This is a genomic window from Spirosoma humi (assembly GCF_054776575.1).
The window spans coordinates 171,592-229,262 of sequence record NZ_BAAHBR010000003.1 but is presented as its reverse complement, the minus strand read 5'-3'; the positions used below and the strand labels follow the sequence as shown (position 1 = coordinate 229,262).

Annotated in this window: 44 protein-coding genes (1 of these 44 running past the window's edge); 14 read left to right on the top strand and 30 right to left on the bottom strand. The window is 51.9% G+C overall.

The genetic code is table 11. The annotated features are described in order from the left end of the window. Window positions 1-31 precede the first annotated feature (31 nt). The 9 genes from ACYU8Y_RS04575 to ACYU8Y_RS04535 form a co-directional block, all read right to left on the bottom strand. Window positions 32-1,135, bottom strand: a complete 1,104-nt coding sequence (locus tag ACYU8Y_RS04575; RefSeq protein WP_460934662.1) for a DUF4421 family protein — start codon at window positions 1,133-1,135, stop codon at window positions 32-34. Between the two features lie 297 nt (window positions 1,136-1,432). Continuing rightward, the gene (locus ACYU8Y_RS04570) at window positions 1,433-2,362 is read right to left on the bottom strand and encodes a winged helix-turn-helix domain-containing protein (RefSeq protein WP_460934660.1); all 930 of its coding nucleotides are present in this window, start codon (window positions 2,360-2,362) and stop codon (window positions 1,433-1,435) included. A gap of 111 nt (window positions 2,363-2,473) precedes the next feature. Then, entirely contained in the window at window positions 2,474-2,887 is a 414-nt protein-coding gene (locus ACYU8Y_RS04565) for a hypothetical protein (RefSeq protein ID WP_460934658.1), read from the bottom strand. A 171-nt stretch (window positions 2,888-3,058) separates the two neighbouring features. After that, window positions 3,059-5,782: an ABC transporter permease gene (locus ACYU8Y_RS04560; protein ID WP_460934656.1), complete on the bottom strand. Its 2,724-nt coding sequence runs from the start codon at window positions 5,780-5,782 to the stop codon at window positions 3,059-3,061. A 12-nt stretch (window positions 5,783-5,794) separates the two neighbouring features. Then, window positions 5,795-8,410 (bottom strand): ABC transporter permease, encoded by a 2,616-nt coding sequence (locus ACYU8Y_RS04555; protein WP_460934654.1) that lies wholly within the window; start codon window positions 8,408-8,410, stop codon window positions 5,795-5,797. 12 nt (window positions 8,411-8,422) lie between these two features. Continuing rightward, a complete protein-coding gene (locus tag ACYU8Y_RS04550; RefSeq protein WP_460934652.1) occupies window positions 8,423-8,758 on the bottom strand; it encodes a PadR family transcriptional regulator in 336 nt (111 codons plus the stop codon). A gap of 216 nt (window positions 8,759-8,974) precedes the next feature. Beyond that, on the bottom strand, window positions 8,975-12,196 hold the full coding sequence (locus ACYU8Y_RS04545; RefSeq protein WP_460934650.1) for an efflux RND transporter permease subunit: 3,222 nt from the start codon (window positions 12,194-12,196) through the stop codon (window positions 8,975-8,977). 109 nt (window positions 12,197-12,305) lie between these two features. Beyond that, on the bottom strand, window positions 12,306-13,469 hold the full coding sequence (locus tag ACYU8Y_RS04540) for an efflux RND transporter periplasmic adaptor subunit (protein WP_460934648.1): 1,164 nt from the start codon (window positions 13,467-13,469) through the stop codon (window positions 12,306-12,308). Window positions 13,470-13,582: 113 nt separating this feature from the next. After that, on the bottom strand, window positions 13,583-14,929 hold the full coding sequence (locus ACYU8Y_RS04535; RefSeq protein ID WP_460934646.1) for a TolC family protein: 1,347 nt from the start codon (window positions 14,927-14,929) through the stop codon (window positions 13,583-13,585). 376 nt (window positions 14,930-15,305) lie between these two features. Between ACYU8Y_RS04535 and ACYU8Y_RS04530 the strand changes: the two genes are divergently transcribed. After that, the gene (locus tag ACYU8Y_RS04530; RefSeq protein ID WP_460934644.1) at window positions 15,306-17,033 is read left to right on the top strand and encodes a glutamine--tRNA ligase/YqeY domain fusion protein; all 1,728 of its coding nucleotides are present in this window, start codon (window positions 15,306-15,308) and stop codon (window positions 17,031-17,033) included. 315 nt (window positions 17,034-17,348) lie between these two features. Here the strand turns inward: ACYU8Y_RS04530 and ACYU8Y_RS04525 are convergent, their stop codons facing one another. Then, on the bottom strand, window positions 17,349-17,849 hold the full coding sequence (locus tag ACYU8Y_RS04525; RefSeq protein WP_460934642.1) for a YybH family protein: 501 nt from the start codon (window positions 17,847-17,849) through the stop codon (window positions 17,349-17,351). Window positions 17,850-18,026: 177 nt separating this feature from the next. Here ACYU8Y_RS04525 and ACYU8Y_RS04520 point away from each other — a divergent pair, with 177 nt between their 5' ends. After that, the gene (locus ACYU8Y_RS04520) at window positions 18,027-19,619 is read left to right on the top strand and encodes a serine hydrolase domain-containing protein (protein ID WP_460934640.1); all 1,593 of its coding nucleotides are present in this window, start codon (window positions 18,027-18,029) and stop codon (window positions 19,617-19,619) included. A 113-nt stretch (window positions 19,620-19,732) separates the two neighbouring features. Here the strand turns inward: ACYU8Y_RS04520 and ACYU8Y_RS04515 are convergent, their stop codons facing one another. Genes ACYU8Y_RS04515 through ACYU8Y_RS04505 form a run of 3 tightly spaced genes read right to left on the bottom strand, consistent with a single transcriptional unit; the run spans window position 19,733 to window position 23,555 of the window. After that, on the bottom strand, window positions 19,733-21,964 hold the full coding sequence (locus ACYU8Y_RS04515) for a xanthine dehydrogenase family protein molybdopterin-binding subunit (protein ID WP_460935187.1): 2,232 nt from the start codon (window positions 21,962-21,964) through the stop codon (window positions 19,733-19,735). Window positions 21,965-21,978: 14 nt separating this feature from the next. Beyond that, window positions 21,979-23,019 (bottom strand): FAD binding domain-containing protein, encoded by a 1,041-nt coding sequence (locus ACYU8Y_RS04510; protein ID WP_460934638.1) that lies wholly within the window; start codon window positions 23,017-23,019, stop codon window positions 21,979-21,981. Beyond that, entirely contained in the window at window positions 23,016-23,555 is a 540-nt protein-coding gene (locus ACYU8Y_RS04505) for a (2Fe-2S)-binding protein (protein ID WP_460934636.1), read from the bottom strand. Before ACYU8Y_RS04505 ends, ACYU8Y_RS04510 begins: the two co-directional genes overlap by 4 nt. A 220-nt stretch (window positions 23,556-23,775) precedes the next feature. Here ACYU8Y_RS04505 and ACYU8Y_RS04500 point away from each other — a divergent pair, with 220 nt between their 5' ends. Beyond that, window positions 23,776-24,720: a YihY/virulence factor BrkB family protein gene (locus ACYU8Y_RS04500; protein ID WP_460934634.1), complete on the top strand. Its 945-nt coding sequence runs from the start codon at window positions 23,776-23,778 to the stop codon at window positions 24,718-24,720. A 254-nt stretch (window positions 24,721-24,974) separates the two neighbouring features. Here ACYU8Y_RS04500 and ACYU8Y_RS04495 read toward each other — a convergent pair whose 3' ends face one another. From ACYU8Y_RS04495 to ACYU8Y_RS04480, 4 genes are all read right to left on the bottom strand, one after another. Continuing rightward, entirely contained in the window at window positions 24,975-26,018 is a 1,044-nt protein-coding gene (locus tag ACYU8Y_RS04495; RefSeq protein WP_460935185.1) for a sialidase family protein, read from the bottom strand. 66 nt (window positions 26,019-26,084) lie between these two features. Then, the gene (gene rhaM / locus ACYU8Y_RS04490; protein ID WP_460934632.1) at window positions 26,085-26,399 is read right to left on the bottom strand and encodes an L-rhamnose mutarotase; all 315 of its coding nucleotides are present in this window, start codon (window positions 26,397-26,399) and stop codon (window positions 26,085-26,087) included. A 117-nt stretch (window positions 26,400-26,516) separates the two neighbouring features. After that, the gene (locus ACYU8Y_RS04485; protein WP_460934630.1) at window positions 26,517-27,929 is read right to left on the bottom strand and encodes an FGGY-family carbohydrate kinase; all 1,413 of its coding nucleotides are present in this window, start codon (window positions 27,927-27,929) and stop codon (window positions 26,517-26,519) included. Between the two features lie 112 nt (window positions 27,930-28,041). Continuing rightward, on the bottom strand, window positions 28,042-29,316 hold the full coding sequence (locus ACYU8Y_RS04480; protein ID WP_460934628.1) for a sugar isomerase: 1,275 nt from the start codon (window positions 29,314-29,316) through the stop codon (window positions 28,042-28,044). A gap of 80 nt (window positions 29,317-29,396) precedes the next feature. Here ACYU8Y_RS04480 and tnpA point away from each other — a divergent pair, with 80 nt between their 5' ends. Next, window positions 29,397-29,894 (top strand): IS200/IS605 family transposase, encoded by a 498-nt coding sequence (gene tnpA / locus ACYU8Y_RS04475; protein ID WP_460934626.1) that lies wholly within the window; start codon window positions 29,397-29,399, stop codon window positions 29,892-29,894. 88 nt (window positions 29,895-29,982) lie between these two features. On the opposite strand, the gene ACYU8Y_RS04470 is transcribed toward tnpA, so the two are convergent. Beyond that, window positions 29,983-32,088, bottom strand: coding sequence for a bifunctional aldolase/short-chain dehydrogenase (locus ACYU8Y_RS04470; protein WP_460934624.1), 2,106 nt, complete (start codon window positions 32,086-32,088; stop codon window positions 29,983-29,985). A gap of 201 nt (window positions 32,089-32,289) precedes the next feature. On the opposite strand from ACYU8Y_RS04470, the gene rhaT reads away from it, so the two are divergent. Further along, entirely contained in the window at window positions 32,290-33,327 is a 1,038-nt protein-coding gene (gene rhaT / locus ACYU8Y_RS04465; RefSeq protein ID WP_460934622.1) for an L-rhamnose/proton symporter RhaT, read from the top strand. 69 nt (window positions 33,328-33,396) lie between these two features. Here rhaT and metF read toward each other — a convergent pair whose 3' ends face one another. The 11 genes from metF to ACYU8Y_RS04410 all read right to left on the bottom strand — a co-directional run bounded on the left by metF (window position 33,397) and on the right by ACYU8Y_RS04410 (window position 46,011). Further along, window positions 33,397-34,356 (bottom strand): methylenetetrahydrofolate reductase [NAD(P)H], encoded by a 960-nt coding sequence (gene metF, locus ACYU8Y_RS04460; protein WP_460934620.1) that lies wholly within the window; start codon window positions 34,354-34,356, stop codon window positions 33,397-33,399. Window positions 34,357-34,406: 50 nt separating this feature from the next. After that, the gene (locus ACYU8Y_RS04455) at window positions 34,407-35,267 is read right to left on the bottom strand and encodes a phosphatase PAP2 family protein (RefSeq protein WP_460934618.1); all 861 of its coding nucleotides are present in this window, start codon (window positions 35,265-35,267) and stop codon (window positions 34,407-34,409) included. Window positions 35,268-35,287: 20 nt separating this feature from the next. Next, the gene (locus ACYU8Y_RS04450) at window positions 35,288-38,632 is read right to left on the bottom strand and encodes a UvrD-helicase domain-containing protein (RefSeq protein ID WP_460934616.1); all 3,345 of its coding nucleotides are present in this window, start codon (window positions 38,630-38,632) and stop codon (window positions 35,288-35,290) included. 143 nt (window positions 38,633-38,775) lie between these two features. Next, a complete protein-coding gene (locus ACYU8Y_RS04445) occupies window positions 38,776-39,306 on the bottom strand; it encodes a hypothetical protein (RefSeq protein WP_460934614.1) in 531 nt (176 codons plus the stop codon). 67 nt (window positions 39,307-39,373) lie between these two features. Next, on the bottom strand, window positions 39,374-40,504 hold the full coding sequence (gene hisC, locus ACYU8Y_RS04440; RefSeq protein ID WP_460934612.1) for a histidinol-phosphate transaminase: 1,131 nt from the start codon (window positions 40,502-40,504) through the stop codon (window positions 39,374-39,376). Window positions 40,505-40,682: 178 nt separating this feature from the next. Next, on the bottom strand, window positions 40,683-41,189 hold the full coding sequence (locus tag ACYU8Y_RS04435) for a peptide deformylase (protein ID WP_460934610.1): 507 nt from the start codon (window positions 41,187-41,189) through the stop codon (window positions 40,683-40,685). Continuing rightward, window positions 41,186-42,370: an aminotransferase class V-fold PLP-dependent enzyme gene (locus ACYU8Y_RS04430; RefSeq protein ID WP_460934608.1), complete on the bottom strand. Its 1,185-nt coding sequence runs from the start codon at window positions 42,368-42,370 to the stop codon at window positions 41,186-41,188. The genes ACYU8Y_RS04435 and ACYU8Y_RS04430 overlap by 4 nt, the downstream gene beginning before the upstream one ends. Before the next feature lie 17 nt (window positions 42,371-42,387). After that, window positions 42,388-42,762, bottom strand: a complete 375-nt coding sequence (locus tag ACYU8Y_RS04425) for a type II toxin-antitoxin system VapC family toxin (RefSeq protein WP_460934606.1) — start codon at window positions 42,760-42,762, stop codon at window positions 42,388-42,390. A gap of 278 nt (window positions 42,763-43,040) precedes the next feature. Further along, the gene (gene hisD / locus ACYU8Y_RS04420) at window positions 43,041-44,330 is read right to left on the bottom strand and encodes a histidinol dehydrogenase (protein ID WP_460934604.1); all 1,290 of its coding nucleotides are present in this window, start codon (window positions 44,328-44,330) and stop codon (window positions 43,041-43,043) included. A gap of 77 nt (window positions 44,331-44,407) precedes the next feature. Then, complete coding sequence (hisG, locus tag ACYU8Y_RS04415; protein WP_460934602.1) at window positions 44,408-45,268, bottom strand: ATP phosphoribosyltransferase; 861 nt, start codon at window positions 45,266-45,268, stop codon at window positions 44,408-44,410. A gap of 329 nt (window positions 45,269-45,597) precedes the next feature. Next, window positions 45,598-46,011 (bottom strand): hypothetical protein, encoded by a 414-nt coding sequence (locus ACYU8Y_RS04410; protein ID WP_460934600.1) that lies wholly within the window; start codon window positions 46,009-46,011, stop codon window positions 45,598-45,600. 251 nt (window positions 46,012-46,262) lie between these two features. Here ACYU8Y_RS04410 and ACYU8Y_RS04405 point away from each other — a divergent pair, with 251 nt between their 5' ends. The 7 genes from ACYU8Y_RS04405 (at window position 46,263) to ACYU8Y_RS04375 (ending at window position 55,621) form a co-directional block, all read left to right on the top strand. Further along, window positions 46,263-46,847 (top strand): 7-carboxy-7-deazaguanine synthase QueE, encoded by a 585-nt coding sequence (locus ACYU8Y_RS04405; RefSeq protein ID WP_460935183.1) that lies wholly within the window; start codon window positions 46,263-46,265, stop codon window positions 46,845-46,847. Then, window positions 46,802-48,793, top strand: a complete 1,992-nt coding sequence (locus ACYU8Y_RS04400; protein WP_460934598.1) for an OmpA family protein — start codon at window positions 46,802-46,804, stop codon at window positions 48,791-48,793. Before ACYU8Y_RS04405 ends, ACYU8Y_RS04400 begins: the two co-directional genes overlap by 46 nt. Window positions 48,794-48,980: 187 nt before the next feature. Continuing rightward, complete coding sequence (gene trxB / locus ACYU8Y_RS04395; RefSeq protein ID WP_460934596.1) at window positions 48,981-49,952, top strand: thioredoxin-disulfide reductase; 972 nt, start codon at window positions 48,981-48,983, stop codon at window positions 49,950-49,952. Window positions 49,953-50,038: 86 nt separating this feature from the next. Continuing rightward, window positions 50,039-51,109 (top strand): peptidoglycan DD-metalloendopeptidase family protein, encoded by a 1,071-nt coding sequence (locus ACYU8Y_RS04390; RefSeq protein WP_460934594.1) that lies wholly within the window; start codon window positions 50,039-50,041, stop codon window positions 51,107-51,109. A 109-nt stretch (window positions 51,110-51,218) separates the two neighbouring features. Then, window positions 51,219-51,821 carry a hypothetical protein gene (locus tag ACYU8Y_RS04385; protein ID WP_460934592.1) on the top strand — a complete coding sequence of 201 codons (603 nt, stop codon included), beginning with the start codon at window positions 51,219-51,221 and terminating at the stop codon, window positions 51,819-51,821. 99 nt (window positions 51,822-51,920) lie between these two features. Next, window positions 51,921-54,134 carry a B12-binding domain-containing radical SAM protein gene (locus ACYU8Y_RS04380; RefSeq protein ID WP_460934590.1) on the top strand — a complete coding sequence of 738 codons (2,214 nt, stop codon included), beginning with the start codon at window positions 51,921-51,923 and terminating at the stop codon, window positions 54,132-54,134. A 98-nt stretch (window positions 54,135-54,232) separates the two neighbouring features. Next, a complete protein-coding gene (locus ACYU8Y_RS04375) occupies window positions 54,233-55,621 on the top strand; it encodes a chloride channel protein (RefSeq protein WP_460934588.1) in 1,389 nt (462 codons plus the stop codon). A 66-nt stretch (window positions 55,622-55,687) separates the two neighbouring features. Here the strand turns inward: ACYU8Y_RS04375 and ACYU8Y_RS04370 are convergent, their stop codons facing one another. Further along, window positions 55,688-56,050, bottom strand: a complete 363-nt coding sequence (locus ACYU8Y_RS04370; RefSeq protein ID WP_460934586.1) for a hypothetical protein — start codon at window positions 56,048-56,050, stop codon at window positions 55,688-55,690. 473 nt (window positions 56,051-56,523) lie between these two features. Here ACYU8Y_RS04370 and ACYU8Y_RS04365 point away from each other — a divergent pair, with 473 nt between their 5' ends. Together ACYU8Y_RS04365 and ACYU8Y_RS04360 are read left to right on the top strand one after the other, a co-directional pair. Then, entirely contained in the window at window positions 56,524-56,715 is a 192-nt protein-coding gene (locus ACYU8Y_RS04365; protein ID WP_460934584.1) for a hypothetical protein, read from the top strand. 305 nt (window positions 56,716-57,020) lie between these two features. Further along, window positions 57,021-57,671, top strand: the 5' portion of a protein-coding gene (locus ACYU8Y_RS04360) for an NAD-dependent epimerase/dehydratase family protein (protein ID WP_460934582.1). It continues 246 nt past the right edge of the window; only the first 651 of its 897 coding nucleotides appear in the window; its start codon is at window positions 57,021-57,023; its stop codon lies beyond the right edge, outside the window.

The following is a 57,671-nucleotide window of genomic DNA, read 5'->3' as shown; positions in this document are numbered from 1 at the left end:
AAGTCCATTAACGTACTTCTATTTCAGATCCTTACAAGCCAGGAACCTGCTTTATGATCCCTTTGGGCCGGTAGCGAATTCGTTTGCCAAACACCAGTTTAATATAGTCCGTATCGGTGTTGATCAGGCCATTGAAAAAGGTTCGATTTACTTTTGTTGTTGATGCATAGATACCGCCGTAGTAACTAGCCGAACTATAGCCTACGGTTACCGATGCAATCCCCTGCCAGCCTGCCTGCAGTTGATTTTCGGACTCGTTGGACACGGTCTTCGTCTGTTGCCATAATACCGTTAAGCCCGGCCGTACGGTAAAACTGGCAAAGTAACGTTTGTGCAGAATAATCGTCTGCGTATACCCTACGTCGAGGCCCAGCGACACCGACTGGAGACTCAACAAACGGGATTCCGGGCGAAAATCAGCCTGTAATACTGAAGGAACCAGAGACGAATCGGCCCGGATGTACTGGTAGGCAAACGACCCGCCGATATTCCACGACCGGGCACCCCTGCGCTGCTCTTCCCGCTGAAGCAGGGTAGCCGGAATCGACAGCTGTAAGGGATTGAATTGGTACAACAGCCGACTCGTTACCGTCTGACTGCGTATATCATTCCGGTAGGGATAAGCCGACGAATGATCGAACCAGTCCGCTCGCAGCACATCGGGATTGCTCAGATAAAAGCCCCGATAAAATTGATATTGCGTTGAAAACCAGAGACGACGGTTATTCAAATTGATGGTAACCCCAAACGGTTTCGTTTTCCCGCGCCGTTCGGGGGTGTACCCGAAGAAGGGCAGCTTAATGGTTAGTTCGGTCCCAATCCATTTGTAGTTAACCCCAAGTCCCAGCGCCCAGGGCAGATTCGGTTTATAGTTCAGTGAGTAGGCTTTACCCACAACCTGCATACTGTATTCCTGGTGATCACTAACCGCGTACAGATGCAACTGCCGGTAATAGGTTGTGATGTAAGCCCGGTCAACGCGGGGAATTTTGGTTCTCAACAGCGTATCCAGCGGGATGCCGAGAAACCCGAAGCCCTGGCCGTTACTAATGATCGGAAACAGTACTAGCAACACACAGCGAATCAACGTGTTTGTCCGTACCTCTCTCACGCCCAGACCAGTAAATTTCCTCATCACGATACCAATATAACACCTGCATTTTTCTACACCACCAAAACCGCCCGGTCCACCACCCGTCGTTCCCACCGGTCAACACTTGGCCGGAACTCCGTACCGGACACACGCCCTCTTCGACGATAGGCGTATCGGGAAGGTTGGCGAGTTTTGTCCGGCGCAATGGACGTTCGAGAAAAAACAGAGCAGCGCTACTTACCAGAGAAAACGCTCTATTGAATTCATCTCCGCGAAAAAGAGAATGCGCTGGTCGCCAAACCCGACGTATAATCAACCGGTGGCGCTCCAGAAGGTTAGTCAACGGCTGATTACTTCCTGTACTTCCAGCCGGTAGCCGACCCCGTGTACAGCCGCGATTTTGAGGGTAGAGTCACTTTGTAATAGCTTCCGCAATCGGGATACGAACACGTCCACGCTTCTGCCCACGATGACGCCCTCGTCTTCCCAAACTAGTTTCAAAATCAGATCGCGTTCTAATACCTGGTTGGGATGGCTCACCAGCAGGCGCAGCAGCTTGGTTTCGCGATAGGTCAAGTTGTGCTGACGGGTTTCTGTAGTAAGCGTCTGATTATTGACATCGAGACTGGACCGACCGAACCGGAGTAACGATGGGGTCGCCGTTGGCAAGGCCGTGTGTTGCGTCAGTTCACTTGTTCGCTCTTTTCGGCGCCATCCCACGACGAGTAAACTCACGATCAGGCCGAGTCCGCCAATGGAGAGAGCTGGCCAGAATGGGAACGCCTGAGCGGTCTCGGCAGGTGCGTCGAAGGTGACCTGCACCAGGTAGCAGCCGGGCTTGATGGAGCGGCCCGCGCAGGGTACAGGTTCGGCGGCCAGTACATCCTTAACGGAATACCCTAGCTGTAATTCCCCTCTGGCACAATCCAGGACGGCTACGGTATACTCCGCCGTAATTTTATGGAGCCGGAAGGATTCCTGAAGAAGACCCGGCAGCCTGTCATAGTCGAAGGCATGGTTCAGCCGGATGCGAAAGGTTTGCGCATCACGCTGCTGTACGGCTGGAATCCGAGACGTCGAATCGCCAGCCGCACGCAACAGGTGGTGGGCCGTTCGTCGGAGGGCCAGGTTGACTTTTTCGGGCGTATATGGCTTGTTGGATAAGGGTGTCGATCCGACAAACTGAACAAATAACAGGCTTATCAACAAAAGAAACCCGCTGACGATCAGCAGACGACTACCCGTTGATAAGCCTGAATATACCCGCATACACAACAACCGATTTTAAGAATAACACAGTGAAAGAAAGGTAATTGATTTTTGGTTTATTACCTGTCTAACCCGATCATTTATCTGACGTCGACTCGATTGGTCGGCCCTTTATTTTACCAGCATTTCATTAGTAGGCAGTGCGTAACGCTTATCCATAGTCAACAACACACTATTGTCGCCTTTTTTGCAATTGGCTAGTACCCGTTGCACTGGAACCTGGAACAAGGGTTTATCAGCATACATATACAGCGTATTCGTCGCTTTATCGCGGATGTCCACAGTAAAAGGAATTTTGTTCAGGGGGTTGCATTTCGTCGACGTCAACGCTACCGTCTTTACGGTCAACCCACCTTTAGCCGTAGGAGACAGGCAGCATTGACCCGTTGGCTGGAAAAAATTGACAATCATTCTACTACCGAGAAAAGCGGCCGAGCAATTTGAGAACGATTGTTGCTGGGCGAAGCCTATCGTGCCAAGGCTACAAAGAGTGACAATCAGGCTTTTTTTGATTACTTGTTTCATGGCGTTTGCTTTTGTGTTTAGTGAAGAAGCAAACCTACCGGTCAGCAAAGACCATTCTATTAAATGCCTGTAAAACAATGTAAAGAAAATGTAAAAGTACATCACAGCTCAACTTGCGCTCCTCCACGCCATGCTTTTTTGTGCCTGCGGCACCGCTTCGTACTCGTTTTTTTACTCGCTGCGTAAGCTCTTCACCGGGTTTAGTAAAGCCGCTTTTATCGCCTGGTAGCTGACGGTTGCCAGGGCGATGGCGAGGGCTAAAATACCAGAAACAACAAACACCCACCATTCTACTTCGATGTGGTACGCGAACTCCTGCAGCCATTGATTGGTCGCCCACCAGGCTAACGGAAAGGCAATGCCATTGGCGATCAGGACCAGTCGCAAGAAATCCTTCGATAATAAAGTGGCGAGATTCAATACACTGGCGCCTAACACTTTCCGCACTCCTACCTCCTTGACCCGTTGCTCGGCAGCATAGGTCGCCAACCCGAAAAGTCCCAGACAGGCGATGAAGATGGTTGCCAGCGCAACCCAGATCAGCAGGGTTTGCCGACGCTGGTCTTCGGCGTAGAAACGAGCCAGTTGCTCATCTAGAAAATGATACTCCAGCAAATGCGCCGGGTCGATTTTGGTCAGAACGTCGCTCATCTTAGCCAATGTTGCCGGGATGTCCTTGCCTTCGACTCTGGCGGTGAAATAATCAATATTATGGACCGGATTCTTTTGGTACGCCAGGACCATGGGCGCAATTTTTTCGCGCAGCGATTGAAAATGAAAATCTTTCACGATGCCGATAACCCTCGCCCTGAACGGCTGGTTAGCCTCGTTGAGGGGATTGTAGCTTCCACCCATCGCTCGGGAAGGTATTTCGACTTGCTGCGACGAGGCTTCGGTGATACCGAGTAGTTTAGCGGCTGTTTCGTTGAGAATGACGGACGTCGAATCGCTCATGCCCCCGAAATTCCGGCCATTCATCAACTGCACCTCAAAGGTCTTGGTGAAGTTTTCGTCGGCACCAATCAGGTAGGCGACTTTAGGTTCGTCACTCGTACCCTGGGGCCTTATTTTGACGGTCGGAATCGTCTTCCATTCGCCCGGAACCCGAGAGGTAACCGACACCCGTTTTACCGTAGGAATCCGGGCGAACTCGGCTTTAATCGTTTCGGCGCTACTTCGTACTTTACCACTATTGATATCGACGACCAGCAACAAGTCTTTATTGAATCCCAGATTTTTGGTATTCGCGAACCGGACTTGCTGGAAAAGCACGATCGTGGCAATCATCATTACAATTGAAATCGTAAACTGGAAAACGACCAAGCCTTTCCGTAACGAAAAATCGCCTTTGCTTTGGATCTTCAGATTCTTCAGTAAGAGAAGGGGACTGAACCTGGACAACAAAAAAGCCGGATAACTGCCTGACAGCAAACCTGTCGCGATAAGAGCCAGGAGGGTGAACAGCCAGATTCTATAGTCGGTGTGAATACCCATCGACAGTTCCTTATGGGTGAATTCACTGAAGGTCGGCAGTAGTACATTGACCAGCACAAAAGCCAGACAAAAAGAGATAGTCGTTACGACGAACGATTCGGTCAGAAATTGATAGATAAGGTGACTCTGAAACGCGCCACTGGCTTTGCGAACCCCAATTTCCTTCGACCGGTTGGAGGCCCGGGCCGTAGCCAGGTTCATGTAATTGATGCAGGCAATAAGCAAAACAAACAGCGCGACGATCGCAAAGATCTTGATATAGAGCAAGACGCCCTGGCTCATCGCTTCTACATTGCCATTTCGTGCACCATCCACAATTGCCTCGGAATACAAGTGAATGTCGGTCAGGGGTTGTAAGGTGTAGCGAATGGATGTGCCTGGTTCCAATCTGGCATTGGCATACAGTAAATCGGTGATTTTCTTCGCGGCAACGTCTGGATCGGCCTTCTCTTTCAGAAGAAAAAACGACATGGAATTTTGCGCATTCCAGTCCGATATCCATTCGGTAAAGTCGTCGCTGTTGCTGAGGGTTGCCTCCGAAACAACCAGGTTGAAATCGAGACTTGAATTACGGGGATGATTTTTAAGAACAGCCGTTATCTTCAGCGGTTTATCAAGCTCAAAATCAACGGTTTTACCGACAACCTGGGTCGTATGGAAAAGCCGTTGGGCTAGCTCTTCGACGATGACAATGGAGTTAGGCTCGTTCAGTGCCGACTTAGGGTCGCCTTCCAGGGTCTCAAAGTCGAATAGTGTCAACAAGTCCGGTGAGCCAAAGGTAATCGTCTCCTGAAACGAGTTTTTGTTTTCCGGGTTTGATAAATTGGCTCTTCCAATCCGGATAATTCGGGCCGAATTTTCAATTTCGCCGATACGTTTCGTCGACTCTTCGGCCACTTTGTAGCTCGATGCTGCGATGGTTAGCTCCTCCGTCGGCGTTTTTTTATGCTGAATGGCCCGGTAAATACGGTTTGCCTGGCGGTGCTGCTGATCGAAGGTTAATTCATCAAACAGGTACAGCCCGATCAGCAAAAAACAAGTGATGCCGAACGTCAGACCTGCCACATTGAGGGTAGTGTAAAGTTTATTCCGACTCAGGGTGCGGAAGGCAATTGTCAAATAATTTCGTAGCATGGCGGTGTTGGCTGGTTTGGGATACTCCCGGTACGTCGGATCGGTTGATTTACGCTTAATAAATGAGGGCCTGACATAAGCCAGCACCTCGCGCCAGTAGGTAAGGCGGGCCCGGCGCTCACCCAGACGCTGCACCCGCAGGGCGTAGCGCTCGTGGAGGTCGCCCAGCACCTCTTCCCGCAGGTGGGGAGCCACAAACCAGCCCAGCAGGGTGTTCAGCCAGGGGGGCGGTCCCGTTCGGTTTCGGGATGGAGGATTGTCGTTCATAGAGCGAATGACCTATTCAATCTTCAAACTCTTCACCGGGTCCAGTAAAGCCGCTTTGATGCTTTGAAAACTAACCGTAAGCAACGTAACAGCCATAGCCCCCAGACCCGTCAGGCCAAAAATCCACCAGGACAGCTCCGTGCGGTACTCGTACTTCTGCAACCAGTTTGACAGAAAGTAGTAGGCTAGTGGGGTAGCGATAAAGAAGGCAATGCCCACCAGGTAGACAAACTCTTTGGACAGTAACCCCCAGACATTGAGTACGGATGCTCCGAGTACTTTGCGAACACCGATCTCCTTCGTGCGTCGTTCAGCCATAAACGAGGCCAACCCAAATAAACCCAGACAGGAAATAAAAATGGCCAGACCAGCGAAAATACCAGCCAGTTTACCAATCAGCGTCTCCAGCTTGAACTTAGCCGCGTATTTCACATCGGCGAACTGATAATTATAGGCATACGACGGGTTGTATTTAGTAAACAACGTCGTCATTTGAGTAAGGGCATCCTGCGTGGCCAGCCGGGGGGAAATCCGATATAAAAGCACGTTGAGCGGTCCAGGCGTACAAACGAACATCGTTGGATCTGCTTTGGTAAAAGGTGACTGCATCAAAGCGTCTTTTGCTACCCCGACGATTTTTAACGGCTTACCCTGCCAGGTGATGATCTGATCGATGGGGTTCTGCAATCGAATCCGTTTGATGGCCGCTTCATTGAAGATAACGCTGGTTGTATCGTTTTCACCGCTGAAATCCCGACCCTGTGTCAAGGTCATACCTACCGTTTTAAAGTAGTCGTTGGCGACCCGTATGATGCCCATTTCCACCGTTTCACCCGCATTTTTACCGGGCCATTTGTCTAAATCAGAATGCCACCAGATGTCTGTAGCCGGGCTCGATGACTGCGACACGTGTTCAGCCACCCCGTTTTTGACTAACTCGTCTTTCAGAATGGTAAAATTCTGCCCTAACTCACTATTCATATTGGTCATTAGCAACCGGTTAACATTATATCCGGTCGGCCTACTCTTCGCGTGTTGAATTTGTTTAAAAACGATGATGGCACTCAGGATCAGGGCAATGGAGCAACTAAACTGCGCGACAACCAATGCTTTGCGTGGCCAGGAAGCCGATTTCCCTACCTGCATCGTGCCTTTCAGAACCTTTACGGGTTGAAAGGACGACAAATAGAAGGCAGGTAAACTACCGGCCAGCAGAGAGGTGATCAACAGGCAGCCTACCGTAGCCAACCAGAACCCAGCATTTGCGTATGGGATGGCTACCTGGCTGTCGATCAGCGCGTTGAACGCGGGTAACAGCAGTTGAACAAAGAGCAGTGAGCATACGAAAGCCACCAGCGTAAACAGAAATGATTCGGTCAGAAATTGGCTGATGAGCTGTTGCCGTTGTGAACCGACCGCCTTTCGGATGCCCACTTCTTTAGCTCGCTTGGTAGAACGCGCGGTAGTCAGATTAACAAAGTTGATGCAGGCAATTAGGACTACTAAAATGCCAATGATGCTGAACATCCTGACATACTCAATGAATCCACCCGTTTCTTTCCCGTTCTGATACGTTGAGTACAGATGCCAGTTTTGCAGCGGTTGCAGAATCACCACCGAATTCATAGCGTTGAGGCTATTTTTCTCGGTATGTTCGATCAGCGCGATTTTCCCAGCCACCTGGGCATAGGATACGCTGGGTTTAAGCTTAACAAAGATTTGAAACGAGTTATCGCCGAAGCCACCGCTACGGGCCATGCGCACACCGTTCACGGCTGCTTCATAATAGCTGAATGGGACAAGGTAATTGAATTTCAGCGACGAGTTGGTCGGTAGATCTTTCAGAATGCCCGTTACTTTCAAGTCGTTCTGGTTGTCGAACCGAACGATCTTACCCATTGCCTCTTCACGGCCAAAGAGCGCTTGTGCAGTCGACTCAGTCAGTACGATAGAATAGGGATCTTTCAGCGCCACACTGGCCTCTCCTTTTATCAGGGGGTATTGAAACATACGCAGGAAGTCGCCCCCGATTTGGGCACCATCCATGTACATCTTTTTGTCGCCCACCTTGAGTCCATGCGATCCAAAAAAATCGCTTTCGGCGACGTATTCAACCTCAGGTATCTGGTTGCGCAGGGCATCGGCTAACTTAAGCGATGTCGACGTGAAGGTAAGTGTGTCGCCATTGCTGTTAAAATTTCGTCTTACCTGATACAACTGCTGATAGTTTGGAAGAAACGTATCGTACGAATACTCATGGTGTACCCACAGGCCAATAAGCATGGCAACGGCCATTCCAACCGACAGACCCGCGATGTTGATAAATGAATATCCCTTTTGCTTGATCAGGTTTCGCCAAGCGATTTTTAAATAATTCCGTAGCATGTCTGTATTTGTTGGATTAGGATACGCTGAAGGTTTACGTTTAATGAATGAGGGCCTGACATAAGCCAGCACCTCGCGCCAGTAGGTAAGGCGGGCCCGGCGCTCACCCAGGCGCTGCACCCGCAGGGCGTAGCGCTCGTGGAGGTCGCCCAGCACCTCTTCCCGCAGGTGGGGAGCCACAAACCAGCCCAGCAGGGTATTCAGCCAGGGGGGCGGTGGTGTATTCTGTTGGTTAGGTTCCATACCTATTGAAGGTTAGCTCCACTTAAGTATGGTTTGCGGGACGATGCGATCCCACAGTCGATTCCGAACGGCGCGAACCTCGCTCAGCACCCGCCCACCCAGGGGCGTAACAGTGAACAGGCGTTTTCGTCGCCCTCCCCGCTCGGCCGTCGCTTCGCCCAGTAGCGAGGTCAGGTACCCTTTCTGTTCCAGTCGTTGCAGAGCCGCGTGAACCGCTCCCGTGCTGACCGTATTACCCGTTTCCTGCTCCAGCTCTTCCGCAATCACCACTGAATACGCCGTAGGCGAAAGGGCAGCCACCGCCAGCAAAACCACCTCTTCAAACTCGCCTAAATCACTCCGACGCATGGAATTCGTTATTGAGAGTATATGCTCTGTTTTATTTCCTCTATTTCTGTATGTCAAATGCCTTGCCAAATTGCAAAAAAGGCCACTCCGTTGAGAAGTGGCCTTTTTTAGAAGAATCAGAACCTCATGTATCGTCCAGAAACGGACAGTATCCGTACGTTTCTGGACACATGGAATAAGCTATTTTGCTTTATTCCAAGGTGCACGCCACCAACTCTACTCGTGGTTCCGACCGTTGGCAGGTACAACCTGGACGGCTTGTTTCGGAGAATCGTCAGAATTTCCATCCTTTTTGGCATTCTCCTTCAACTTTTCGAGTCCTTTTTTGCCATAAGCGAGTTTCGAGATGGCAACATACAAAACGGGTACGACGAAAATAGCCAGCGACGTGGCAGCCAGCATGCCGCCCAGCACCGTTCGGCCAATAGTAGCCCGGGCCACACCACCCGCTCCGGTTGCCAACGCCAGGGGAAACACACCCAGGATAAACGCCAGCGACGTCATCAGAATCGGACGCAGACGCAGGCGAACGGCTTCAATGGTCGACTCCAGCAAATCCTCTCCCTTATCGACACGCTCTTTGGCAAACTCCACAATCAGAATGGCATTTTTTGCGGCCAGACCAATCAGCGTGATCAACCCAATTTGGGCGTAGACGTTATTGGTCAGGTATGGAAATATAATCAGCGCCGTAATAGCTCCCAGTGCCCCAATGGGTACGGATAGCAAGACAGAGAAAGGCACTGACCAGCTTTCGTACAGGGCTGCCAGGAACAGGAATACAAAGCCAATCGACAGCATAAAGATGTAAATCGAACTGCTGCCCGCGTTGATCTCTTCGCGGCTCAACCCTCCGAAATCATAGGCGTACCCAGCAGGCAACACTTTAGCGGCCACTTCGCGCAGAGCATCGTTGGCCTGGCTGGTGCTGTAGCCCGGCTTGGCTCCCCCATTCAACTCGACCGAGCGGAACAGGTTAAAGTGGGATATCAGCGGAGCATTTTCAATCACACTGGTTTTGATAACCGTACTGATGGGGACCAACTGCCCCGCTCCGTTGCGAACGTAATACTGGTTAAGCGCCTTAATATCAGCCCGATACATAGTATCTGCCTGGGCTACTACCCGGAATTTGCGTCCGTAAATAATAAAGTCGTTCACGTACTGGCTACCCAACAGCGTCTGCATCGTCGTGTACACCGAGCTGACTGAAATACCCAATTTCTTGCATTTATCCCGGTCAACATCAACCCGATAGGCGGGTGATTTGGCCGTAAAATAAGTGAAGGCGCGGGAAATCTCGGGGCGTTTATTAGCCTCAACCAGGAAGTTCTGGACCACGTTGTCGAACGCCCGAACGTCATCATTGGATTCGCGCTGCTGGATCTCAAAGGTAAAGCCGGAGGATTGACCCAACCCCGGAATGGCCGGTGGTTGCAGCACTTGCGGACGGGCATCGTTCAGACCTGCCAACGCCTTTTGCAGCTTCACCACCAATGAGTCGGCCTGCATGTTCCGCTCTTTCCGCTCCTCCCAGGGTTTCAGCTGCATAAATACCGTACCACTGTTCGACTTGGACGCGAACGTAATGGCGTTCAGACCACCCAGGGCCGCAAAGTGGTTTACGTAGGGTTGCTGTTTTAGAATGCTCATCACTTTGTTGAGCACCTCCAGGCTACGGGTTGTCGAAGCGGCTTCCGGAATCTCATACGTGACGATCAGACGGCCTTCATCTTCCGTCGGAATAAAACCCGTTGGTTTTGCCCGGAATAATAAACCAGTTCCGATGTAGACGACAACTAAGCCGACAATGACCAGCGGAGTTGCCTTGATCAGGCGCTGTACACCATTTGAGTAAGCGTTGGTTACGCGCTCGAACCACTGGTTGAACTTATAGAAAAACTTGTTCAGTCCCGTTGCTTTCTCGTCGATATGCATTGGACGAAGGAGCAGCGTACATAGGGCCGGGGTTAATGAAAGGGCCACGAAAGCCGAGATCAATACCGAAACCGCGATGGTGATAGCGAACTGCTGATAAAGCCGACCAACGATACCCGGAATGAAACCAACCGGCACGAACACCGCGGCCAGAATCAGGGCGATGGCAATTACCGGAGCCGAAATCTCGCGCATGGCTTCGCGGGTAGCTTCTTTGGGCGTCATGCCTTTGTCGATATTAACCTGAACGGCTTCCACCACTACAATGGCATCATCGACGACGATACCGATGGCCAGCACGAACGCAAAGAGCGTCAACGTATTGATGGTGAAGCCGAGCGGCACAAACAGCGCAAACGTACCGATGATGGATACCGGGATGGCCAACAGCGTAATCAGCGTAGCCCGCCAGCTTTGCAAAAACAGGAAAACCACCAGAATAACCAGGACCAGGGCTTCGAGAAGGGTTTCGACCACCTCCCCTATCGACACCTGAATAACCGATACCGACTCAAAGGGCACAACGTATTCAATGTCTTTTGGGAACGTCTTTTTCAGGTTGTCCATGGCGGCATAAACGCCTTTCGCCGTTTCAAGCGCGTTACTGCCCGGCAACTGATACACGAGCAGATAAGACGCCCGCTTTCCGTCGACGAACGAGTTGCTGGCATAGGAGAACTTACCCAACTGCACCCGGGCTACATCGGACAGATACACCAGCGACCCCTTGGCCGGATCGCTGCGAACGATAATCTTCCGAAAGTCCTCTTCCTTACTGAGTCGGCTATTGGTGAAAACGGAATATTCAAAGGCCTGGGATGCTGGCTGAGGAGACGCACCCACCGAACCACCGGCTACCTGCAGGTTTTGTTCCTGCAGAGCAGCCACCACATCGTCGGGCGTCATACCCAACTGGGCCAGCCGGTCTGGCTTGATCCAGATCCGCATACTAAAATCGTCGGCCCGGCTGAAAATATCGCCTACCCCCGGTACCCGCAGCAGGGCATCCCGGATGTAAATATTGGTGTAGTTATCCAGAAACGATACGTTGTGGGTTCCTTTCGGCGAGTACATGGCCACCAGCATGAACAGCGATGGATTCCGTTTACGAACCACGACACCAAGGCGAGTGACCTCCTGCGGTAATTGCGGTTGTGCAATACCGACGCGGTTCTGAACATCGAGGGCGGCAATGTTTACGTCAGTTCCCACTTTGAACGTAACGTTCATGGTCATCCGGCCGTCGTTGGTGGCATTGGTTTGCACATAGTCCATTCCCGGCGTACCGTTCACCTGGGTTTCAATCGGCGTGGCAACGGTCTGCTCCACCGTCTGCGCATCGGCACCGGTATAGGTACCCGTTACCTGCACGACCGGGGGCGTAATGTCCGGATACTGACTGACGGGTAAGCTCAACAGGGCCAGGATACCCATAACAACGATCACAATCGACGTGACGATGGCAGTAACGGGCCGATTTATAAATATTTCTGCGAACATAAGGAGATTAATTTTGACCGGGTCGCCGGTGCGATGATTGACTGATAGACTGAGTGAATTATGAAAGCGTCAGCCTATTCACTCAGTCTATCAGTCAATCATTCTATCATTATTTTGCGGCTGTCTGCCGGTTACTGGAATCACCCTTGGCGCTGCCTTCCTGACCCGTGGAGGTAACGCGCACTTTAGCGCCTTCACGTACTTTCTGGGTTCCTTCCGTGACAACGACTTCCCCTTCATTCAGCCCATTCTTAACGATCACTTTATCATTGATCCGGGCACCCAGCGTCACTTTCTTCTGGGTCACTTTGCTGCTATCCCCAACCACGAAAACGAAGTATTCACTCATTTGCTCGGTTACGGCCTGGTATGGAATCAGCAGCTCAGGCCGACCCGTACTGTTTTTCACCCGAACATTGGCATTGATGCCTACTTTCAATTCTTTGTTTGGATTGGGGAAAGCTATCCGAACGCGCAACGTTCCCGTTTGCGGATCGACCGCGCGGTCAATAATTCGCACCGAGCCAGGGTATTTGTAGGTACTTCCATCCGGCAGCACCAGTTGGAGCGTCGAATCCCTAGCCGAGTTCTTCTGATTCTGCAACCTGACAAAACGCGGTATTTCCGAAGCATCCACCTGAAGGTCAGCTGAAATCGGATTGTCAGAAGAAATCGTGTTGAGGGGCGTCGACCCTGGCGCTACGGCTGCCCCAAGCCGCACCTGCGAGATACCAATGGTGCCGTCAAGCGGGGCATATATGGTGGTATATTTCAAGTTCGTCCCTACCTGCCGAATCGTGGCCTGAGCCGCTTCGACCTGCATCCGGGTAGCTTCCAGCGACGCGTTGGCATTGTCGACCAGTTGTTTGGCAACGGCGTCCTGCTGCGCCAGGGCATTGTAGCGGTCGGCATCTTTCTGAGCCCGATTCAAGTTTGCTTTCTGAACGTTGAGGTTCGCCACCGCCTGATCGTAGCCTGCCCGGTATTGCTGCGGGTCAATAGTATAGAGCTTTTGCCCTTTACGAACCGACTGCCCATCCTGAAAGAAAATACCCGTAATATTACCTGATACCTGCGGTTGAATTTCGACTTCGACCAGCGCCGTCACCGTGGCTGGAAACAGATCGTAATAGGTTGCATTTCCCCGCTCCGCCTTGACGGCAGAAACAGCGGTTGGGGGTGGAGGAGCCTGCTGCTGGTCGTCTTTTTTGCCGCCACAGGCAGCCAGTAACACTCCTCCGGTAAGTAAAATCAGGTGATTGAAAAGCTTCATAACTAGTTTGTTCCGGATCGCCGGCACGAATGACTAAAGGCCGTTTGTTGGTAGAAGCCAGCGGTTGATGCAGCGTTTACTGACACACAACAACTGATTTGTAGGGTCCTGTGCTATTGTTGAAATTGAATAACGCCCAGTGCCTGCTGAACGTCTAACTTGCTGATTAACACCTGGTACAAGGCATTGAATACATTTAGTCGCGCGGTTCTCAGATCGGCTTCGGCAATGGTCACGTCCAGGTACGTTTTTATGCCGGATCGGTACTGAAGGTTAATGACTCGATACACATCTTCCGCCAGCAGCTGGTTTTCCCGAAGCGCCAGATAATTAGCCAAACTGCCCTTGTACGAGGCCAGCGCCTGGGCGTACTCCGCGTCGACCGCACTGGTCAGCGCGGCCAGATCCCAGTTCAGCCGCTGAACCTGTAGCTCCGCAATTTTGGTCTGCTGTATGCGTCGGCCTCCCTGGAAAATGGGCAGTGCAACCGACAGACCAATTCCCGAGTTTGGAAATGATGTACTGTACAGTTGACTGAAGGCATTATTCTGATACAGCAAATTATAGTTACCAAACGCCGACACGGACGGCAAATAAGCCCATCGGTTATACCGCACATTGGCGGCCAGTAAGCGGCCCTGCGTTTGCAGTAGTTGGTATTCAATCCGGCTTTGTGGGTTGGCGAGCAGGTTGGTATCCAGGGTAACCTCATTCGCCAGTTGAAGCGTGTCGTAGGTTAAATTGAGTACGCCATTGGGTGGGTACCCCATAAGCTGCTTCAGGGTTTGAACCTTTGCGCCTACCAGATCCCGGTATTGTTTCTGCTGGGCTCGGGAATTGTTGAGTGCAATGCGCGCCCGTTGCGGATCTGTCCGGTCAACGATACCGCCCTGGTACTGGTTAGACGCATCCTGAAGGCTCCGTTGCAGCCGAACAATATCTTCGCTCAGAATATCCACCTGCCGCTGCGTCAGAATAACATCATAAAAGGCTTTACTGACCGTGACAACTACGTCGATCTTGTTTCTGACCGTATTCTGGGAAGCCTGGGCGCGGTAAGCATCGGCGGTTCGGCTGGCCAGCAGCACATCCCGATTGAAGATACTTTGCGTGACGGACAATGAAGCCGTCGAAGTGTTCTTCGCGCCAATCGTTCGGGGAATGCTCTCTCCCGTAGTTGGATCAGGAAAGATCGTGGTCGGTAACTTAATGTTGTGGATGAGGTTGTAACCGGCAGCAATCTGTGGATACCAGGCTGCCAGCGCACTTTGAACCGTCCGCTCGGCAATTTCCTGATCAATGACCGACTGGCGAACAATAGGCTGATGGCCTAAAGCGTATTGAATACAATCGGGCAGGTAAGCCTGTTTGGCTAAAGAGTCTGCTGTTTTTTGCGCGAAAACCGAACCCGAGCATGCGCTGATAACTCCAATGAGGAGACTAAACCAACAATTCTTCATAAATCAATGAGTGGCATTCGTACCCGGCCCTGATACTAGTCAACAACGTGTACTATCCAACAACTGTTTCTGATCGCTCTTTTGTTCACTCGGGATAATAAATTAATTAATGATCTTTGACTACTTAGGTAATTTTCTTCAAACAAAATTCAAAAATCCCCTACTTACATATACCTGAAAATCAACAAGATACAACACTGTAAATTTAACATAGCCGATTAATCAATTGACCGATATAATGCGCAAAGCACTCATCCCTTACTTAGCAAGTGGTTTTACGGGTAGTTTCTATTCCTGTCAAAACAACTTGGTTCGGGTTTGACAAACCCGCTCAAAGCCCGTACTTTCGGGACTTTATCAGCAGCGATTAAGCGATATGAGTGAAGTAACGAAAGACTCCGACGAACACAGTGCGGCAGACCGCAACAACGCTGGAGTATCCTTGAACTTTATTGAACAGATTGTAGAAGACGATTTAGCCTCGGGCAAAAATGGCGGCCGGGTGCATACCCGTTTTCCACCCGAGCCGAACGGCTATCTGCACATCGGCCATGCCAAGTCGATTTGCCTCAACTTCGGTCTGGCTGACAAATACGGCGGGCAGACAAACCTCCGTTTTGATGATACAAACCCCGTTACGGAAGACACTGAATACGTCGATTCGATAAAGAATGATGTCCGTTGGCTGGGCTTCGACTGGGAGAATGAGTTTTACGCATCCGATTACTTCGACCAGATCTATCAGTTTGCAGAAACCCTGATTCAGAAAGGTTTAGCCTACATCGATGATTCGACGTCTGAGGAAATAGCAGCCCAGAAAGGAACACCAACCGAACCGGGAAAGATAAATCAGTACCGTGACCGGAGCGTCGATGAAAACCTCGACCTGTTCCGGCGTATGAAGGCGGGCGAGTATCCCGATGGAGCCAAAGTACTCCGGGCGAAGGTCGATATGGCGTCGCCAAATATGCAGTTGCGCGATCCGATTATTTACCGCATCAAACACGCGCATCACCACCGCACGGGCGACGCTTGGTGCATTTATCCCATGTACGACTTTGCCCACGGGCAGTCCGACGCCATCGAGCATATTACGCACTCGCTGTGTACGCTGGAGTTTGAGGTGCATCGGCCATTGTACGAATGGTTTATCGATAAGCTGAACATTTTCCCTTCCCGCCAGATCGAGTTTGCCCGCCTGAACCTGACCTACACGGTCATGAGCAAACGTAAACTGAAATTGCTGGTGGAAGAAGGCCACGTATCGGGTTGGGACGATCCGCGTATGCCAACCATTGCAGGCATTCGTCGGCGGGGGTATACACCGGCCAGCCTGCGTGAATTTGCCGACCGCATCGGGATTGCCAAACGGGACAACCTGATCGACGTCGGCCTGCTTGAGTTCTGCATTCGCGAGGAACTCAACAAGACGACCCACCGCGTTATGGCCGTTCTGGACGAAAAGCCGCTCAAGCTCGTCATTACCAACTACGAAATTGGACGTGAGGAGATCATGCGGATCGAGAACAATCCCGAAGATCCGGCATCGGGCGAGCGGGATGTTCCGTTTAGCCGGGAGGTGTATATCGAACGGGACGATTTCATGGAAAATCCGCCGAAGAAGTTTTTCCGGTTATTTCCAGGCGGTATGGTTCGGCTGAAAGGCGCCTACATTATCAAGTGTGATGAGGTGGTGAAAGACAATGCAGGCGAAATTATCGAACTGCGTTGCTCCTACATTCCCGAAAGCCGAAGCGGCTCCGATACGTCGGGGATCAACGTTAAAGGCACCATCCACTGGGTATCGGTACCGCATGCCGTTGAAGCCGAAGTGCGGCTTTATGACCGCCTGTTCTCCGTTGAGAACCCGGCTGCCGATGATCGGGATTTTAAGGAATTGCTAAACCCGGATTCGCTAACGGTCGTTCGCGCGTTTGTCGAGCCCTCGCTGGTTGAGTCCATTCGGTCGGGTTCGCCAGCCAATGTGCAGTTTATGCGCAAGGGATACTTCATCAGCGACCCCGACTCCACCACCGAGCGGCCCGTTTTCAACCGCACCGTCACCCTGAAAGACGCCTGGGCGAAAGAGCAGAAGAAGGGGTAATTGTTTAATTGTTTGGTCATAGTTGCTGATTAACAACTATGACCAAACAATTTTAAGGTTCCTCAAATACAAAGTATATAAAATAGCATATCCTGGCCGCAGGTTTCCAGATAGATTTGGAACGACCGGAGATTTTCTACAAGGCACAACTCGATAGTTTTTCCTTTACCTACTATTTACGAAATGGACACTATCCGTAAATCCCAAAACGTCAACGACGTGGCCACGCTGTGATTGCTCATGGTTATCTTACGGCCGCCCTCAAGACCTTCAGGACTTGGAAAACTTACCAGGTAACCTTGACTAATACACCATTCACTTCCCGCAGGCGGCACTGCCCGTGCAGGCCAGACTGACGAATAACTCCGAACGAATTTTCCAGTCTGCGCTGTCTTTTTGCCACATTGTCAGGTAAACACCGGTTATGGTTTGGATGCCGTCGGCACGCTGGAAACGCCCTACCCAGTGCCCCTGTTCGGCCGCCAGGGGAGCCGATGTGCTGACCTGTACGCTGTCCGTCATCCGCACATACCCCAGAAACGACTGGTCGGCAAGCTGGACCGAGACCGATGCCAGCACCGAATCTCGGCCTGTTACATGGGAGCCGCTTCCCCGGGTCACATCAATATCCGGTCGCATTGTTTTTCCAAACCCAGCAAGATCCCGCGCCTGAATAGCCTCGTTCGACTGCAGGCGCAAGGCCCGAATTCGTGCCTCATCGGCCTTTGCATCAGCCCCGTACTGAGCCAGTGAACAAAAAGGAATCGAAACAACGGTCAGAACCAGACATAAATACCTAAGTACAAAGTTCTTCATTCCATGAAGATAGTAGATAAACAAACGGAAGTAGCTATTGATCAGCATTACGATCCATGCCCGATTAAATTCCCCAGGGTGAATAGTAGCTACGACCCTGGTCTATGCTTTTAATGAAAGACGCCACGCCATCGCGCTGGTCAACCGTTTGCTACCATAACTCCCTTTGTAAACCCAATGAACCTCAACCGCAGAGATTTCCTTCGGCAACTTGGCTTCGGGGCCGTTGGCCTGAGCCTTGCGACTACCCTTCCTGTAAGCGCCTGGACAGCCCCGACCAAGTCAGGTAAATTACCCCGTAGTCTGCCCGAAAAACAGGGCGTTGCGCCCGGTGGTCTGCTGGACTTTGTCAACACCATCGAAGCGAAACAACTCAATGTACACAGTGTCATGGTACTTCGGCACGGTCAGGTTGTTGCCGAAGGCTGGTGGGCACCCTACGCTCCCGACCTTAAACACACCTTGTATTCATTGAGTAAAAGCTTCACCTCGACAGCCGTTGGCATGGCGGTGGCCGAAAAACGGCTGACCATAGAGGACAAAGTTGTGTCGTTCTTCCCGAAAGATGTCCCGGCCACGATCAGCGATAACCTGGCAGCTATGCGGGTGAAAGATTTACTGACCATGTCGACGGGTCACGATAAAGATACCACCCCATCGCTACGGGGTGGCACAGATACCAACTGGGTAAAATCGTTTCTGGCGCAACCCGTTGACCATAAACCCGGAACATTTTTTGTCTACAACAGCGGAGCCACTTACATGCTTTCCGCCATCGTACAGAAGCTCACGGGTATGCCTGTCATCGACTACCTAAAACCGCGTCTGTTCGGGCCGCTGGGCATTGAAGGCGAAGACTGGGAAGTCGATCCCAATGGAATCAATACCGGCGGGTGGGGCCTTCGACTGCGCACCGAAGACATTGCCAAGTTCGGGCAGCTTTACTTACAAAAAGGCCTCTGGAACGGCAAACGGCTGATCGCTGAAAACTGGATTGCCGATGCAACCCGCGCCGAAGTAAACTCTAAAGGTGGCAAGGGCGATGCCGGTGTAAACGACTGGATTCAGGGATATGGGTATCAATTCTGGCGCTGTCGCCACGATGCGTACCGGGGCGATGGTGCCTTTGGCCAGTTTTGTATCGTACTACCCAAAGAGGACGCCGTTGTGGCCATCACGTCCGAATCGGCAGATATGCAGGGCATTCTCAATGCCGTCTGGGACCATATATTGCCCGCCCTTCAGGGAAATGGGCTATCTGCCGATAAAATAAAACAGGCAGCGTTGACCCAGAAAATGGCAAACCTGGCGCTGACCCCACCACCTTCGCAAACCAGTTCGACAGTAGCGAGTCAGATAAGCGGGAAAACATTTGCCGTCGCGGAGAACTCCTCGCATGTGAAGGATGTGTCGCTGACGTTCGGTAAGGACGGGTGTATCTTCAAACTTCGTGATGACCAGGGCGACCACCAGGTTCTATGTGGCGTCGGTCGTTATCGGGAAGGCACAACTACCTTTTCCGTAGCGCCCCTCTCCTTAACACCAACCGTTGTTCCGGGCGGCCCCGTCCGGAAAGTAGCTGGCAGCGGCAGCTGGCAGGATGCCAACACCTTCGTTATGATCTGGCGGTTCATCGAAACGGCTCACTACGACACCGTTACCTGCAAATTCGGTAAAGATGGCGTTCAGGTATCGTTTCAGAGTAGTCTGAATACGCTCAATAAGACGAAGGACAAACGACCCGAACTGGACGGAAAAATGACGGCCTAAGAAAACCCTTGTCTCAAACATAAACATTAAACCCCTAAATCCCCTGAAGGGGACTTTGCTCATGATTAGGCAAAGTCCCCTTCAGGGGATTTGGGGGTTTAATGACCCCAAAATTACAACAACTTATCCAGGGTGATGGGCAAGTCGCGGACACGGCGGCCGGTGGCGTGGAAAACGGCGTTGGCAACGGCTGCGGGCATACCCACAATACCAATTTCACCCAGCCCTTTCACCCCCAACGGATTGACGATGTCGTCATGCTCTTCTACGAAAATGACGTCAAGGTCATGAATGTCCGCGTTTACAGCTACGTGGTACTCCGATAGGCTGTGGTTCATAAAACGCCCGAAGTTGTGATCCATAACGCTTTCTTCTTCGAGCGCTTTGCTAATTCCCCAAACCATGCCGCCCAGTATCTGACTGCGAGCTGTTTTCGGGTTCAGAATGCGACCACCGGCAACAGCAGTCACCGCACGGGTCACTTTTACCGTTCCTAACTCTTCATCGACCATTACTTCGACAAACACAGCCGAGTGGGTACTGCGCGTGTAGTTTTTCTGTTTCAGCATATTAGGCAGCGCGCCGGTCGTTTCCCGAACTGCTTTGCCCCCATTTTGATCAACGAGCGTTTGCAACGAAAGCGCAACGGAAGGATCACTCTTCAGTCGCATGTGCTTATCAGAAAAAGTCACCTCGTCCCACTTAACTCCTTTGAACGGTGAGCCGGGCATCTTTTTGGCAAGTTTGAGAAGTGTCTTCCCTACTTCCTGGCAGGCGGCCTGTACCGCCGAGCCTACGGTTGCCGCCGTCCACGAGCCCCCGGAAATAGGCGCTATCGGCATATCGGTATCGCCCAGTTTGAAAAGCACATCACTGATTGGCATGCCCAGTGTATCGGCCGCGATCTGCGTCATAATCGTATAGGTGCCCGTACCGATATCAGCCGTCGCACTACTCACCCGCAGTTTACCATTGACCATAAGAACGGCTTCGGCACGAGCGGGCATCTGGTTGGCATCCCAGATACCGGTGGCCATGCCCCAGCCAATTAGGTTGTGGTCTTTTTTCATCGAACGGGGTTCGGGATTACGGCTCGACCAGCCAAATCGTTCGGCCCCCTGCTGAAAACACGCCCGAAGTTCCTTACTGGAATAAGGCAGTTGCTGGTTGTGGTCCAGATCCGTGTAGTTTTTAAGTCGGAATGCCAGCGGGTCCATCCCTACCGCGTACGCCAGCTCATCCATGGCTTCTTCCAGAGCCGACATACCCGTTACTCCACCTGGTGCACGCATGTCGAGTGGGCTGTACACATCCAGCGGCACCAGCTTGTAGTCCATTTTGACATTTTCGGCCGGATAAAGCATGCCGCCCCAATTGACCACAACTTCGGTATAATCTTCGAACTGCGACGTCTCGCCTACGGCATCATGGTATAGGGCATTCATCGTTCCATCTGCCAGTGCGCCAAGGGCTACATTCTGGACTGTAGCGGGACGGTGACCGAAGGTAAACATCTGCTGCCGGGTCAATGACACCCGTACGGACCGCTTCAGTTCACGAGCGGCCATCACCGCCATAAACAGTTGATATTGAGGGCGTAGTCCAGACCCGAAGCCACCACCCATGTAGGGCGAGAGTACCCGAACATCCTTGAAAGGAATGTTGAATACCTGCGTTACGTAAAGAATACTGTTCGTTACGCCCTGGGTTTTGTCATAAATAGTCAGTTTACCGCCCTTGTCGTAGGAGACCGTCGTGGCAAAAAGCTCCATTGGGTTATGGTGCTCTGCCGCATGAACGTACCGACCATTCATGGCCGCAGGGGCTTCCGTATACGCTTTTTCGAAGTCGCCACGGGGTTTTGGTGGCGGTGGTTTCAGTAACGAAGCGATCCCCGACTTGGGTTTACGGGCCTGATGCAGGTTAGTTTCCAGACTGGTTTCGTGAGAAACCTCTTTGTAGTCGACCCGAACCAGCGTGGCCGCATACCGGGCCAGTTCAAACGTTTCGGCAACGACCAGCGCGATCGGTTGTCCGCTGTACCTGATGGTTGCATCATGCAACGGCCGAAACGGCGAGCCGGGTGGCGCATCCTGGTCTTTGTAGCTGATATCGAACCAGGCCAGCTTGGGTCGGTTTTCGTGCGTAAATACGGCTAAAACGCCATCGAGCGACAGCGCGTCGCTCGTATCGATACGGTTAATTTTACCTTTGGCGATGGCACTGGAAACAACGACTCCATAGGCCAGATCCGGCACATTGAATTCGGCGGCATATTTCGCCTTACCCGTCACTTTGTCTACCCCATCGACGCGGCTGATGGGCTTCCCGATTGATTGGGTCATTACTGGTGGCGTACTCATGCAGTAGGTTCGAGTTTAGCGGCCTGTCCCAGCGCCCGGATGATGGCGCGTTTAGCCAGTTCGATTTTGAATGTATTATGACCAAATCCCTGAGCCCCAGCCAGCAATAAGTCGGCGGCCGCCTGGAAGTTTTCTCTCGTTGCTGGTTTCCCAACCAGCAGGGTTTCGGCTTCGGGCTTGCGCCAGGGTTTGTGCGCCACGCCACCGAGCGCAATTCGGGCGGATGTGATAAGGCCACCTCGACCGTCGCTCCGATCCATTTCCAGCCCAACGGCTACCGAAACCAGCGCGAACGCATACGAGGCCCGGTCGCGGAGTTTCAAATACGCGTGGTATTCCGGAAAACCACGGGCGGGCAGGTCAATGGAAGTAATCAGCTCATCGGGTTCCAGTGTGTTGTCCAGATGAGGGGCATCGCCCGGAAGGCGGTGAAAATCAGCGAAGGGAATGGTACGCTCACCGTTACTGCCTTTCACCCGAACCTCCGCTTCCAGGGCGGCCAGCGCCACACACATATCCGACGGATGAGTAGCGATGCAGGACGGTTCGGTCCTTTCGCCGGTGAGTCCCGGATCACTCGTCCCTAAAATGGCATGAATCCGGTTGTAGCCGTTTATGGCCGAGCAACCCGAGCCGGGCTCCCGTTTGTTGCAGGGTGTGGCGGTATCGTAGAAATAATAACAACGCGTCCGTTGCAGCAGGTTGCCCCCATCCGTGGCCATGTTGCGTAATTGGGGCGATGCCCCAGCCAGAATAGCCTGCGACAGTAACGGATACCGCTGAATAACCTGCTCGTTATAGGCCGTATCGGCATTGGTCATCAGCGCGCCTAGCCGCAGACCACCCGCTACCGTGTCGGAAATAGTTGCCAGAGGCAGGCGTGTTATATCGATCAGCCGCGTGGGGTGTTCTACATTTTCCTTCATCAGGTCAATGAGATTGGTCCCTCCGGCCACGAATTTGGCGGTTTGTTCGGATGCCCGTTCGCGTACGGCGGTATCTACGGCATCGGTTCGAATATAGGTAAAGCTGTTCATGCCGTTTGTTGATTCAGTACGTCCTCAATCGCATCAACGATGTTCGTATAGGCACCACACCGGCAGATATTGCCGCTCATCAGTTCGCGTATGTCGGCCGTCGTTTTGGCTTTTCCTTCATTCATTAGCCCTACCGCCGAACAGATTTGGCCGGGGGTGCAATAGCCGCACTGAAACGCATCGTGTTCGATGAAAGCCTGCTGAAGCGGATGGAGTTGCTCTGCCGAGCCGCCATCCTGCCGGGCCAGGCCTTCAATGGTGGTGATCTCGGTATCTTCCTGCATGATGGCCAGCGTCAGGCAGGAATTAATCCGTTTACCGTTCACCAATACCGTGCAGGCCCCACATTGACCATGATCACAGCCTTTCTTGGTGCCTGTCAGGTCCATGTATTCCCGCAGGGCGTCGAGTAGGGTTGTCCAGGGGGCAATCTGTAATTCGGTTTCGTTGCCATTGACCGTTAGCCGCACGGTATGAATGGGAGGCAACGATGGTGGTGGCTGGTTGGGCGGGTACGATTCTACAGCAGGGTTCATAATGCATTGAGTAAGGTTTGTCTCTCTAGTTCTGAACCCTATGGAGCAGTGGTTGTTTAAAATCCGTTTCAACGGGAACGGGTGACCCAGCGTCCCGCAGTCAGGATTTACCTGATGCATGGCCAACAACTCATGTGTATTTTAGTTAGACCTTATACTTACTTTCTGCCATAACCCATTACCGGCATCTGGTTATGGCGCGCACGATAACTCAACGTATATGGCAACCAAGAGCATAAAATCGTTCTTTTCTGACCTGTGGATTGTTATCCGGGATGCCTTCAACGGTTTTCTGGAGGACCGGTGCCTGAAACTAAGTGCCGCTCTGGCTTACTACACGGTTTTCTCGCTGGCTCCCCTACTAGTGCTCATTATATCCGTTGTCAGTGTTTTCCTGGGACAGGAAGCCATTCAGGGACAGATATTTTCCCAGATAAATGGCTTGGTGGGTAATGAAGCGGCCAAGCAGATTCAGGATATGATCAAGAGCGTTGGGCTATCCGGTAAAACCAACACGGCGCTGGTCATCGGAATCATTACGCTGGTCGTAGGTGCAACGAGTATCTTCGTAGAAATTCAGGATTCGGTGAATATGATCTGGCGGGTAAAAGCCAAACCAAAGCGGGGCTGGCTGAAGATACTGAAAGACCGGCTACTTTCCTCGTCTCTGGTGGTCAGCCTGGGTTTCCTGCTGCTGGTATCTCTGATCATTAATGGGCTTGTTCTGGCCATGAGCAACATCATTACCCGGTATATCCCCGACGTAGGCTTCATTCTGATCACGGCGCTTAATTTCCTGATTAGCACAGCCGTAGTAACGGCGCTCTTCGGCATAATTTTTAAAGTGCTCCCCGACGCGAAAATTGCCTGGAAAGACGTACGCTGGGGCGCTCTGTTCACCGCCCTGCTTTTTATGCTGGGACGCTACCTGATTGGTTTATACATCGAAACGACCAGCACCAGTTCAGCCTACGGGGCAGCGGGTTCCCTGATCGTCATTCTGACGTGGATCTATTATACAGCTGCTATCCTGTATTTCGGCGCTGAATTTACCCAGGCGTACGCCAATCACTTCGGTATAAAAATTGAACCAGCCGACTATGCCGTTTATGTCGAACAGACTGAACGAGAACGCGATGTGGCGGCATTGCCCCCCAAAAAGTAACGTATTTTTGTATTCTGGCTTGGCTAACTGGTTTGACCTAATTGAGCGCCTGTTTGAACCCTATCAGCCCACTGCTTCAGCTGTGGATTAGGTGAAAAACAAATGAAATTCAACCGTTTCAACGGTTTTTATAAGCACCGAACCATTGAAATGGTTAATGATAGGGAACCGATTCTGACTAAACCCACCCCTAAAGCGATGGGCTAGTTAGGACTTTTAATTCAGCTCAATTAACTCAACACAACCAAGACGCACTACACTTTCTTCGGGTTAAGCACCACGTGTTTGATACGCTTCCGCTTCCAGGTATAGGTTACGTGGACAAGTCCATCCGCCGTTTGAATAACCGCCGGGTACGAAAACTCACCGGGCTCGCTTTCGAGAACAGCCAGTGTTTTCCAGGTTTTTCCATCGTCAGATATGGCGGCCTCAAGGGGTGTGCGAGGGCCACCGTATTCAGCCTTACCCGTGTTCGCTACCGGATTGTAAACCAGTACCTGACGGCCGTCGTTCAGGGTCACGGCATCGGTTCCTGAGTTAGGGTTCAGCAAAGTCGTTTTCTGCAAGGGTGACCAACTCTTTCCCCCGTCCTTTGACCAGGTTTCGAGAATAAATCCAGCTTTCTGGCTACGGCACAGGGCCTGTAACTGCCCATCAGGATGAAACAAAACGCTGGGTTGAATCGCCCCATCCGTGACGCCTTCATTAATGGGTGCCGTTTTTTTCCACGTTTTACCCCAGTCGCTGGTTTGCTCAAAATGTACTCGCCAGTTGTGATCTTCCGAACTGCTGGGACATAACAGAACCCCCGAAGCCAGCAGGACAGGTTTATTTTTAATGGGACCCACAATTCCCTCAGGAAGCCGTTCCGCTTCCGACCAGGTTTTGCCGCCATCTTTGGATCGTTTCAACAGCCCCCACCAGGTCGATGGGCTGGGACCGACTTTGTAGAACAGCAGCAATTCACCTTTGGGTATCTGAAATAGAACCGGGTTCCAGCACGGCAGGTGCTTCCCGTCAGGTTGCAGGCCCGTAGCTACTTCTACGGGCGTTGCCCAACCCTTATCCGTTCGGCTACTGATCCAGATACCCACATTCGGGTGCCGCTCGTATTCCCCGCCAAACCAGGCAGCCACTAGTCCGTTGGGCGTTTCAGCAAGGGTAGAAGCATGACATTCCGGGGTGGGTGGCTGTTCGTAAATCAATTCGCTGCGAAGAATAGCGGGGTTACCTGGCTGGGCAACTAATTCTTGCCTACCTAAGCCGGCGGCCAATAAAAAGAGGGAGATCGTTAAAATTTTCACGTGTGTCGTTAGTGCTTAATCGGAGAGCGACACAAAGCTACTAGTCAAACGAGAAAACAACTACTCCTGATGAAATACACGGGTCAAAGGGACAGTAACGGGTGAATGGTCGGAATTTGTTTCCATCAAATCAGCCATATAGGCCCACCAGCGCTGCATGATGAGCAATCCCGGTAATGCGTCGGCAGTGTGGTCAGGCAGGCGTTTCTGCACGGCAAACAGTGTTCCCGTTGCGTGGTCAAGGTAAATTGAATAATCCCGAATGCCTGCCTCCAGGAGGGCAGTCGTTAACTCCGGCCATATCTCGTCGTGCCGACGCTGGTATTCGGCCTCAACACCCGGCTTCAATTTCATGGTAAACGCTATTTCTTCCATAGTTTTTTCTTTATAAGCGGTGTATAATGTCCAGAGCAAAAAACAGGAAGAAGAGTACAAGGCGACCAGCCAGCGGTTTAACTGTCATTGGTCGATACGGTAAGTAAACGGGAGTTTTCAGGCGGTAACCGAATTCGTGTACTGGGTAAGCGCCACACAATCCGTCGGTAGCGGATGTGCATTCCAATGAGGGTGAATCGCCAGGGCCGCCCCCAAAGCCGACGCCTGCGCCACCGATGCGGCATACACGTCGATGTCGGGAAACGCTTTTGCCAGCAAGTTCATGTAAATGGGGTTTTTGCCAAAGCCGCCATCCACAAAAAGCCGTTTCACATGAACCCGGTTGTCCGACGTATCGGCGAGTACGAGATTCGTCGAAATCAATTGCTGGGCGACGATGTCCAGCATCAACTGATGGTATCCCTCTTCATACGTTGCGAAATCTTTCAGGTTGCGTTGCCCGAATAATGACCCCTGCATGGATAACAATTGCTTCCCTTTAGCATCAACTTCCGTTGTTACCGGTCCCGAATGCTGCCGGGCCTGTTCGATAAGGCCAGGGTCGTACGCTACCCGAACATACGAATCAATCGGTACCTGAAAAAAATCGGCCAATCGTTTCACCTGCTGCTCATGCTCGTATCCCGCAAACAAACGGGCCGATTTGACAGGCTGCCCCTTATAATGCATGTAGTTGAGGCAGTCATATTGCAGTTCCTCTGGCGTCAGCGGACTGCTGTTGAATGGGTTCATGCTCACGCACCAGGTTCCGGTTGAAATCAGCACGAATGGCTCCTGAAACGAGGCCAGATAGGGTATCAATGCCGCCGAACTATCGTGAAGGCCAACGCCTACCTGAATCGATTTGCCATTGACAGTTGCCATGCGGGCCGAGTCGGACGGAACAACCGGTGCCAGATAAGCATCGAGTTTCTCCTGACTGACCCAGGTGTGATACGCCTGCCGGTCGAAATCCCAAAGCATCGTATGACACCCGATGCTGGTCAGATCCGAAACCGGCCATTGGCTGATCAAATAGCTCGCGTACTGCGGCAAGTGCAGGGCATAGCCCAGGCGTTCGAATACATCAGGCTGCTCGTGTTTGAATCGGTATAACTGAAGCCCCGAGTTCAAACTACTCAGCGAGGGCGAGGCCGTTTGCCGGGTGATGTCCGATTCGGGACCATAGGTTGCGAAGAACTGCCGGAGTAAAGCCGGTGGATACGCTTTCAGGTAGTTATAAAGCGGGCTAAGTGGTTTTCCTGTCTGATCAATCAGCACCAGGCTAGCCCCGTAGGTCGAGAAATTAACCGCCAGAACCGAAACGTCAGGCAAAGCCAGCACCTCCGTCAAGGATGCGGTTATCCAAAGCGTCAATCGGTCCAAGTCCTCACACAGGTCGCCGTCTTCATCCGGAATTTCAGCAAACTGCTCCGATTTCTCCCAAACAATTCGGTAGGCCTCATCAAAGAGGAACAGCTTTTTATTGGTCTTCCCAATGTCGAAGATGGCAATAGCGGGAGTCGACATGAATGTTGAATGTGTGAATGAGAGAATGAATGAATGATTAGGACCAGGAAGTCCTCATTGAGTTTGCGTTAGCTATTCACTCAATCTATCATTCACTCATTCAAAACTTAGTTTAAAGCCCCGTGGCTACTGTCTTCGCCCCCCGTTCGCCGATGAGTTGCTGGCGGACGTTCAACTGCCGATACAAACCCAGCGGGTTTAGTGAAGCACCGGCCCGGCGACGGGCTTCGGCCACCAACGGACGAACGTCGGTTCGGAAAGCATCCTGCAAAATCTCCTGCGCCCGCACCGGGTCATTGGCTTCGCGGGCATCTTCCAGCGCTTCCCGGTCAACCAGGAGCGCCTGGGCATATGCCAGTTGTATCGCTTCGACCGACTGGAGCAGGTCTTCGAGCGGGTCTTTTACGTTATGACTGGCATCGATCATCCAGCCGAGGTCGGTGGCATGGTTCATACCCCGGGCATCCAGCCCGTCTACCAGTTCGGTGAAGATTAGAAATAACTGGTAGGGTTTGATACTACCCGCCGTCAGGTCATCGTCGCCGTATTTGGAGTCGTTGAAATGAAAGCCGCCAAGCTTTCCCTGATGCAGCAGAATCGCGACGATCTGCTCGATGTTGGCGTTGGGTAAGTGGTGACCCAGGTCGACGAGGGTATAGGCTTTGGGCCCGAGTTTGTTGGCGTACAGCAAACTACTTCCCCAATCACCAACGGTCATCGAATAAAAGTTGGGCTCGAAAGCTTTGTATTCCACAAACAGTTTCCAGTCATTGGGTAATGCCGCGTAAATCTCTTCGAGGCTCGCCAGCGTCCGGTCGAATGCTTTGCGAAAGTTGAGTTGCCCCGGAAAGCTGGACCCATCCGATAACCAGACGGTCAGGGCATCGGAGCCCAGCGCCACCCCATGCCTGATCACCTCAATGTTGTGTTCGATCGCCTGCCGACGTACGGCCGGATCGGTATGCTGCAAGGACCCGAATTTATAGCTTTGTTCGGCGTCGGGCTGATCCTGAAACGTGTTGGAGTTAACGGCATCGAACCGTAGTCCATGATGAGCCGCCAATTGCTTTATCGCATCGGGGTCGGTTGGAATATCCCAGGGAATATGCAGCGAGATAGCACCGCTTGCCCGGTTCAGGGCGTGCAGCAGGCCCACATCGGCAATTTTCTCTTCCAGGCTACGGGGTTCTCCCCCGCCCGGAAACCGCCCAAAACGGGTGCCGCCCGTTCCCAGTGCCCAGCTTGGAATAGCAATCTGGAAATCAATCAATTTTTCAATTACCGGCTCAGCCTTTGCTACCTCCTGCGTCCAGTAGGCTAGTTTTCGCCGGTGGCCTTCCAACTGCGTTTGGTTGTATGCGTCAATATGTTCGGGGTTCAGGTTCATCGGGTTTAGAGGTTATGTATCCATTTCACAGGATTTCCGTCCTATCTCTATTATCAGCCCGCACATTTATGTGTGGGTTTATGAAACCAATTAATCATCATTTCTTAACCGTTTTAACGGTTTACCGACCACCCATGAGTCATTCAAAATCTAAAATCTGGGTCCACACCGTATTCTCTACGAAAGCCAGACAACCCCTTATTCAACCTGGCATCCGCCCAACCGTACATGACGAATTACGAAAGCAACTTATTGATTCAGGATGCTTTGTTGATTGCGTCGGCGGTGTGGCTGACCATGTACATCTTTTGTTTTTGCTCAATCCTAAAAAATCAATTGTCGATGTGGTTAAGCAAATTAAAGGTGCCAGTTCGCATACACTCAATCAAATGAAATTAACCGCAACGCATTTTGCCTGGCAAATCGGTTATGGTGCATTTTCGGTTAGTGAATCCCATGTACCACGTGTTCGGGCGTATATTTTGAATCAAGAAGAACACCATCGTACCGTTACGTTTATGGATGAATACCGCCGGTTTATGATTCATTACGGACTCCCAAACGATGATATTGATTGACGTTGCAAACCGTTAAAACGGTTAAAAATTATGGACAATATTATTATTCAAACCCACTTGTGGGCTGAAACAAACCGCAAACCCGTTTCTACCGGACAAATGCCATAGCGACGCCCCCATCGACGTTGAGGACGTTGCCGGTCGATTTGGCCAGCAGTCCATTCACGAACGCCAGGCAGGCATTCGCAATATCATCGGGTAAAATGACCTCGTTCAACAGGGTGCGTTTGGCGTAATAGGCGGGCAATTCGGCCACCGTCACGCCATACGCTTTGGCGCGGCCCTCGGCCCAGGCCCCGGCCCAGATTTTGGAATCGGAAATGACCGCGTCAGGATTCACGACATTTACCCGGATATGATCTTTACCCAACTCGGCCGCATTTAACCGGCTGAGGTGTAATTGAGCCGCTTTGGCCGACCCGTAGCCCGCATTGTTAGGCCCCGATACAAGGGCATTTTTACTGACAATGTTAATGACATCGCCACCCAACTTTTGCTTACGCATGACCGAAACGGCCTGCTGAGTAACCAGAAACTGACCTTTTACGAGCACGTCATACAGCAAATCCCAATCGCTTTCGGTATGCTCCTCGATGGGCTTGGAAATACTCAACCCGGCACAGTTGACGACGATATCGACCCCGCCAAAAGCCAGCGAAGCCGCCGTATATGCGTTGGCAATGGTTTCGGCGTTGGTAACATCCAGTTGAACTGCCGTATAGGCATCTTTCCCGTATTGGTTGTTGAACTCCTCATTGGCAGACGCCAGCCGGTCGGCGTCGTTGTCGTTAATAATGACGACGGCCCCTTCGGCCAGGAACGTTTTAGCGATGGCCTTCCCAATCCCGCCTGCGCTACCCGTTATGAGCGCGACCTTCCCCGACAGCGGTTTGGGCTTTGGCATGCGCTGTAGTTTGGCCTCTTCCAGCAGCCAGTATTCAATATCGAAAGCCTCCTGCTCGGGCAGACCGACATAGTCCGAGACCGCTTCGGCACCCTTCATGACATTGATGGCGTTGGTATAAAATTCAGCCGCCACGCGCGCCGTTTGCTTATCTTTCGCAAAGGTGAACATGCCAACCGCTGGCCACAGAATAACGACCGGATTCGGATCGCGAATGGCGGGACTGTTGTCGTGTTTGTTGCGTTCGTAGTAAGCGGCATAATCCGCGCGGTAATCGGCAAATGCCTTTTCCAGGTAGGCTTCGCTATCAGCCGATGACAGTTGGATAGGGTCCAACACCAGCGGCCGAATTTTAGTACGCAGGAAATGGTCCGGACAACTGGTACCCAGTCGAGCCAACCGGGGCAAATCGTGCGAATTGACAAATTCCAGCACTCGCTCATCGTCGGTGAAGTGTCCTACCATTCGCCGGTGACCCGACGCCAGCCCACGCAGGACGGGCATCAGTGAAGCGGCCTGTTTTTTACGCGTGTCGGCATCGGTATTCTCCCGGGCTGGCCCGCCAAATACGGCACGTTTTTTTCCATAGTTGGCAGCCAGATACTCAGATGCCTGCTCGATCACTTCCAGCGTATTGATATACGACTCGTAGGAGGTATCTCCCCAGGTAAACAGCCCGTGTCCACCCAGAATTACCCCGCGCAGGTTTGGGTTATTGCGAACCGTTTCTTCCAGTTTCAGGCCCAGGTCGAAACCGGGCCGCTGCCAGGGTAGCCAGGCGAGTTGATCGCCCCATATCTGGTGCATTATGGCTTCACCGTCGCGACTGGCCGCAATGGCAATCAGCGCGTCGGGGTGCAGGTGGTCAATATGTTTGAACGGCAATAACCCGTGTAACGGCGTATCGATAGATGGAGCCGCGCACTTCGGGTCGAAAAGACAATGATCGAAGAGGCCAACCATCTCATCTTCAAAAGCCAGCCCGCGGTAGCGGTTTTTCAATGCATGCAAGCGCTCGACATAGAGATTAGCACACCCTTTTTTGGTTAGCGTACCAATATCTCCCCCCGACCCCTTCACCCACATGACCTCTACGGGCTCACCAGTCAACGGATTCGTTTCCATCAACTTAACCGACGTATTCCCTCCGGCATAATTCGTTAAGCGCAGGTCGGCCCCGAGTAAGTTGGAACGATATATAAAGAGGGCCACTTCGTCACCAGCCAGTTCTGCCGCCTTTTTGTCATCCCAGAGGTAGCTCACATAGTTGAACGCTTGCGTCGTATTCATAAATAGTTAGTAAGTAGTATCTTCAGAAATCGTGTTTTAGACAAAGTAAGCTTTTTTACTTTTCTCCTGCTTCATGTACTCTCCTGTTGGGCTTATTAAAAAATTATGGTTTCTCTTTGACCGTCGATCGGCTTTTTGAACAGGAGAGCACAGGAAAGTTTTTGACGATACACGGCATAAATTTGAAAAAACGTAGATAAAGTGGCTGTATTCCTGGGGGTCTTTTTCCATGCGCTGGGAGGCTTTGCTTCCGGCAGTTTTTACTTACCGTATCAGAAGGTTCGTGGCTGGGCCTGGGAAAGCTACTGGCTCGTGGGTGGTTTATTTTCCTGGCTGGCCGCTCCCCTGTTGCTGGGTTCACTCACGGTGACGGACCTGTTTGGCGTACTGGCGCAGATACCCCGCGAAACGATTCTATGGACGTATTTCTGGGGCGTTCTGTGGGGATTTGGCGGTTTAACATTTGGCCTGGCCATGCGGTATCTGGGCTTATCGCTCGGGATGGCCGTGACGCTGGGCCTTTGTGCCGTTTTCGGAACGCTGGTGCCGCCCATCTGGCAGGGCCAGTTCGGGCAGTTGATCGGCACTACGTCTGGTCAGGTCATTATGCTTGGGCTGGGCGTGTGTGTTCTGGGTATTTCGATTTGCGGCATTGCCGGTATGATGAAGGAACGCTCGCTGTCGGATGAACAGAAAAAAGCCGTTATCGCCGAATTCGACATCCGCAAGGGCTTGCTGGTCGCTGTTTTCTCGGGGATCATGAGCGCCTGTTTTTCATTCGGGCTTACGGCCGGCCAACCGATTGCCGAACTGGCGGTTAAAAAAGGGACCGATCCATTGTATATGAACAATGCAGCCCTGGTGATTATTCTGCTCGGTGGACTGACAACCAATGCTATCTGGACGATTTACCTGAACATCCGCAACCGTACGTATACGGACTACGGGAACATCTCGACCCCAATCGTAAAAAATATTATTTTCTGTGCCATGGCTGGCTTTACCTGGTATTTCCAGTTCTTTTTTTACGGCATGGGCGATAGCAAAATGGGCGACTATCGCTTTTCGGGCTGGACGCTCCACATGGCGTTTATCATTGCCTTCAGTAGTTTCTGGGGCCTGTACCTGCACGAATGGCGGGGTGCCAACAAACCCACCATGCGTACCATTTCATTGGGTATCAGTCTGGTAGTGCTGTCGACGGTTGTGGTTGGCATTGGCAATTACCTGGCCGAGTAAAACTTATACTTTATACGAAAGCCGGGCCATTTTCACTAAAAATAGCCCGGCTTTCGTATAAAGTATAGATTAGAAAATCTCTTTCGCTACTTTCATAACATTGTCTGATTTACCCATGGTGTAGAAGTGCATTACGGGTGAGCCATAGGCGATCAACTCGCGGCATTGCTGAATGCACCACTCAACACCCACCTGCCGGGCTTGCTGATCGTTCTCGCAGGCTTCGACGGCCTGAATTAGATCGGCAGGCATTTCGAGGTGAAATAGCCGGGGTAATACCTGAAGTTGTCGGCGGGTGCTGATCGGTTTAAGACCTGGAATAATGGGCACATTGATGCCTTCCTTCCGGCAACGATCCACAAAATCAATAAACTTTTTATTGTCGAAGAACATCTGCGTGACAATGTAATCCGCCCCTTTGTCGATCTTCTGTTTCAGGTACTGAAAATCAGAGTCATGGTCAGCTGCTTCAAAATGTTTTTCGGGATAAGCGGCCACGCCAATGCAGAAATTACTGGGAGCCAGGGCTGTATCTTCTTCGTGCAGATAAATCCCTTTATTCATGTTGGCGACTTGCTCAACCAGCTCGCTGGCGTACAGGTAGCCGTTCTCTTTCGCCTTGAAGGTCGTGAACGGTTTGGCCGGATCGCCCCGAAGCACGAGCGCATTATCGATGCCCAAGTAATGGAGATCAATCAGGAAATCTTCGGTTTCTTCGCGGGAAAAACCGCCACATAGCACGTGTGGCACCGGATCGACCCCAAAACGGTGCATGATGGCCGAGCAAATACCCACCGTGCCAGGCCGTTTACGCGTCACGATTTTCTGAATGGTGCCATCGGGTAAGGGTCGCTCGATGTACTCCTCCCGATGATAGGTAACATCAATGAAGGGCGGCTTGAACTCCATTAGCGGCTCGATATTGTCGAGCAAACTTTTCAGATTATCCCCTTTGATGGGCGGAATAACTTCAATGGAAAAAATAGGTTTGCCGTTGGCAGCCTTGATATGGTCGGTAATTTTTGTCATTATGCAGTAAACACCAGCAATTACGTACGCCAGTTAACAGGAGGGTAAAGTTAACGGGAGAACACCGCTAACCGCATGTAAATTCCATTGGCCGAACCCGTACTCCAGGGTTGTACATCCAGCCGGCGACCCAGCGCACTCTGGTTTTTGACTTCATGCAGTTTGGGAATTCCCCAGCCCACCAGCGAACCAAAAGCGGCCCCGGCAATCAAATCGGTCGGGTAATGAACACCGGCCTCGTACCGGAGCAAACACGTGGCGGTTGCCAGACCGAGTGATCCAACCCAGACAACGGGTTTGAGCCGTGAATGTGGAAAATAATGCTGGAAGACTTCGCCCGTAAAAACGGCCGTCGCAAAGGCATGGGTGGCGTGTCCCGAAAAAAACGACTGCCGGGCATCCCGCGTCAGCTTTTCCTCCAGCGGCACCGTCGGATTATACACAAACGGCCGTGGGCGCTGCGTGACGGCCTTTACCAGTCGCTCAAAGCCATTGGCAAAGGCAATTGTTTCCACGAACATGATTCCCACTGTTTTAACATCCTGCCGCATTGGTTTGGTCCCCAGCGTAAGTAAACCCAGAACGGCAGCATTGCCCACCAGCGTAACGTCACTTAACGTGCCAGCCGACGTAGACCAGTGGGTAGTGGCTTTCCGATCAAAGGCATTTATGTCCCCCCGATTAAGGGTAGCCACCTCCGCTGGTGTAAGTGGATCGACCGATGTATGTAACGCCAGCACGGCCCCTTGTAAAGCTACCCCCGCTCCCAGTAAGCTAAGTTCACGACCCGTCTTTAATTCGTAAGGAGAGGCTGTTTGCGCAAAGGCAGAATGAATAAAGAGAAACGAACTAAGAATAAAAGCAAGCGCACTACACTTACTTTCTATAATCAACTTTGTTGAAAACATCATGCGCTAACGATCAAACAGGTTTAAACTACCTTCACTACTTCCGGTTCCGTTGACAAATAAACCAGCCGGCCTTCTACCTCCTGAAATCCCATTTCCCGGTATAAGTTCGTGAAGTACTTCAACGAATCCGTTGGGCTGGTCACCGATGCAGGGGCCTCTGTCAATTCCGAAACGACCGGCACCGACTCATACTGGACCAGGACAATGTGTCCATCCGGATAATGCACCACACGGTGCGGTGCGCCGTGTACTCGTTTATTGCTCAATATGCTCCGGTCCGTATCGATCCGTAGCGACGAATCAAACAGGGATGACAGGGCGGGGTGAGCGACGATGGTCATCAGGCTTTGTTTCAACTCTGCCGTTTCAGCCTGACGAACAAGGCCCTCACTCACCAGTTGCCGCAGCACAGTATCAATACTTTCCGAGCCTTTTATCAAGCTCAGGGCTGCACAGAGTTTTCGGTCCCGCTCGCGCGTGCGCTCAAACGTGGCCACATCGAACATGCGGTCGGCCTGTCGTCGCAGCTGCATATCCTGTCCCCGGTGACCGCTCACGATGTCTTCCAGCACAATCTCATCCAGCGGACCCTCCTCTTTGTGGTGCGCAAATGAGTCCGCGCACAGGCTGATCTGGTAACTCAACAACCCCTCCTGCCAGGCACAGCCGCAGTTTCGGGCTACCTCACTATCGCGAAGAAACGCGTGTAGCCAATGGCTGATGGTATTCTGTTGCCCTTTGGTAAAATCTTTTGCCTCGCTGATCACATAAAGCCGGTCGGTTGGCCGGGTAAAGGCCACATAGAGCAAGTTCATGTTTTCCAGAAACGTACGCGTGAATTCATCCTCATACTGGTCGGCAATAACCTTCGGTGTCCCGCGCAGTTTACTGGTTGTGTGAGCCGGTGCTGATAACAATCGGGTTAGCTGCCCCGCCCCGTTTTCATGGGAAAGCGCATCGGTCCGAATCGCTGACAGGTCGAGCCAGATCGTACTGTCATTGATGGGTTCCACTTTCCAGTTGGCAAAGGGAATGATAACCACCGGAAACTCCAGTCCTTTGGACCGGTGAACGGTTTGAATGCTCACCGCATTGCGGGCATTTCCCTCCACCGAAATCTTCTGCCTGACGCCTTCCCAGTACAGTAGAAAATCGCTCAGGTGACCGCTTCGTTTGTGGTTGAACGCCAGCACTTCATCCAGAAACCGGAATAGAAATGGGTTATGCTCGGCCTGGTTGAACAAACCGAATTGCGCAGTCAATCGCTCGGCCAGTTCGTAGGGATTGAGTTGCCCCATCACATAAGGATCCAGCGGATAGCCTTCGTCGGCGAGGTAGGCATAGGTGGCGTCGATATCGCTTTCGGCAATGGCGCTCAACTTCTCCGTTAACACATCATCGGGAAAAATACCCTGCACCACCCGATGAAACAGATAGAGCAGTTCGTACCGAAGGAGCCTCTGGTCAGGCCGTTGAAGGAGTTGCATCAGCGTCACCAGCCATTTGACGGGATCAGAAAATTCCAGCGATAGGGAATCTGCCGATACCAGCGGAATTCGCCGGGCGTTCAGCTCGTTGGCCAAGGCTTTTGCGTGCGATTTTTTGCGGCACAAAATGGCGATGTCGCCATACGTATACCCATCAGCCAGCGCTTTCTCCAGGTGCTCCATTGTCTTTTCGAGCATCTGCGCGGTAATATCTTTATCGGCTTCGGCATCCTTGGCCACAAAATCGATCTGGACATGACCGGCCACGTGGGCGTTGGGCTGGGCCTTCTGGTGAAATTGTTGTTCGGCATCGAATACCTCCGCGAGTTTCGGATGCTGGCTTTCGAACTTACGGGCGGTGAACTCAAAGAAGTCATTATTGAACCGGACAATCGGTTCGGCACTTCGCCAGTTGGTATCGAGCAGGGCTTCCTGCAAATGACCGTCCAGCATCTCAATTCGGTCGGCCGTCCACGAGCCGGGGTTGTGCGCCTGTTTCAGAGTATCGAGGTCTTTCCGGTGCAGGGCAACAATCTGGTCCATATCGCCCCCCCGGAACCGGTAAATAGCCTGCTTCCCATCGCCAACGGCCAGGTTGAAGTGATCGCCCCCGAGGGCATTTTCGATCAGGGGCAGCAGGTTAGCAAATTGAAGCCGCGACGTGTCCTGAAATTCGTCGATCAGAATGTGATTGTATTTGGTTCCCAGCCGCTCATACAGAAACGGGACGGGTTCGGACGCGACAATGTTCAGTATTTTTTTATTGAATTCGGAGATGTGCACCCGGCCATCTTTCCTGAGTAACTCATCAAATTCAACCCGCATCTGTTTCAGCAGGGCCAGTTTCTGCAAATGAGGCAACAGGCAATCGAACAGCGTAACCTGTAGCCCCCGTTCATCGCGAACGCGGAGAATCTGGGAAATACAATCGCTTAACTCGCTGGCCATCCCGTCGATAAGGCCCTGAACGGGCAAGGGCGTTTTTTTGGTGTACCAGTCGCCATTCTTCAGAGCATTGTACACACGGGTTCCGGCGTCCCGATGGGCATTACCTTCCGCAATGGCCTTAAAAAAACCACCGACCCCACTGGCACCGTAGCTAAAATCTTTCTCGTCCAGACCAGCATCGGCTATCAGCTTCCAGGCACGCTGACCATGCGTAATAATCTCTTGCTCAACCTGTTGATTATGAGCGAGCAACTTCGTACGAATACCGCGCAACGCGCCCGGTGATAACTCCTGTGCCGCGTTGACAGCCTCGTAAAATTGGTCGGAGGTTAGGTTACGGCCAAATTCTTTGAGCAGTTCGGGGAGTTGGTTCCAGCTTTTACCCTCGGCAGCCGTATGGGTGTAGTACTCACTCAAAATGGTCGTAATTTCCTCCATCTCGTCGGTACCTGCTTTTTCAATCAGGTTGTCGATGGCCATTTCGAGCACTTCGTCAGTTTCCAGCTCTACGTCGAAGGAGTAAGGCAGGCCCAGCTCGTCGGTAAACGCCATCACGATACGCTGGGTGAAGGAGTCGATGGTGGTTACGCTGAAATCGGCGTAGCGGTGCAGGATGGTTCGGAAAACGCCGGACGCTTTTTTTCGTAACGCAGCTTTGGCTACATCGAACGAATCAGTGCCTGGCGGTGTACCATACAGCTCGACCACCAGTTCGGCCAACAGAGGAGATTCCTTCGTTCCAGCAATGCCGGACAGGTTTTCCAGAATCCGGTTTTTCATCTCGTTGGCGGCTGCGTTGGTAAACGTTACCGCCAGAATACGCCGAAAATAGCCATCCTCTGTATCTGGCCGCAAGGCTAGCTTGAGATACTCTTTTGTAAGCGTGTATGTCTTCCCCGACCCAGCCGAAGAGCTATAAATTTTAAACATGGATGTTTTGAGGAGTCAGTATTAGGAGTGAGGAGGTAGAAGGGCTGACCGCACCGGCGGACCGACATAACTTTTTACTAACTCGTCAGTCAGCCCTTCCTCGCTCCTACCTCCTCACTCCTATATACTGACTCTTAACTCCTTTAAAAATTATACCGCAATCCAATCCCCGTGTTCAGGCTCAGGAAAAACGGGGACTGTAGCAGTTCGACGTAAGCCCCCGTTTCCAGAAAGATAGAGTACGGTTTGTTGACCGGAAAAAACTCCAGGCCACCAATACCGGAACCACCCAGCGAGAGTGTTTTCTGGTATTCGCCATTGAGCCGGAGCGGGTAGGTACGGCGGTTGTTGATCTGCCCGCCAAAGCCGTAATACGCGCGAATACTTTCGCTCTTGGTCACGGCCGTGTGCCAGAGGTAATGCCCCTGAACGGTTAGCCCAACGCTCTTGTAATCGCCGGGGCCATAGCTACGTTTGGTGCCATACAGCCCCCCATACGTACCGATGTTGAGGTCAAAGGCGCGGTTGTTGCCAAAATATTTACGAACGTTTATGCCTGATGGTTCTCCAAGCCGAAAACCCACCGACCAGTTGTTATACTGCGCCTGCGCAACATTCGAGGTCATTAACCAGCCCAGCAGGACCAGTGACGTAATCATTACAGATCTTTTCATAAATAAATGGAGGAAATAACCTTTGACGCCCTCTGCCTGTCGAAGTAACCAGCTGAAATAGCTAAGGTCAGGCATTCGAAACAAGTTCCGGCCGGGTGGCATCCTCCCCTGTTCCGATTGGCAAATCAGGCGATACTAGGGTCTGGGGCATCTGCCGAAGCACCGCGATCAGGCTTTCGTTTTCGTCCGACGTACCCACTGAAATTCGCAGACAACCGTCGCATAATTTCACCTTCGAGCGGTCGCGAACAATCACCTGCTGGTCGATCAGATAGGCAAACGTAGCCCTGGCATCGACAAACTGCACCAGCAGGAAGTTAGCGTCTGACGGATGAATAACCTGCACGATCGGCAACGACCGCAGTTTGTCTGACAATTGCTGCCGTTCGGCCATGATCTGAGCCACCATCTCATTTTTTGCCTCCTCGTGCATCAACGCGTCCAGCGCGAGCGCCTGGGTTGGGGCCGAGATGTTGTACGGCGGCTTGATTTTGTTCAGGACACCAATCAATTCTTCCGAAGCAAAGCACATGCCGAGCCGGAGAGCCGCCAGCCCCCAGGCTTTCGAAAAGGTTTGTAGTACGACCAGATTAGGGAAATTGGCCAGCTCACCTGTCCAGGAAGGCGTACCGGCAAAGTCAATGTACGCTTCATCGACAATAACCAGCGACTGATGGGCCGCCTTCAGGATGGTCCGGACGGCATCCGCCTGTAGCAAATTACCCGATGGATTATTGGGGGAGCAGAGCCAGATAAGCTTGGTACGGTCTGTTATGGCAGCCAACACAGCCTCGGTATCTACCTGAAAGTCGGCTGTTAGCGGGACTTTGATGATACTGACATCGTTGACGGCCGCCGACACTTCATACATGCCGTAAGTTGGTGGCATGATCAGAATGGAATCCTGACTACCCGGCGTACAGGTTGCCCGAACCAGCAGGTCGATGGGTTCGTCGGAACCGTTTCCCAGAAAAATCTGCTCCGGGCGAACGCCTTTTATGGGTGCCAGCCGATGTTTGATGGCCCACTGGTGCGGGTCGGGGTAGCGATTATACGCGCCCTGGGCTGTTGTTGAGCCCAGCGGATTTTCATTGGCATCCAGAAATATACCTTCTTTACCCGTATACTCGTCACGAGCGGAGGAGTAGGGCGTCAGGGTCAGAATGTGCGGGCGGAGGAGATCGGTAAGACTAAACATCGGGAACAACGGTACGTTCAATTGACTAGGTTGGCCATTTACGGTTGACGGCGAGGCAGCTTCAGCTACGTAGCCAGCCTAAACCCTAAACCACAAATATACCGCCTTCCATCAGACCTAACCAGTTTCGCGGTTAAACAAGAAGAGTTTACGTAAATTATCTGGTTTTGCGACTCATTCAGGAGCGGGTAATGGGTGTTGGCCGCCATTGAAACGATCGCTCATCAATGGCACGCATGGTACAGAGCACGCCATTGAGGTGATCGTATTCGTGTTGAATCAACTCCGACAGAGCCCAGTCCGTAACGGTCCAGGACTGAGGTTGCCAATGCTCATCCCGGTAGGTCATTGTCAGTTCCCGGTGCCGTCGAACCCGTACCAGCAAATTCGGGAAGCTCATGCAATCATCCCAAAGTTCATCGGTTTCGGCACTAACCGTCACGATTTCGGGATTAATCAGAACCGTTGGGCGATCGACATTGAGGTAAATCAGCCGTTTCATGATGCCGAGTTGGGGAGCCGCAATCCCCCTGCCAAACTGGTATTTCGACCGAATTTCTTCCATAACGTTGTGCAGATCGGCCACCCAGCCGAGCACCAGCGGCAAGTCAGCTTCCAGCACGGGCGCGCAGGTTTCGTACAAACGGGGATCGCCCAGAAGCAGGAGGTCGGCGAGGTGCTTCATGAAAGTATCTGTTTCAGCGTTTCCAGCAATAGACTAACCTCCTCATCGGTATTGAAATAGTGGGGGGAAATACGGAGTGCTGCCGTTTTCATGCCTTTTCGATCATAATCCAGAATGGCCGCACCATGCGCACTAATGGATGTATTTATGTGCTCTACTGCCAAGGCGGTTTTCAGATCGGCGGCCGATTTTCGGTCGCTGAACAATGTAATGAGGCTGGCTAATCGGTCGCCTTCATCGAGTAACCGAACGCCCGGCAACTGAATCAGTCCTGAACGAAGTGTTGCACACAGGCGGGCATTTCGTTCAGCAATTTCCGCAATGCCCACTTTCAACGCGTAGCGATGCGCTTCGGCAGCGCCCAGCATCAGCGCCTGCGGAAATTCCCAGTCCTCGAACCGGTTGGCCGTTGGCTCCAGCCGGTACGTATCCGCCGACTCCCAGGAAGCTCCGTGAAGATCGATGAACAAGGGTGCCATGTTAGCCGTCAGAACCTTGTCGGAGACGTACAGAAAACCCATCCCGCGCGGACCGCGCAGAAATTTCCGGCAGGTAGCGGTCAGAAAATCACACTGAATCGCTTGTACATCGACCGGCAACTGCCCCACCGACTGACAGGCATCAACCAGATAAAGCACATCGTATTCGCGGCAGAGCTGACCAATGGCTTCCACCGGTTGAACCAGTCCCGAGTTGGTGGGCACATGCGTTACGGCTACCAGCCGGGGCTGTAACGACTTGATCTTTTCGGCCATGTCGGCCACCGAAACACCTGTAGCCGGATCGTTGGCCGCCCGAACGACCTTAACCCCAAACCGTTTCTGCAACGACAGAAACGCGAGTTGATTGGAAACATAGTCGTTGCTGGTGGTCAGGATTACGTCGTCCCGCTGAAACGGAATAGACGACAGGGCGCGGGCGTAGGCATCGGTGGCATTGGCTGCAGCGGCAATATGGTCGGCTGTGGTATTGAGCAGATCAGCCGTAGCCTGGTAAAAATCCTGAATAGCGGCTTTCCGACGTTCAGCGGCCTCATAGCCACCAATTTGGGCTTCGAGCGCAATGTGAGTCGTAATGGCGTCGATAACCGGCTGAGGCATCAACGATGCACCGGCGTTGTTAAAATGCGTAACGTGCTGAACGCCGGGCGTATTGGCGCGTAATGCGGATAAATCAAGCATAGGTAGAGGAACACAAGCTAGATTATCGACTCTAACGAAATGATCTGCAGACCAGCGATATCCTCGAAATCAGCTGTATTGTTGGTCAGAATGGGTTGGTTGTACAAGAGGGCTGTAGCCGCAATGATCGAATCACCGAGCGAACGTTTGCGTTGCTGACGCAGTCGAATAGCTTCGGTAATGACCTGGTCGGTAATAGGTAATGTTGATATATTATTAAAAAACTCTTCCAACTGCCACTTTTCAACATGATTCAGTTTGGAAAAACCAACTACTTCAAGCTTAGTAATGGCCGAAGCACAAAGCTGATCCACTTTGCTCAACAGATAATTTTGTAAAGACTCATAGTCTGGTTGAATAGAATAAATAATAACGTTGCTATCAACGATCATTCGTCACGATCTGTTAAAGGTTTGTCTTGTCTAGTCTCACGCTGCCAATCGGATGGGTCACCGTACTTCTGTGCCACTCCACTTTGTGTCAATCTGCCAAAGACTTCTCTCAAGGAATCCCTTTTCGACTGCGTTTGAATAGTATTTCTTTTTTCTACTAATCGCCCATTCAACCGAGGCAGCAACTGCATTAGCAGTGCTTCATCTTCCGGCGTATCTACTTCAATCACCAACTGGCTCATAGCGCTCTGACTTGTTTATTCAGCAAGATAACAAACTCAGGCTGGATTTTCTTCTGTCAGACTCGCTAATCGCAGGCTCACGGCCCGTTTGTGGGCGTCGAGCGATTCGGCTTCGGCCATTGCTTCAACCACCGGCCCCAGCAATTGGAGCCCTTCCGGACTGATGTGCTGAATGGTAATTTTTTTGACGAAGCTATCCAGCGAAACGCCACTGTAGGCGCGGGCAAAGCCGTTAGTCGGTAGGGTGTGGTTCGTCCCCGAAGCATAATCACCGGCCGATTCGGGGGTGTAGTTTCCCAGAAAAATAGATCCCGCATTGATGATCTTTTCCGCGACGGCTTCGGCGTTTTCTACGCTCAGGATCAAATGTTCAGCGGCATAGGCATTCAGCAGGTCGATGGCATCGGCCTCCGAATCGACCAAAATAGCTTTGCTGTTTTCCAGCGCCTGTTCGGCCAGTTCCCGCCGGGGAAGTTTACTTAACTGAGTTGGCAGGGCCAGATTAACCATCGACACGAGCTTTTTGCTGGTCGACACCAGCAACACCTGGCTATCAGCCCCGTGCTCGGCCTGGGAAAGCAGATCCGATGCCACAAAAGCCGGTGTGGCTGAATCGTCGGCATAAACGGCCACTTCACTCGGTCCGGCGGGCATGTCAATCGCCATGCCTTCTTTTGCCACCAGCATTTTTGCCGCAGTAACGTACTGATTTCCTGGGCCGAATATCTTATAAACCTGGGGTACAGAGGCCGTTCCGTAAGCCATAGCGGCAATGGCCTGCGCCCCGCCAATGCGGAAAACTTTGGTGATACCCACAAGTTTGGCAGCAAAATAAATAGCCGGGTGATTGCTGGGCGTACATAGAACAACCTCCCGGCAACCCGCCAATTGGGCCGGGATACCCAGCATCAACACGGTACTGAACAGCGGAGCCGTACCCCCGGGTATATATAAGCCTACTTTTTCGATGCCCACGCTTTTGCGCCAGCACACAACGCCCGGCATGGTTTCGACTTTCTCGATGGGCTGTTTTTGCCGCTCATGAAAAAGCCGGATATTCTGGTATGCCTGGCCAATGGCGGCTTTTAATTCGTCGCTCAGTTGACTTTCGGCCGCGTCGAGCTCCGCTTGTGATACCTGAAAACCGCCCTCCGATAGATCAACTTTATCGAACTTCTGCGCCAACTCGATCAGAGCCGCGTCGCCCCCGGTACGCACCTGCGCCAGAATAGGCGCTACGGCCGCTTCGATCTGCTGCGTTGACTGTACCGGCCGAGCCAGCAGCGCGGGCCATTCGGCACGGTCGGGAAATGGGATAATATTCATGAATGATGACGAACGAATGATAAGTGATGAACAGTAGCCAGTGGCAAAATCATTCATCCTTCATCATCCAGCCTTTTTTAATAGATCATTTTTTCGATGGGAATAACCAGGATTCCTTCGGCACCGGCGGCCCGAATGGCTTCGATATTTTCCCAGAATTCATTTTCGTTCAGTACGGAATGTACGGAACTCCAGCCTTCGGTGGCCAGTGGCGTTACGGTCGGGCTTTTCATGCCGGGCAGCAACGCCGTAATCTGTTCCAATGCATGGTTAGGCGCGTTCAGCACAATGTATTTATTATTCTTAGCTGCCTGCACCGATTTGATCCGGAACAGCAATTTATCGACCAGCGCCTGTTTGTCGGCCGCGAGTTCAGGCCGGGCAATGAGAATCGCTTCGGACCGAAAAATCGTTTCGACTTCCTTCAGGCCGTTGCTTAACAGCGTACTACCCGAACTGACAATGTCACAAACGGCTTCGGCCAGCCCAATGCTGGGCGCAATCTCAACCGACCCGCTAATTTCGTGTATCTCGGCTTCAACGCCCTGTCCTGTCAAATAATGACCCAGTAAGTTGGGGTACGATGTGGCAATATTTTTACCCTGCAAGTTCTGAATTCCCGTCCAGTTGGTGCCGCGGGGAATGGCAATTGACAAGCGGCATTTCGAAAATCCCAGCTTATGAACCGTCGTGACGGGTCGTCCTGTTTCAACGGCAACGTTTTCGCCCACGATGCCGAGGTCAGCCACGCCATCTTCTACATAGCCGGGAATATCATCGTCGCGGAGGAATAAAAACTCAGCCGGGAAGTTCGAGGAAACCGACTTCAGCTTGCCCGTTCCGTAGTCGAAACGAATGCCACATTCTTTAAAAAGTTGATACGAATCTTCGCTCAACCGACCGGATTTTTGCAGCGCAATGCGTAATACAGATGACATTAAGAGAGAGATGATATTGGATGTACGATGCAGTTCATACACCACGTAATTGATTGATTTTAGCGTAAAACCAACAGCCGTTTCGCCTAGTCCAACTATACTGTAGTCAATCAGGGGGCAAAAGTACGTGAAAAAGAGGACAGTCAATTGGTTTGATGATTCGACTGCTCAGCGTTTTAACAGGCCAGTGTCTACGCGCGGGCTCAGCAGCCGTGATGATAGCGACGATGTCGGAAGGGAGAATGAGTGGCCTGCTGGGAAATCATGGCGCAAAGGTAAACGACCGAGAATAAAATCACAGTATGCCTACGCAAAGAATGCAGATTTACTTACGCACCAGGACGCTCAAATTTCAGCATTCGATTTCCCCACTCAAGTATTAGTGATTGCGGTGTGATGTCGACGATGGTGGCTTCATCCGGTATCTGGGGCGCTACCAGAGGAATACACGTTGGTTCGCCAAACGTAAACCTAATCTTTCCGTCTCTTGCTTCATATCGTTCCGCCTTATTGCACCAGCCGCCTGAGAAGAGCATGCCTTCGCTGGTGGACATTATCCCGTACTCCCAGAAAATGACGTCTGCAGCCGAGCTTGATTCATACCGTTTCCAGTCTGTTTCGGTGACTGATTTCGTCCCGATGAGCTTCCAGGCTCCTGGTAGTAAATTGGCCTGTGGATCTTTAGAACGGCATGCATTAAAAATTAAAAGACCAAGTAACAGAATAAGCTTAGTCGCTCTCATCGTGGTGGCATTTTATTTTGCTCCGGTACTCGTTCCGGAGCAAATTAGGTAGCAATACTAATGATTCCAGCCTAATTGGCAAACCAGCTGGATAAGGCTCCCGAAACCTTACCGGTTACACCAGAACTCCGTATCTTTGTCTTATGCTTCTGGAACAAGAACAACAAACGATACAAATGAATACGGTTGCTACAGATACCCTGACCACGGCCGCCGTGGACTCGGCGGCCGAATCCGCGGCTCTGCCAGTCATGGAAGCGTTCTACACCATTCAGGGGGAGGGCGCACATACGGGGAGGGCCGCTTATTTTATCCGGCTGGGCGGCTGCGATGTAGGCTGCCACTGGTGCGACGTAAAAGAATCCTGGGATGCCAATGCGCATCCTAAGCTAGCGATCGATCACGTTGTGGCAGGTGCGTTGCAGTATCCGGGTCGGATGGCGGTCATTACGGGTGGCGAGCCGCTCATGCACGACCTGACCGACCTGACGGCTTCGCTGCAAACGGCTGGCTTCCGGACAAATATAGAAACGTCGGGCGTATGCCAGGCGGTTACGGGTTCCTGGGACTGGATTTGTTTTTCGCCCAAGAAATTCAAAAAGCCCAATCCGGCCATTTATACCAAAGCCGACGAGCTCAAAGTGATCATTTACAACCAGTCGGATTTTGCCTTTGCCGAGTCGTTCGTACCCCATCTTCGCCCCGATTGCAAACTCTTTTTGCAATCCGAATGGAGTCGTTCCAATGAAATGCTACCCCGCATCGTTGAGTACGTAAAAGATCACCCGCAATGGCAAATCTCGTTGCAGACACACAAGTACCTGGATATTCCGTAAGAGAACTAAGCGGCAACAAGAAGACCAGACGAAATGGCGTTCGTTTGTTCACTCGCCTTTTTAGCTACTTCCTGTTTCTGCTTTCCTCCTTTTCCTCGTTTTCCCAGGCCCCGAAGGCTAAAGAACTCTACGCCCAGTCCATCAAACTATTCGGAGAACGAAAGACGAGCGAGGCCATCCCGTTTATGGAGCAGGCGGTAAAGCTGGACCCGACTTATTCTGACGCCTACATTAAACTGGGTCAGTTGTATGAGTTCACCAAACAGTTCGATCCAGCTCTGAATGCCTACCGGGCGGCTGTCCGGATTCAGCCCGACAGCCCTGCATCCGGCGCGGCCTACCAGGCCCTGAGCAATACGTTGCTTCGACTGGGGCGCTACAGTGAAGCCATTCCTTACCTCGAAAAATATCAGACGCAGTTTGCTCCTCAATCGGCTCAGGCAAAACGCGTTGCCCGGCAGTTGGAGACCGCCCGCTTTGGGCTCGAGGCTACCCAACACCCCCAGGCGGTTGACCCCAAACCCTTGTCGGCCGTCTTGCAAACGACGCCTTCCCAATACTTTCCGGTGCTGACGGCCGATGAACAAACGCTAGTCTTTACGGCCCTAAAACCCGAAGGCGACGAAGATCTGATGACCGCCACCTTTAACGGAGAGACCTGGACGCCCCCGGTTTCGCTGGCGTCGAACATCAATACGCCTGAAAATGAGGGAACAGCCAGCCTTTCGGCAGATGGCCGCACGCTGGTGTTCACGGCTTGCCAGGGACGAAAAGGCTACGGTAGTTGCGATTTATACGTCAGTCATAAAACGGGTAGCGACTGGTCTAATCCGGATAATCTGGGACCTGCCGTCAACACCCATTTCTATGAGTCACAACCTGCCTTATCGGCCGATGGCCGCCAGCTTTACTTTGTTTCGGATCGGCCGGGCGGCAAGGGGCGTCGGGATATCTGGCGCAGTGACCTTGGTTCTGATGGAAACTGGGCCGAACCGATCAACCTTGGCGAACCGATCAATACTCCGGCCAACGAGGCATCCCCTTTTCTGCACGCCAATGGACAAAGCCTGTTTTTTGCCTCCGAAGGCCATGTTGGTTTAGGTGGCTACGACCTGTTTGTGGCTGATCGTAATGCATCCGCCTGGTCAGTACCCACCAATTTAGGGTATCCGATCAATACTGCCGAAGACCAGGCCTCCCTATTCGTGGCGGCCAATGGCACACGAGCTTATTACTCGTTTGAAGAGCGAAAAGACGGGGTATCGCAAAATTCCCGGCTCTATACATTTGACCTCCCCGAATCATTGCGGGATCGGATACGGCCGGTAAGTTACCTGAAAGGCACGGTAGCCGATGCCAAAACGAAAAAGCCCCTGGCGGCCACGGTCGAGCTAATCGATTTAAAAACAAACCAGGTTGTTTCGCGGGTAGAAGCCGATGCGCAAACGGGACAGTATACAGCCGTATTGCCGAGTGGGGGCGAGTATGCTCTGTACGTAAGCATACCCGGTTATCTCTTTAAAAGTCTATCATTCGATTTCACCCAGAAAACCAAGGGCGAGGGACTGTCCTTGAGCGTGCCTCTGGAGCCGGTCGTTAGTGGATCGTCGGCAAACGAGACGTTGAGTAATCTCTTTTTCGACTATGGTCGGTACGATCTGGCCGACAAATCCCTGACGGAGCTTAACCGGATCGTGGTTTTTCTGCAAACAAATCCAACCGTCAACATTGAGATTTCGGGCCATACCGACGACAAGGGCGATGCTGCCGCTAACCTGACCCTGTCGCAAAAGCGGGCGCAGGCCGTGCTGGCTTACCTGACGAAGGCGGGTATTCAGCCAGCACGGATCAAAGCCGTTGGCTATGGAAAAACCAGACCCCTTGTGCCAAATACATCCGATGAAAACAGGCGTTTAAACCGCCGGATCGAATGGCGTGTGCTGTAAAGATGGCGATTGGCGTATGTAGGCACTTTGGACAGGTACATCACCTTATATCAACTATACTCCATCCTATATCTTGCTTCTCTTTGCTTTCCGCGGGATTTTTTTCAATTTTGTGTATGTTGTCAGAATACCCTCCTGTTTTAAGAGGCTATTTTTCTTATTTCCAGACGACTTCGCTCTCATTGCAATGACATCCGAACACGTAAAGTGCTTGATTATAGGTTCCGGCCCTGCCGGTTATACAGCCGCCATTTATGCTTCACGGGCTAACATGCAACCCGTTTTATACCAGGGCGGTCAGCCCGGCGGCCAGCTAACGATCACCAATGAAGTCGATAACTTTCCGGGTTATCCCGATGGTGTACAAGGCCCTCAAATGATGCAGGACCTTGAAAATCAGGCGCGTCGATTCGGAACAGACATTCGGTATGGCTTAGTGACCAACGTCATTTTTTCGGATCAGCCCGGATTGGGCACACCCCACCGCGCTATCGTTGACGATAAACATGAGATTACGGCTGACGCGGTCATCATCTCGACGGGGGCGTCGGCGAAATGGCTTGGCCTCCCTTCTGAAATGCGGTTAAACGGCCGGGGCGTATCGGCCTGCGCCGTTTGTGATGGCTTCTTTTTCCGTGGCCAGGATGTGGCTATCGTTGGTGCCGGTGACACGGCTGCCGAAGAAGCCAGCTATTTAGCAAATCTCTGCCGGAAAGTATATATGCTGGTTCGACGGGATGAAATGCGGGCTTCTCATTTCATGCAAAAACGGGTTCAAACCGCCCACAACATCGAAATCCTGTACAACACATCGACGGAGGAAGTCCTTGGCGACGAAGATGTAACGGGTGTTCGGGTGAAGAACAGCGCTACGGGCGAAGAGCGGATTTTGGACGTAACTGGTTTCTTTGTCGCGATTGGGCACAAACCCAATACCGACATATTCAAAGAATACCTTGACCTCGATGATAGCGGGTACATCCTGACCGAAAAAGGAAGTACTCGTACGAGTGTACCTGGTGTATTTGCCTGTGGAGACGCGCAGGACAACATTTATCGTCAGGCAATTACGGCAGCTGGAACCGGCTGTATGGCCGCCCTCGACGCCGAACGTTACCTGGTTACGCTGGAAATGCAGGGAGAAGAAATTGTTCAATAATAAAATATGAAGGGGTTAATGGTTTTTCGTTTGTCGTTAGTTGTTTAGACACGACAGGCTTAAAACCATTAGCGCATCTAGCTACAATGAGAGAAACCGCTACACGATGGCTACTGGCCATTGGGTGCTTGTGTTTGACCGTAACGGCACAGGCCCAGGAGCGCGGGCGATTTAAAAATAACCTGCGTATCACTCCGAAAACGGGCAGCAACCCAAATTTCCCGGTCGTCGAACAGCCGCAAAAAGCGGACGACCAATTTGAACAGGAAACAACTCAACTGCGCTTCAATAACCAGTTTGAGCCGAAAAAAGAATTAAACCCGGTTGTCAGTGAAGATACCAGCCAGATCGACCAGGGCCAAACCAGTGTTGTTGAAGTGATTGACTCCGTGCTGGTTGGAACCGAATGGGTTAAAATTGCCGATTATTACGCCGTTTGGGATTCCCGCACCATCGATCCGTACAACATCAATCCGCTTGAATTCGACGAAGCCATCGACATAAAACTGTATGATCCACCAGCCAACCGGTTCTGGTCAGCGCCTTTAAATGAAGGCAAGATGACCTCGAACTTCGGCTATCGGTGGGGCCGCTGGCATACCGGAACCGACCTCGATCTGGATACCGGCGATCCTGTTTATGCAGCCTTCGATGGCATTGTACGTGTAGTTGGCTGGGATGGTAACGGCTATGGCCGCTACGTGCTGGTTCGGCATTATAACGGTCTGGAAACGCTCTACGGACACATGTCCAAGCAAACCGTCGAGCCAGGGCAGCTCATCAAAGCGGGTGACCAACTCGGTTTGGGTGGCAGCACGGGGCGCAGTTCCGGGCCACACCTTCATTTCGAGACACGTTACGAAGGGAATCCCTTCAGCCCGCTGAACATTTATTCGTTTCCGGAAAATACAATTAACTCCGATCACTTTTTGCTGACGGGCTCCGTTTGGGATTACCTGCGCGGGGGCCGGTCGTCATCGTCGTCGGAGAGCAGTTCGAGACCGCGGTTTAAGCGGACCGTACTGCACCGCGTCCGGTCGGGCGAAACGCTCAGCTCCATTGCCGACCGGTATGGCATGTCGGTGTCGACCTTAAAACGCAAGAACCACATTTCAGGCTCGCGGCTTCGGCCAGGGCAGAAAATCCGGGTCCATTAAACGAGGGCTCATTGACCGGTGTTACATACAGCATATGTCCGAAGTATGGGGTATGTAACATTAGTCAATGAGCCCTCGTTCTGCCTGTCTACCCGCCTACTGATTCGGCATGAAACGACTTATTTATGCGCTTAGCCTGCTGTCTGTTCTGAGCTGCACAGACAAGAAAAAAGCGACCGGTCAGGAAAAAGCCAGCACCCTGGTTACCCAGCGGGCCGCCGATTCAGCCAGCAGCCGCCTGAATGAGCCTTCCTCACCGAAGCCCGGCCAACAAAGCCGTGCTGTTGCCGACGTGACGACCTGGACGTATGAGAAAAGCATCGGTAAGGATGGGAGTACGGTGTATAAGGCGGCTCTGGTTTCGCCTACTGTGCTGAACTTCGGCTTCCCCTACACGGGTGGATCGACGGCCACCTTAACGCTTCGTCATACGCATAATAGCACGTATACCTATCTGGAAATTTCCAACGGGCAGTTCAACCGGAGCTTTCAGGGTGGAAATGCCAGCATTCGGTTCGATGGTAAGCCGCCCGTCAGGTATTCACTTTCCGCAGCCGAGAATGGCCGGGCCAACATCGTGTTTTTTGACTCCGCCCAGAAACTGATCAGCCAGATGAAAGGAGCCCGTAAGATGATTGTGGATGTCGAGTTCGAAGGGCAGGGCAAACGACACATCGAGTTTACAACCCGCGGCTTAGTCTGGAATCATTGAGTCACTACGAGCGCTGACTTGCCGCCGAACCAATGCTGAAACCAGGAGGTTATCCATTTTCAGGTTAAGCTATATCCTTCTTCGAGAATTTATACCGCTGTGGATCAGACGCTCTTATTACTTACCCCGCCCTTTACGCAGTTGAACACGCCCTACCCGGCCACAGCCTACCTGAAAGGGTTTCTGCAAACAAAGGGGATCAGGTCGTATCAGGCTGATTTAGGCATCGAGGTCATATTAGATCTGTTCTCAGCCAGGGGATTAGCGTCGATGTTTGCGGAACTGGAAGCCGCCGATGCCGAACTGACCGATAATAGTTTTCGAATTTGCCGCCTGCAAAACGATTACATCAGCACCATCGACCCGGTGATTCGTTTTTTGCAGAATAAAAATCCGACGCTTGCCCACAGCATTTGTGATCGTACGTATCTGCCTGAGGCTTCGCGCTTTGCCCAGTTGGAAGAACTGGACTGGGCGTTTGGGACGATGGGTATTCATGATAAAGCCCGTCACTTGGCAACGCTTTATCTGGAAGACCTCAGCGACCTCATTCAGGAAGCGGTCGATCCGCATTTTGGGTTTAGCCGGTACGCCGAACGCCTGGGCCGCTCGGCCACGCATTTCGATGAACTACACGAAACCCTACAGGCGCCCTACACACGGATATCGTCCAGTTTGGTCGATTTGCTGGAACAGAAAATTCAGCAGTGGCAGCCTGACGTAGTCTGCCTGACAGTTCCGTTTCCGGGCAACTTATATGGTGCCCTCACCTGCGGAAAATACCTGAAGCAGCACTATCCAGCCATCAAGGTCGTTATGGGAGGAGGGTATGCCAATACCGAACTACGTTCGTTGCGGGAGCCCCGCGTTTTTGACTATGTTGATTTTATTTGTCTGGACGACGGTGAAGCCCCCCTACTGTCCTTGCTGGAACACCTGTCGGGCCAACGGGAATTGGCTCAGTTGAAGCGCGTCTACGCCCGAACCAATGGCGTAGTTACGTACTACAATGGTGCTCGGGAAAAAGATGTTCCCCAACGCGAGACGGGGACGCCCAACTACCGCGATTTACCCCTGCACGATTACTTGTCCGTCATTGAAGTCGTCAACCCCATGCACCGACTCTGGAGCGACGGCCGCTGGAACAAACTGACGCTGGCTCACGGCTGCTACTGGGGCAAGTGTTCGTTTTGCGATGTGACGCTGGATTATATCAAACGATATGAACCCGTTACGGCCTCGCTTCTGTGCGACCGGATTGAAGAAATCATTGAGCAGACGGGGCAAAATGGTTTTCATTTTGTCGATGAAGCCGCTCCGCCCGCCCTTATGCGCGATCTGGCGCTGGAAATTATCCGCCGAAAACTAACCGTAACCTGGTGGACGAATATCCGGTTCGAGTCCAGCTTCACTTCGGATTTGTGTACGTTGCTGAAAGCCTCGGGCTGCATTGCCGTATCGGGTGGATTAGAAGTTGCCTCCGACCGATTGCTGGAGCGCATGAAAAAAGGCGTAACGGTGGCTCAGGTAGCCCGCGTGGCCGATGCATTCACCCAGGCGGGCATTATGGTGCATGCGTATCTGATGTATGGATTCCCGACGCAAACGATGCAGGAAACCATCGATTCGCTGGAGATGGTCCGGCAGTTGTTTATGAACGGCATCGTCCAGTCGGGCTTCTGGCATCGCTTTGCCATGACGGCCCACAGTCCGGTCGGCGTCGATCCGGCGGCCTTTGGTGTCGTGCGTCTGGGCCCGACCGTAGCGACGGACCGTTTTGCCCTTTTTGCGGATAATGACCTGGAACACGGCGACCCGACGGGCGCTGACCATGACCTGTTTGCGGAGGGATTACGAAAATCGCTGTTCAACTACATGCACGATGTCGGCTTCGACTTACCCCTTCAAAAGTGGTTCCCATTCAAGATACCCGTTACATCCATCCCACCCCGTTACATCGAAAAAGCCATTAGCCAGAACCCCGACAAAGAGCCGCGCCCAAACGCTTTTGTCATCTGGCCGGGCCACCTGCCCACTCTTGAAATTTTCGAGCTTCAGCAGGGCCGTACTGTAGTGGAACTGGCGGAGCTGGAGTTTTACAGCAAACAAGGCCAGTGGCTGCTCGAAGCGCCGGTTCCCGTAGGTCAATGGTTAATGGATTCGCTGCCCAGGCTCCTCATTGGTCCGCATGAACCATGTTCGCTGGCGGACCTCAAAGCCAGCTTCGAAACGGCCGGACCAGGTAATTTCGACGCGTTTATCCAGTCGGCCGTTTGGGGAAAACTTCGGGAGCAGGGCTTATTGATCGTGTAACGAACTGACTAATTTATTAGAATTCGCTTAGAATTTAGGCCACCGTTAATCACCTATACGTTTTGGACGTTTAGTACCTAATCGTGCCTCTATGATAAATGACAGATAGACCTTCCCGATACGCGCAGGTGCTGGCCTGGCTTGATCAGCATGTCATTAAACGGCTATACACGGAGCGTGTCCGCCGGGTTATTCTACAAAGTTTACCTTTTTGGGTGGCTTCCCTGCTAACCGGTCTGGTGGCGGTCGGTTATGAAGAATTATTTGTTTGGGCCGAGCAGACAAGCTTTACCTGGATCGAAAAGCAGCCCTATCTGGTTTTTATTCTGACTCCGGTTGCCTTTGTTCTCGCCTGGTTACTGGTGGCGAAACTTGCTCCTGCCGCACGGGGCAGTGGTATTCCGCAAGTGATGGCGGGGATCGAGCTTTCCAGTCCGACAACTTATGGACGCACGGGCTATTTGTTAAGTCTGCGCGTAGCTATTGTAAAAGTTCTAAGCAGCGTGGTTCTGTTGCTGGGTGGCGGAGTCATTGGCCGCGAAGGGCCAACGATTCAGGTTTCAGCCGCTATTTTTCGGGCCATCAACCGGTTGCAACCCGCTGGCTGGCCACAGCTTTCCCGACAGATCGCCCTTGTTACAGGTGGGGCCGCCGGGCTGGCAGCCGCCTTCAACACCCCCCTGGGTGGGATTGTCTTCGTGGTTGAAGAACTTACCCAAACCCATATCACCCGCTTCCGAACGGCCGTTTTCACCGCAGTGATCATTGCCGGTATGACTGCTCAAGCCATTCAGGGCCCTTATTTGTACCTGGGATTTCCGAAAGTAACTGCATCGACGGGATGGTTTCTGGGCATCGTTGTTTTTGCCGCTATGATTTGTGGACTGGCAGGTGCCATTTTTGCCAAAACGCTTCTTTGGATCAATACCTATCGTCGGCGGTTTGGCACGCCCCTTACGCAAGCCGCCTGGGTTGGCGGGTGCGGACTCGTTTTAGCGGCTATTGCCTTTTGGGTTGGCACAGATGCTGTTGGCACCGGCAAGCCAATCATTAACCGGTTATTGTTTCAAAACGATCACCAGACGCCCTGGTATCTTTTCGTCGTGCGCTTTTTGGGTATGGCGTTGAGCTACAGCAGCGGGGCAGCAGGCGGTGTTTTTGCAACCTCGCTGAGTGCCGGAGCTATTCTGGGCGATGTCCTGGCCAGACTGGTCAGCGTTACGCCCAGTGATACCAACCTGGTTATTCTGGTCAGTATGGTCAGCTTTCTGACGGGCGTTGTCCGATCACCGTTCACGGCCGCGATTCTGGTTCTGGAAATGACCGATCGGCACTCGGCTATTTTTCAGTTACTGCTGGGTGGACTTATGGCACAGGGAGCTGCCTCCCTGATTGACCCGGTATCGTTCTACGAGCATTTGAAAGGTGGCTTTGTTCGGGAAGCAATGGCACAACCTATTCCAAATAAAGTAAGTACGCAAGCATAATATACCGACCAAGCCCTGGCAATCGTCAGGGCTTGGTCGGTACAGGCAATACGTTTATGAGCTTGCTTAACTAGCCAGAAAGTTAACGGCCTGCTTGAGCGTCCGCTCATTATGGTTTTCGGGGTCGGTATAGGAGCGTTCACCCACTTCTATTGTCATCTCTTTGCCAATGAGTTGTTTTGTGTCGAGGTCTTTGCCTTCCTCTACGGGAATGCCAGCCATCTCAAACAGGCTCACAATGGCAGGCATTCCTGCCGATGACTGATAGAACCGGTGTGAGACGTAGCCGTCTTCATTTTCGAATCGAACCGCAAAAAATGGAACGCCTTTGTACTCACTCGACCCTTCATCAATCTGAGTGATCGTAACCGTTTGCCGACCATCGGCCAGCAACGTTTTATCCTGCCCCTTTTCTACTGCAATTTTCATATCGCTGATATTATGTTTTATTTATATCATAAACTCAGCCACACTTACTTTGTTTTGATTTTCCGCCCTAAAGGTTATCATAAAACTGACTTACACTTACTTAGGCAGCGTTCACACTTCGCAAGGTTATATTTTACTTATACTATACCCTCTTACTGCTCATGCACGCTGTCAGGAGATTAAACGGGTGCGAGCATTAGCAAGTACGGCCATAAATATGGCCGTAGCAACCGTGTTTTCGGCAAAAATTCTGTATAAGGAAGGCAACTACTCAGTGAAGCAAATCGCTCACGAGTGACACATGCTCAAAACTGCTTTTTTGACGTTTAGCCCTAAAAAGTGCAAAATAAATATTCGTCTGTTTCAAGCGATACAATAAACCTTATAGCGCTACGTTATTTATCCGTTACGTTTCTTGACAGCCCCATTGGTATGACCAGTGGGGCTTTTTAATTAAACATTAAATTTGTGAGATGGAAGATATACCTGACCAATCTGCACCACAGCCGAACTTGCTGGTTGATCAGAAACAGCGCGTAGAGGCCGCTACTGATTTTCTAAGCATCTGTGATCGCTTGTCGACCGGTTACGACAGCGGCTATTATTGGGAGGATGTTCAACGAGCCCTCCGTATCGCTGCGGGATTGGAGAAGTGGCCTGACTGATGGCTGCCAACCTCCACTCTTCTCGTATTTCCTGGGTAACCAAAGTCGATCATCGTACAAGCAGGAACCATCCTAACATTTTCACAACGATCCTCCGAAAAGGCAACAAGCATCTATCTACTTCCCGTTTATTTTTTTATCGCTCGTTCGTATTTCGTAACAGTATCGACCTTGTGTAGTTAAGGTAGCGTGTCCGAACCTGTGGCCAGTAAACGGACCGGTGTTAGCTCAGAAAACAAGTAGCTATCGTCTAGTCTAACGGCCCGCTTTGTTCCTCTACCAAACTGCATTAAGTAGCTTCTTTTATGACCAAACAGCGAATTTGTTTTACCGGAGGATCAGGAAAAGCCGGCAAGCACGTTATTGCCTACCTGCTTGACCAAGGCCATACGGTGATGAATGTGGACCTCACTCCGCTGCAACACCCAGGCGTCACTAACTTGATGGCTGATGCGACGGATTCCGGTCAAATCTTCAATGCCCTGAGTTCGTATGCAAACTTTCAGGAACTGGAACCCGGTACCGGCATCCCAACCTTCGATGCGGTTGTTCATTTTGCCGCTGTGCCCCGCATCCTGCTCAAACCCGATAACGAAACATTTCGGGTCAATACCCAGGGCACCTACAACGTGATCGAAGCGGCTGTTAAACTAGGTATCCGAAAAATTATTATTGCGTCCTCCGAAACAACCTATGGCATCTGCTTTTCCGATGGTCAAACCAATCCCAAAGTCTTGCCTTTGGAAGAGGACTACGACGTCGATCCGATGGACAGCTACGGCTTATCGAAGGTCGTCAATGAACAAACAGCCCGCAGCTTTCAGCGACGCTCGGGCGTGGATATCTACGCGCTTCGGATCGGTAATGTAATTGAACCCCACGAATATGCCGAGCTGTTTCCCTACTATCTGGCTCACCCCGAAGTGCGTCGTCGTAACGCTTTCTGTTACATCGAC

What these genes read in the sequence shown, in the direction of transcription:
- ACYU8Y_RS04575 (WP_460934662.1), bottom strand. Translation starts at nt 1,135, where the DNA reads ATGAGGAAATTTACTGGTCTGGGCGTGAGAGAGGTACGGACAAACACG.
- ACYU8Y_RS04570 (WP_460934660.1), bottom strand. Translation starts at nt 2,362, where the DNA reads ATGCGGGTATATTCAGGCTTATCAACGGGTAGTCGTCTGCTGATCGTC.
- ACYU8Y_RS04565 (WP_460934658.1), bottom strand. Translation starts at nt 2,887, where the DNA reads ATGAAACAAGTAATCAAAAAAAGCCTGATTGTCACTCTTTGTAGCCTT.
- ACYU8Y_RS04560 (WP_460934656.1), bottom strand. Translation starts at nt 5,782, where the DNA reads ATGAACGACAATCCTCCATCCCGAAACCGAACGGGACCGCCCCCCTGG.
- ACYU8Y_RS04555 (WP_460934654.1), bottom strand. Translation starts at nt 8,410, where the DNA reads ATGGAACCTAACCAACAGAATACACCACCGCCCCCCTGGCTGAATACC.
- ACYU8Y_RS04550 (WP_460934652.1), bottom strand. Translation starts at nt 8,758, where the DNA reads ATGCGTCGGAGTGATTTAGGCGAGTTTGAAGAGGTGGTTTTGCTGGCG.
- ACYU8Y_RS04545 (WP_460934650.1), bottom strand. Translation starts at nt 12,196, where the DNA reads ATGTTCGCAGAAATATTTATAAATCGGCCCGTTACTGCCATCGTCACG.
- ACYU8Y_RS04540 (WP_460934648.1), bottom strand. Translation starts at nt 13,469, where the DNA reads ATGAAGCTTTTCAATCACCTGATTTTACTTACCGGAGGAGTGTTACTG.
- ACYU8Y_RS04535 (WP_460934646.1), bottom strand. Translation starts at nt 14,929, where the DNA reads ATGAAGAATTGTTGGTTTAGTCTCCTCATTGGAGTTATCAGCGCATGC.
- ACYU8Y_RS04530 (WP_460934644.1), top strand. Translation starts at nt 15,306, where the DNA reads ATGAGTGAAGTAACGAAAGACTCCGACGAACACAGTGCGGCAGACCGC.
- ACYU8Y_RS04525 (WP_460934642.1), bottom strand. Translation starts at nt 17,849, where the DNA reads ATGAAGAACTTTGTACTTAGGTATTTATGTCTGGTTCTGACCGTTGTT.
- ACYU8Y_RS04520 (WP_460934640.1), top strand. Translation starts at nt 18,027, where the DNA reads ATGAACCTCAACCGCAGAGATTTCCTTCGGCAACTTGGCTTCGGGGCC.
- ACYU8Y_RS04515 (WP_460935187.1), bottom strand. Translation starts at nt 21,964, where the DNA reads ATGACCCAATCAATCGGGAAGCCCATCAGCCGCGTCGATGGGGTAGAC.
- ACYU8Y_RS04510 (WP_460934638.1), bottom strand. Translation starts at nt 23,019, where the DNA reads ATGAACAGCTTTACCTATATTCGAACCGATGCCGTAGATACCGCCGTA.
- ACYU8Y_RS04505 (WP_460934636.1), bottom strand. Translation starts at nt 23,555, where the DNA reads ATGAACCCTGCTGTAGAATCGTACCCGCCCAACCAGCCACCACCATCG.
- ACYU8Y_RS04500 (WP_460934634.1), top strand. Translation starts at nt 23,776, where the DNA reads ATGGCAACCAAGAGCATAAAATCGTTCTTTTCTGACCTGTGGATTGTT.
- rhaM (WP_460934632.1), bottom strand. Translation starts at nt 26,399, where the DNA reads ATGGAAGAAATAGCGTTTACCATGAAATTGAAGCCGGGTGTTGAGGCC.
- ACYU8Y_RS04485 (WP_460934630.1), bottom strand. Translation starts at nt 27,929, where the DNA reads ATGTCGACTCCCGCTATTGCCATCTTCGACATTGGGAAGACCAATAAA.
- ACYU8Y_RS04480 (WP_460934628.1), bottom strand. Translation starts at nt 29,316, where the DNA reads ATGAACCTGAACCCCGAACATATTGACGCATACAACCAAACGCAGTTG.
- tnpA (WP_460934626.1), top strand. Translation starts at nt 29,397, where the DNA reads ATGAAACCAATTAATCATCATTTCTTAACCGTTTTAACGGTTTACCGA.
- ACYU8Y_RS04470 (WP_460934624.1), bottom strand. Translation starts at nt 32,088, where the DNA reads ATGAATACGACGCAAGCGTTCAACTATGTGAGCTACCTCTGGGATGAC.
- metF (WP_460934620.1), bottom strand. Translation starts at nt 34,356, where the DNA reads ATGACAAAAATTACCGACCATATCAAGGCTGCCAACGGCAAACCTATT.
- ACYU8Y_RS04455 (WP_460934618.1), bottom strand. Translation starts at nt 35,267, where the DNA reads ATGATGTTTTCAACAAAGTTGATTATAGAAAGTAAGTGTAGTGCGCTT.
- ACYU8Y_RS04450 (WP_460934616.1), bottom strand. Translation starts at nt 38,632, where the DNA reads ATGTTTAAAATTTATAGCTCTTCGGCTGGGTCGGGGAAGACATACACG.
- ACYU8Y_RS04445 (WP_460934614.1), bottom strand. Translation starts at nt 39,306, where the DNA reads ATGAAAAGATCTGTAATGATTACGTCACTGGTCCTGCTGGGCTGGTTA.
- hisC (WP_460934612.1), bottom strand. Translation starts at nt 40,504, where the DNA reads ATGTTTAGTCTTACCGATCTCCTCCGCCCGCACATTCTGACCCTGACG.
- ACYU8Y_RS04435 (WP_460934610.1), bottom strand. Translation starts at nt 41,189, where the DNA reads ATGAAGCACCTCGCCGACCTCCTGCTTCTGGGCGATCCCCGTTTGTAC.
- ACYU8Y_RS04430 (WP_460934608.1), bottom strand. Translation starts at nt 42,370, where the DNA reads ATGCTTGATTTATCCGCATTACGCGCCAATACGCCCGGCGTTCAGCAC.
- ACYU8Y_RS04425 (WP_460934606.1), bottom strand. Translation starts at nt 42,762, where the DNA reads ATGATCGTTGATAGCAACGTTATTATTTATTCTATTCAACCAGACTAT.
- hisD (WP_460934604.1), bottom strand. Translation starts at nt 44,330, where the DNA reads ATGAATATTATCCCATTTCCCGACCGTGCCGAATGGCCCGCGCTGCTG.
- hisG (WP_460934602.1), bottom strand. Translation starts at nt 45,268, where the DNA reads ATGTCATCTGTATTACGCATTGCGCTGCAAAAATCCGGTCGGTTGAGC.
- ACYU8Y_RS04410 (WP_460934600.1), bottom strand. Translation starts at nt 46,011, where the DNA reads ATGAGAGCGACTAAGCTTATTCTGTTACTTGGTCTTTTAATTTTTAAT.
- ACYU8Y_RS04405 (WP_460935183.1), top strand. Translation starts at nt 46,263, where the DNA reads ATGGAAGCGTTCTACACCATTCAGGGGGAGGGCGCACATACGGGGAGG.
- ACYU8Y_RS04400 (WP_460934598.1), top strand. Translation starts at nt 46,802, where the DNA reads ATGGCAAATCTCGTTGCAGACACACAAGTACCTGGATATTCCGTAAGA.
- trxB (WP_460934596.1), top strand. Translation starts at nt 48,981, where the DNA reads ATGACATCCGAACACGTAAAGTGCTTGATTATAGGTTCCGGCCCTGCC.
- ACYU8Y_RS04390 (WP_460934594.1), top strand. Translation starts at nt 50,039, where the DNA reads ATGAGAGAAACCGCTACACGATGGCTACTGGCCATTGGGTGCTTGTGT.
- ACYU8Y_RS04385 (WP_460934592.1), top strand. Translation starts at nt 51,219, where the DNA reads ATGAAACGACTTATTTATGCGCTTAGCCTGCTGTCTGTTCTGAGCTGC.
- ACYU8Y_RS04375 (WP_460934588.1), top strand. Translation starts at nt 54,233, where the DNA reads ATGACAGATAGACCTTCCCGATACGCGCAGGTGCTGGCCTGGCTTGAT.
- ACYU8Y_RS04370 (WP_460934586.1), bottom strand. Translation starts at nt 56,050, where the DNA reads ATGAAAATTGCAGTAGAAAAGGGGCAGGATAAAACGTTGCTGGCCGAT.
- ACYU8Y_RS04365 (WP_460934584.1), top strand. Translation starts at nt 56,524, where the DNA reads ATGGAAGATATACCTGACCAATCTGCACCACAGCCGAACTTGCTGGTT.